Below are 57,671 nucleotides of genomic sequence, written 5' to 3' on the forward strand. Positions count from 1 at the left end.
GCCCTGACAAGACAAGAATCGACCAAAATTACGATAAAACTCCGAAAATAAGCAAACGATGGCAACCTCGGAAGGCATACCCTCGTCTATAGATATTGAATTCTTAGAATTAAACGACAACCCCTAATATAATGTATATAGGGCGGGCGCAACGACAAGCGGCTTGAAAGGGTGGGCAACGCCACTCTCTCAAGCCGCTCTTCCTGTATAGTCAGCCAAGGAGTGATTTTCGCTGGCGGATCAGAACCTGAGGTGCTCATCCATAAGCCTAATCGTTTGCAATAACTTTTCTGCCGGTTACACGGCGCAGTCTGTGGTCATCCTCTCGCCTGGGCAGAGCCATGCGGCATCTCTGCAACGGCAGCAGAGGGTGGCAGAGCAGGTCGGCAGCCGTCGCCCGATGGTGGAAGTGGCTGCCGGAGTGGTCATCGGCGACACAAATGGTCACATAATCAGCGTGGAAATGAAAAAAATGCACGGGGAACGTAAAAAAACGAGGAAAAAGATTGCCATATCGTTTTTTCTTTTTACATTTGGACATTCCTTTCTAATCCAGGAGTTTTGCGGAGCTACGCTTTGTGAATGTGTAATAAAACTATAAGCCTATGAAACCACTATCAATGATGCTGACAGTACTGGCTGTCATGTTTGCGATGCCGATGGGCGCTCAGACGCCCGCCACTGTCCCGATGTGTAAGGTTACGGGAACGGTGATGGACAAGGAGACCGGCGAGCCCGAGATGATGGCCACCGTATGCGTGGCACACAAGTCGCTGCCTGGCACCGGCGTGAAGAAGGTGCTGGCCGATAGCGTTGGCCGATTTGAGGTGGTGGTGCCCGTCATGCCAGGCCAATACACCGTCACCGCAGCCATGGTGGGCAGAGTGGCTGAGCCCCGTCGCTTCGCTCTGACGGAGGGACAGGAAGTCATGGACATAGGGGCCGTCTATGTCGCCGATGATGTGAAGATGCTGAAAGAGGTAACGGTGGATGCACAGAAACCGCTGGTGACGATGGATGTGGACAAGCTGACCTACGATGTGGCGTCGGACCCCGACGCCAAGATATTGCGACTCTCGGAGATGATGGGCAAGGTGCCACTGATAAGCGTAGACGGCGACGGCAATATAGAGATGAACGGCACCAAGAAGTTTCTCATCCTGCAGAACGGTCGCAAGACCGCCGTCACGCGCAACCCCAAGGAGGTGCTGCGCAGTCTGCCTGCCGAGATGGTCAAGAGCATTGAAGTCATCACCTCGCCGGGTGCCCGGTATGATGCCGAGGGCATAGGCGGCGTTATCAACATCGTGATGCGCTCGCAGTATGAGGGCCATCTTACCACCTTGTCTGTCGACGCAGGTACGGTGGCCTACAACGGCAGCGTGATGACGATGAGCAAGATAGGACGGTTTGCCTTTGACGCCGACTTCTCTTACAACCGCATACTGTCGCCCGAGGACAGGACGTCGCTGCTGCGCAATGGCTACGGCGCGGGTGGCGCCACCCAACTCAGGAGCGTGAACAGCACCAAGTCGCAGGACAACACCGAGTTTGCCTCGGTCAACGCCAGCTACGAGATAGACAGCGTGCAGATGATTACCTTCTCGCTGACGGGTATGGGTGCCCAACAGCACATGATGAGCGACGAGCGTACCGGCATGTGGAGCCAGGGCAACAGTCAGGCAGACTACTCGTATCTGCGCCATGGCAATCTGAAGAACTCGATGCTCAACGGCACCCTTAATCTGGACTACCAGCGCAACGGAAGGCGCAACCACCAGCGTGTCACCACGCTGTCGTATCAGCTGAGTACCGGTCCGTCGCACAGCAAGGACATCACCCAGTATGCCGACATCGTGAGTGGCGGCATGGCGAGCCTGATAGAACAGCTCCAACTCTATGACAACCGCTCCAACCGTGACAACAAGACCAACGAACACACCCTGCAGCTGGACTATAGCACACCGCTGGGGCGGCAGCACACGCTGGAAGTGGGCGCCAAGTACATCCTGCGCAACAACGAGAGCCAGAACGACCTCTATGACAGCAGGGCCATGTCGGGGCAGTGGGCTCACAACGACCTGCGGAGCAACCACTACAAAAACCGCAATGACATCGTGGGCGGTTATCTCAGCTATACCTACCGCGGAAAGACCGTCTCGGTGATGCCGGGCCTGCGCTACGAATATACCTATCAGGACATCAAGTATCTGGCAGGGCCCATAGGCGCAGAGGGCAACTACTCGAGCCACTACGCCAACGTGGTGCCGTCGGTGAGGGTCAACCTGAAGCTCGCCAAGGCCCAGTCGCTGAGGCTGGAGTACGGCAAGAGGCTGGCACGCCCCAGTATATACTATCTCAACCCCTACTTCAACAACCTGAACCCGCAGAACATCGTGCAGGGCAACAGCAGCCTGGACGCAGAAAACAGCTATAACCTGGGCGCCACCTATGGATGGTTTACCCGCAAGACCAACCTCAGTCTGAGCCTGAGTTACCGCCATCTGAGCAATGGTATCGAGAGCTACAGCAGACTGATAGGCGAAGGGGGCGAGTATTTCGACAACGGCAAGCACTATGCCGCGCCCGGTGCCGTCTATACCACCTATCTCAATGTAGGCAAGGTGGAGCGTACGGCTGTGAATGTCTACTACAAGTGGAACATCACCTCCAAGCTCTGGCTCACGCTGAGCATGGGAGCCGCCTATATAGACCTCAGAGCGCCCAGCCGCCAGCTGCAGAACCACGGATGGACCGGCAACGCAGACCTCAACCTGTCGTGGAGGCTGCCCGCAGACATCTCGCTCTATGCCATCCTGTCGGCGCGGTCGAGAGACATCACGCTGCAGGATAGGGTAGACGGTCTCGTGTATAACTATTTCTCGCTGTCGCGGCCGTTCCTGCGCAGCAAGCGGCTCATCGTGTCACTGCGTGCCGCCGACCCGTTTCATAAGTGGCTCACCCGTACCACTTATACACAAGGCCCCGGCTATCAGAGCCAGTCGGACAGACGCTATTCGCGTCAAGGCATCAGCATAGGCGTCAGCTATCGTCTGGGCGACATGAAGTACTCCAAGACCAAGCGCTCGCGTCACTCTATCTATAATGACGACCTGAAGAAAGCGCCCACGGCGAAGTAGCGCCGTACACCCCACCGCGGTGGGCAAGGTGTAGACGGGCAAGGAGATGGACAAGCACCGGGCAGAGGACTGTGGCAAAGGTACGCCGGCGACCGCAGACTCTGCCGGGATGCTGAATAATGTAGATGCGCGGCGCGATAGGAGTATTTCGCGGCAGGATATGACGATTGCAGACTGTGAAATGACTGTTTCGCGGTCTGCAATCAGTCTGGTGATGGTCACGGCGACATCTGAGGGTGTCGGCTTTGCGGTGTCTTGCTGCTCCTTGATAATGTCTCGCCGCTTCCTGCCAGTGTCGGTGCGCTCCCTGCTGCCGTCAACCACCGCGGTCTGGATAGAGACTACGGTCGTGGTCGTAATCGTCGTGAGGCATCTCGGATGTGTCAGAGCGGGCCTGATGGGAGTCGCCCTTTCAGCGTTAAATACAATTAATTGTGATAGAAAATCGGGAAAACACACTCGTGAATGAATTTTTATTGCTAAATTTGCATGCAATAAATTTCAAAAATACATATGTCATCATTTGTTGCAGATAAAGTAGTGATGGACGGTCTCACTTTCGACGACGTCCTCTTGATTCCCGCTTATTCAGAAGTGTTGCCCAAGACGGTAGAGTTGAAAACCATGTTTTCGCGCCATATTGAGCTCAATGTGCCTTTTGTGACGGCTGCCATGGACACCGTGACCGAGTCGTCGATGGCCATCGCCATTGCCCGCGAGGGAGGTATCGGTGTGATACACAAGAATATGAGCATCGACGACCAAGCCCGTCAGGTGGCAATCGTGAAGCGTGCTGAGAACGGTATGATCTACGACCCCGTGACCATACGCAAGGGCCGCACCGTGCAGGATGCGCTGGCCATGATGCACGACTACCACATCGGCGGCATACCCGTAGTGGATGAGGAAAACCATCTGGTAGGTATCGTCACCAACCGCGACCTGCGCTTCGAGCGTCGCCTGGACAAGACCATCGACGAGGTGATGACCAGCGAAAATCTGGTGACCACCCATCAGCAGACCGACCTGGCTGCGGCTGCACAGATTCTGCAGGAACATAAGATTGAGAAACTTCCGGTGGTAGATGCCGAGAACCATCTCGTGGGTCTTATCACCTATAAGGATATTACCAAGGCCAAGGACAAACCTATGGCCTGCAAGGACGACAAGGGTCGTCTGCGTGTGGCTGCCGGAGTGGGCGTCACCAAGGACACGCTGGAGCGCGCTGCAGCCCTGGTGGGCGCAGGTGCCGATGCCATCGTGATAGACACAGCCCACGGTCACTCACTGGGCGTGGTAGAGAAGCTGCGCGAGGTCAAGGCTGCCTTCCCCGGTATAGACATCGTGGTGGGCAACGTGGCTACAGGTGCCGCAGCCAAGATGCTGGTAGACAATGGCGCCGACGCCATCAAGGTGGGCATCGGCCCGGGCTCAATCTGTACTACCCGTGTGGTAGCCGGTGTGGGTGTGCCCCAGCTGAGCGCTGTCTACGACGTCTACTCTGCACTCCAGGGTACTGGCGTGCCACTGATTGCCGATGGCGGTCTGCGCTACTCGGGCGACATTGTCAAGGCTCTCGCTGCCGGCGGTTCGTCGGTGATGATAGGTTCGCTCGTTGCCGGTACCGAGGAAAGTCCTGGCGATACCATCATCTTCAACGGTCGTAAGTTCAAGAGCTATCGCGGTATGGGTTCGCTCGAGGCTATGGAGCAGAAGAATGGCTCTAAGGACCGCTACTTCCAGGGCGACACCACCGACGTGAAGAAACTGGTGCCCGAAGGCATCGCCGGCCGCGTGCCCTACAAGGGAACTGTACAGGAGGTTATCTACCAGCTCATTGGCGGTCTGCGCTCGGGTATGGGCTACTGTGGAGCTGCCACCATCGACCTGCTGCACAATGCCAAGTTTACCCGTATCACCAATGCTGGTGTGCTGGAGAGTCATCCCCACGACATCACCATCACCAGTGAGGCGCCTAACTACAGCCGCCACGAGTAATATATATAATAAGGTATAGAGCAAGATGAAACAAACAACAATACTACTGATGGCTGCCGCACTCTGGTGGGGCAGCCCAGTTCATGCTCAGAGCGACCCCGTCATCATGACGGTCAACAACAAACCTGTGCTGCGCTCGGAGTTTGAGTACTCGTACAACAAAAACAACAATGCGGGCGTCATAGACCGCAAGAGCGTGAAGGAGTATGTCGATTTGTTCATCAACTACAAGCTGAAGGTAGAGGCGGCTCTCGACGCGAAACTGGACACGATGGAGTCGTTTCGCAAGGAGTTTGCCACTTACCGTGACCAGCAGATACGTCCATCGTTTGTCACACCCGAAGACGTGGAGGCCCAGGCCAAGAGCGTCTATGCCGAATACCGGCAGCGTGTGGATGGCAACGGCGGACTGGTAAAGCCGGCGCATATCCTCGTGATGCTGCGCCAGAAGACCACTCCGGAGAAGGTGGCTGCAGCCAAGGCGCGCATAGACTCAATCTACAGCGTGCTGCAGGCGGGAGCCGACTTTGCCGACGTGGCTCGCCGTCTCTCTGACGACAAGGGCTCTGCCCAGCAGGGTGGTGAACTGCCGTGGATAGAGCACGGACAAACGCTCAAAGAGTTTGAAACCCAGGCTTACGCCCTCGAGAAAGGGCAGATGAGCCGTCCCTTTGAGTCGCCGGCAGGATGGCATATCATCCTGATGAAAGACCGCCGCATGTGTATGCCCTACGACACACTGCGCGCGTCAATCCTGCAGTTTGTAGAACGCAGGGGAATGGTTGAGGCAATAATCAACCAGCGCATTGACTCGATAGCGCGCCAGCAGGGCAGCAATGTGTCGCACGAAGAGGTGCTCACCGCCCGCATGAAGGAGCTCGAGGCCAAGCAGCCCGAGCTGCGCTATCTTATCCAGGAGTATCACGACGGTCTGCTGCTCTTTGAAATGAGCAACCGCACCGTATGGGAGAAAGCCCAGAACGACAAGGAAGGTCAGGAAAACTACTTCAAGGCCAACCGCAAGCGCTACAAGTGGACTGAGCCTCACTACAAAGGCATTGCCTATCACACCCGTACCCAGGCAGACATCGCCGCGGTGAAGAAAGCGGTGAAGGGGCTGCCCTTTGACAAATGGGCTGAGCGGCTGCGCACCACATTCAACAATGACAGCATCCTGCGCATACGCGTAGAGAAAGGTATATTCGTCAAAGGCGACAACAAAACCATCGACCGACTGGTCTTCAAGACCGGCGATGAGGCCAAGCCCAACAAGGACTTCCCCTTCGACGCCGTCTATGGCAAGAAACTCAAGGCCCCTAAAGAGGCAGCCGACGTGAACGCCCTCGTGGTGGCCGACTATCAGGAGTATCTCGAGGAGAAGTGGGTCGGGGAGTTGCGTAAGCGGTATACTTTCACGGTCAACGAGGATGTGGTAAACACGGTAAACAAACATTAGAAGATGAAGAATATATATAAAATAGGTATAGGTGCCGCCGCCCTCACGCTGATAGCCGGCGGCAACGCGATGGCTGGCAAGGGCCAGTGGGTCATGAAAGGTCAGGCGCCCAAAGATACCGTCAAGGTAGCTAAAGACACAGTGGCCAACGTGCCCGAGTCGGCCGTGGTCGACGAAGTAATCTGGGTGGTGGGCGACGAGCCCATCCTCAAGTCGGATGTCGAGACTATGCGCCTGCAGGGACAGATGGAAGGCATGCAGTGGAAAGGAGACCCCGACTGTGCCATCCCTGAACAGATGGCAGTGCAGAAGCTCTTCCTCCATCAGGCCGAGATAGACTCTATTGAGGTGTCTGAGAGCGAAGTGACCACAAGCATAGACCAGCAGATAAACTACTGGATCTCGATGGCGGGCTCTAAAGAGAAGCTCGAAGAGTATCGCAACCAGACCGTAGCCCAAATGCGCCAGCAGATGCGTGATGAATTCAAGAACCAGCAGCGTATAGAGAAGATGCGCAAGGAACTGGTAAAGGATGTGGCGACGACTCCGAGCGAGGTGCGCAAGTACTTCGACAAGCTGCCCGTAGACAGTCTGCCCTTCGTGCCAGTAGAGGTCGAGGTGCAGATTATCACCCGCCAGCCCAAGGCTACCCGTGAAGAGGTAAACAAGGTCAAGGAGGAGCTGCGCAACTTCACCGACCGCGTAACCCGTGGCGAGACATCGTTTGCCACGCTGGCGCGCCTCTACTCAGAGGACCCCGAGTCAGCCCGTCGTGGCGGTGAGCTCGACTATGTAGGTCGCGGTATGCTCGACCCAGCCTTCGCCAATGTGGCATTCAACCTCACCGACCCCAAGAAGATTTCCAAGATTGTGGAGTCTGAGTTCGGTTTCCATATCATCCAGCTCATCGACAAACGAGGCGACCGTATCAAGGTGCGCCATATCCTGCGCAAACCCAAGGTAGACCAGGAGGTGGTCGAGAAGACGCGCCTGCGCCTTGACTCTATCGCCGACGAAATCCGCGAGGGCAAGTATTCGTTTGAAGAGGCTGCCTCTTACATCTCGGACGACAAGGATACCCGCAACAACAATGGACTTATGGCCACAAGCCAGACAGAGGAAGGCCGAACATCACGTTTCCAGATGAAGGCGCTGCCCACAGAGGTGGCACAGCAGGTGGAAAACATGCAGGTGGGCGATGTGTCAAAAGCCTTTGAGATGATTAACGCGAAGGGACAGAAGGTCTGCGCCGTCATCAAGCTCAAGAGCCGCATCCCCGGTCATCGCGCTACGCTGGCAGAGGACTACCAGCTGCTCAAGAACATCGTGCTCAACAAGATGCGCGAGGAAAAACTGCACAACTGGGTGGTCGACAAAATCAAACATACGTATGTTTGGATGGCCGACAGATACAAGAACTGTGATTTTGAATACCAAGGTTGGGTGAAATGACGAAAGGTAAACAAGTAAAGATATATTTATCAGGGCATAGAATTGCATTGGTTGCAGTTCTATGCTTTTTTGCGCTTTGCGTGCAGTCGGTGGTGACGCAGAAGAAGCACAAGCCCAAAGGCAAGGATGAGAAGATTTATCTCATCCATTCCGATGAACTCAAGTTTGACCACTATGGCATGAACCCCGATGCGCAGATAGCCAAGGGACGTGTCCACTTCCGCCACCAGGGTGCCGAGCTCTGGTGCGACAGTGCCTACTTCTTTCAGGAGTCCAACTCGGTGAAAGCCTTCGGCAACGTGCGCTTCCGTCAGGGCGACACGCTCTCGCTCACTTCCCGCTATGCCGACTACGACGGCGTGGAGCAGCGTATGGCGGCACGCTACAATGTGGTGCTGACCCACCGCAAGCAGGTGCTCAGAACCGACAGCCTCAACTACGACCGACTCTACAACTACGCTTACTTCCTTGAGGGCGGTGTGCTCGAGGACGGCAAGGACAAGCTCGTGGCTGACTGGGGAAAGTACAATCTTGAGACCCGCGAGGCTGTCTTCTACTACAATGTGCGTATGCGCAGCGAAGACACCGACATCGCCACCGACACTCTTTATTACGATACTCGCAAGTCGCAGGCCCATATCGTTGGCCCAGGTTCGACGATACATACCAAGGACGGCGTGGTGCTCACCACCGATGCCTACTATGACACCAAGACCGACAAAGCCCAGCTCTTCAATCGCTCACGACTCGAGGACAGTCAGAAGGTGCTCGAGGGCGACAGCCTCTTCTACGCCAAGGATGGCGACAGCTACGGCTACGGACGCGTGGTCTACATCGACAAGAAGAACAAGAACTCGCTCGTCTGCGACAAGCTCAAGTACAACGAGAAGACTGGCGAAGGCTATGCCACCAAGCGTGCGCTGCTCAAGGACTTTTCGCAGAGTGCCGACACGCTCTACGCCCATTCCGACTCTATCCGCATCTACACTTTCAATATCAATACCGACTCTGTCTATCGCAAGATACACTGCTACAACCACGTCAGCGTCTATCGCACCGATGTCCAGGCCATCAGCGACTCTATCGTCTTCAACAGCCAGGACTCCTGCATGACCATGTACAAGGACCCGGTGGTGTGGAACGGCGGCAGACAGTTGCTCGGCGAAGTCATACGCGTCTACATGAACGACTCGACCATCCGCTTTGCACAGGTAGACGGCCAGGCATTCTCGGTAGAGCAGTTGCCAGACAAACAGCACTACAACCAGGTGTCTTCACGACTGATGAATGCCTACTTCGAAGCAGGCAGCATACGCCAGACCGAGGCCATAGGCAACGTGAGGACCGTGTATTACTACACCGACGAGAAAGACAGTTCGCTTGTGGCGCTCAACTACATGGAGACCGACACACTGCGCATGTTTCTCTCGCCCGAGCGCCAGTTGGAGAAGGTATGGGCAAGCAAGCCGCAAGGCACGATGTACCCCATGACGCAAATCCCGCCCGGCACGGAGCGCCTCGATGTCTTTGTGTGGCTCGAGGACCTGAAGCCCCGTGACAAGGACGACATCTTCAACTGGCGAGGTAAGAAAGCCGGCGAAGGACTCGTGGTGCGCAAGCGTCAGGAGGCCCCTCTCCAACATCTTGACCACGATGGGCTGGTTGAATAGCCGCAAGCCGCAAGGTTTCCACCATACCTATATTTATATAGATGAGCGCAACGAAGCCGTGCGCCGTCTCAGACAGAGTAGGGTGGAAGCGGCGGCAGACGAGGCTTCTCTTACCGCTGCAGCCACCGCTGCCGAGCCCTCGGTCGTAACCGCCGCGCCATCAGGAGATGACACCGCTCCATCGGTTGATGCGTCTGCGCCCAAATCCGCCTCCGCTGCGCCATCAGCCGATAACCTTGCGCCCAAGTCCGCCTCCGCCACTCCCGCGCCAGAGACCTCGCCAGCCGGACCGCTCTTCGTCTCAGCATTGGCAGAGCGCCGCCGCAAGTCGCGCGATGCCGCCATGAGGTTGGTGGGCGCCATCGTCGTCCCGCTGCTCATGCTCTTTCTCGTTCTTACCATTTTTATCTTCCTCCTTTAGCAAATCATCATTATGAGCGATATTATCCAATTACTCCCCGACTCGGTGGCCAACCAGATAGCCGCCGGCGAGGTGATACAGCGTCCCGCCAGTGTCATCAAGGAACTGGTCGAAAACTCAGTCGATGCCGGTGCCCGTCACATTCAGGTGCTCGTGACCGACGCAGGTCGCACGGCGATTCAGGTAATCGACGACGGCAAGGGAATGAGCGAGACCGACGCCCGACTGTCGTTTGAGCGCCACGCCACGTCCAAAATCCGACAAGCCCAGGACCTCTTCGCACTCACCACGATGGGCTTCCGAGGCGAGGCGTTGGCTTCCATAGCCGCTGTGGCACAGATTGAACTGCGTACTCGCCAAGAAGCCGACGAACTGGGTACCCATCTGTCTATCTCGGGGTCACGCTTCACAGGCCAGGAACCATGTTCATGCCCGTCGGGAAGCAACTTCCTCATCGAAAACCTCTTCTACAACGTTCCCGCACGCCGCAAGTTTCTCAAGTCCAATTCCACCGAGCTCGCTAACATCGTTACCGCCTTCGAGCGCATCGCGTTGGTCTATCCCGACATAGCCTTTACCCTCTCGAGCAACGGCACCGAGATGTTCAACCTGCGCTCCGGAAGTCTCCGCCAGCGCATTGCCGACATCTTCGGACGCAAGATGGACAGCGACCTCATCCCCGTAGAGGTCGAGACCACCCTCTGCAGCATCAAAGGATATGTGGGCAAGCCCGAAACATCCAAGAAGAAAGGCGCCCAGCAGTATTTCTTTGTCAACGGGCGCTACATGAAGCATCCCTACTTCAACAAGGCGGTGATGGCAGCCTTCGAGCGACTCATACCGATGGGCGAACAGGTGCCATACTTCATCTATTTCACCATCGAGCCAGCCAATATCGATGTCAACATCCACCCCACCAAGACCGAGATAAAGTTTGAAAACGAGCAGGCCATCTGGCAGATTCTCTCTGCCGCTGTGCGCGAGTCGATAGGCGTCTTCAACGATGTGCCGTCCATCGACTTCGATACCGAAGACCGTCCCGATATCCCCGTCTTCACCCAGCACGCGCCCCAGGTCGAGGCCCCGCGCGTCAACTACAATCCCCACTACAACCCCTTTACCCCCGACACCTCGTTGCCGTCGTCATCAGTGCCCTGCGACTGGCAGCAGCTCTATGCCGACACACCCTCTGCCGACGCCAGCGAGGGCGAAGACTTCTTCGCCGCCAAGCCCGTGAGCAACGCCAATATCTCCGACGACCGTTCGCCCGTCCACTACCAGTACAAGGGCCGTTACATCATGACCGCCGTCAAGTCGGGCCTTATGATTATCGACCAGTGTCGCGCCCATTACCGCATCCTCTTCGAGAAATACCTCCTCCAGATGCAAAACAAGAAGGGTGACGCCCAGCGAGTGGTCTTCCCCGAGGTGCTGCAGCTCACCCCCGACGATGCGGCCATGTTGCAGGAGGTGATGCCCGAGCTCGTTGACATGGGCTTCGAACTCACCGACCTCGGAGCCAACAGCTATGCCGTCAACTCCATCCCCGCCGACATCGAGGGTATCAGCGTCACCGCCCTCATCACCGACATGCTGGCTGCCGCCCGCGAGAAGGGCAGTGGCATCAAAGACGATATCAATCATCGGCTTGCGTCGAGCATGGCCCGACATGCAGCCATCCCGCAGGGACAAGTGCTCAGCAACGTCGAGATGGAGAATATCGTCAACCAACTCTTCGCCTGCTCCAATGTCAACTATTCGCCCGACGGCAAAAACATCCTCTGCATCCTCAAACAGCAAGAGATAGAGAAACTGCTGGGCTAATCATCCCGCTCCAGCCTTACTCCAGCCCCGGTTCTGTCCTCTAAATCATCAAGAATGAGGCAGAACCGGGGTCTTTTGTTGCTCTTGGGTCCAGAAAATGGCGTCTCCAGGTTCATAAATGTGTAAAAAAGTGTTTATGCAATATAAATAAACTGAAATTACTTACGTATTTACGCTTTTTGTAACTATTTTTTTGAAGAAAACTATAAGAGCTATGGAAAATTTAACTAACTTTGCATACACTAACATACGTAGGTGCGCGTAATGCAAGGCATCCCGCGTCGACGTGAATAGCGAACAACGAGATTATTGATTGTTTAATATAAAAGTTATGAAAAAATTATTGATTGTATTGGCTTTTGCCAGCGTGTCTCTGTGCACATTTGCACAGGATGCAGATCCTACACTGAAGCACAGTGTCGCAACTAATTCTTTCTGGAGCAACTGGTTCATCCAGGTTGGTGGTGAATGGAATGCATGGTATTCAGGTCAGGAGCACGGCTCAGGCCTGTCTCGTAGCCCGCTGAAGGGTTTCCGTTCTAACCCCGGTGTTGCTGTTGCTGTAGGTAAGTGGTTCACTCCCGGCATCGGTCTCCGTACTAAGGTACAGGGTATCTGGGGCAAGCAGGTTAACCACACTCCCGCACGTCAGGACGTAGGTAACAAGTATTGGGTAGCTCAGGAGCAGGTTCTGTTCAACCTCAGCAACCTTATCTATGGTTACAACCCTGAGCGCGTTTGGAACTTCGTTCCTTTCCTCGGTGGTGGCTTTGGCCGCTCTATGAGCTACAACTCTTATGCTCTCGGTCTCAGCGCTGGTATCCTCAACCAGTTCTATGTAAGCAAGAAGGTCGCTATCAATGTTGAACTTGGTCTGATTACCAGCGAGAACGACAAGGATGGCAATGCTGCTATGACAGGTACTGGCCGTGGTTGGGATTCTCACGACAACCACCTCTATGGTGAAGTTGGTCTTACCTTCAACCTGGGCAAGGCTTCTTGGGACAAGACTCCTGATGTAGACGCTATCAAGGCTCTTTCTCAGTCTCAGATTGACGCTCTCAACGCACAGCTCAACGACGCTAACGCTGAGAACGCTCGCCTGAAGAAGCTCCTGGCTGAAAAGTCAAATGAGACTCCTGCTGTTAAGGAACTCGTACACACTCCTGTATCAGTATTCTTCAACATCAACAAGTCTAAGATTGCTTCTAAGAAGGACCTCGTAAACGTACAGGCTCTCGCCAAGTACGCTGTTGACAACAACTCTAAGTTGGTTGTTACAGGTTTCGCTGATAGCGCTACCGGAAAGCCCGCTTACAATCAGGCACTGTCTGAGAAGCGTGCTGCAACTGTTGCTGACGAGCTCGTTAAGATGGGCGTAAGCCGCGACAACATTACTACTAAGGGTAATGGTGGCGTTGATGAACTGTCTCCAGTTTCTTTCAACCGTCGTGCAACTGTTACTGTTGCTGAATAATTTATATTAGCAATACATCCAAGGGGAGTACTTCGGTACTCCCCTTTTTTATTGCCTTTGTCCGAACACTCCCGACCGCCGAGCTTACCCTCCCGACCGCCGTTTGCGCGTTCGCGCCCTCCATGTTGCCCCTTCCGCCCTCCATGCTGCCCGTTCCGCCCTCCATGCTGACACTCCCGAGCATTATGTTAATTCTCCGGCCCATCACACGGCCCCTTCCGCCCAACATGCTGCTCCTTTTGGCCATGGCGTTGATACTCCTTCCTACCGAGCTGACTCTCCCGAGTATTATGTTAATTCTCCAGCCCATCACACAGCCCCTTCTGCCCAACATGCTGCTCCTTCTGGCCATGGTGTTGATACTCCTTCCTGCCGAGCTGACTCTCCCGCTTATATATATTAATAAGGTGTAATCCGCAGTCGCCACTACCACCACGCCGTCGATAGAGCTATCGCTGCTCGCTGTTCCCAGGGTTCTGTCTTTAACCGTCGCCACACTATCCGCACTCCCGATAATCCCCCAGATTCTCCCCGCCACCCTCCTGACCATCTCTGAGAGATTTATGACCACCTCCACGAGATTTATGACCACCTCCACGAAATTTATGACCACCTCCACGAAATTTATGACCACTTCCACGAAATTTTTGATCATCTCCATGAGAATTATGACCACCTCCAACATTCTCCTGATTGTCTTCGTTAATCTCGCTGACTATCGTCGGCAAGCGTTCTGACCATTGTTGGCGCGCTCCTGACCATCATCGCCGGTTCGTATCGGACGAAACGTGCTTCCGTATCGGACGACACTCGCATCCGTATCGGAAGGTACGAGCATCCGCGTCGGACGATACGCGTGGCCGGCGATGGTCTCTGTGCGGCTATCTCCGCTCCTGGAGCCGCTCCGTGCGCCTCCCTTTGCAGCGGAGACAAGCAGCAATCGAGGGGTGATGGTCGCGATGGCGGTCACTGTGCGCTGCGCAGTCATGGTGGGGGAGGGGGCGCCGCGCGGTCTTTCCTCCCTGTTCTATTCCTCCAATTGCAGTCGCGTCACTGCCCTTTTGCCCTGCGCCATGGTAACGGCGGTGAAGCCGGAAATCATGTGCATTTCGCCCTTGATACCCCCGAAAACCACAAAAATCGCATATTTTTTGAAAAAACATCAAGAAAAGTTTGGTGGAGTGCAGAAAAGTCACTACCTTTGCAACCGCTTACGACAAGTAAGGGCGTTTAGCTCAGCTGGTTTAGAGCATCTGCCTTACAAGCAGAGGGTCGGCGGTTCGAATCCGTCAACGCCCACTGGGGTGTTTTCTCGGTAGGAATCTCATCTGAGATCCTGCCGGGATTTTTTTATTCCCCCAAGCGCGCCCATCGTCCTCTTGCCGACTCCCGATGCGTCGCGGAGGGTGCCATCCGCCATCAGCGTAGTGGCGTAGCAGGAAACTGTCGTGGCGTAGCAGGCTGTGGTGGACACGTAGTCGGTTCCCATGGGCACACTTCGGGCGGCGGTGAACAAGTTGCGGGCTGCGATGAACAAGCAGCCGGAAGCGGTGACCACGCAGCGGGCATCCGTAGATACGCTTCAGGCAGCGGTGAACACGCAGCAAGCATCCGTGGTCGCGTCGCTGCAATCCACGATTTTGAAGATTTTTTCAAAAAATATGGGAAAACATTTGGTGGTGTCAGAAATAGTTGCTACCTTTGCAATCGCTTACGAAAAGTAAGGGCGTTTAGCTCAGCTGGTTTAGAGCATCTGCCTTACAAGCAGAGGGTCGGCGGTTCGAATCCGTCAACGCCCACTCCAAGTTGAAGAGTCTTAAAGTTAACTGCTTTAAGACTCTTTTTTTATTTTTTTTCGATACATTTACGCTCTGTTTCAGATATTATTATTAATTTTGTGGGCAGTAAATAAAGCATAGAATATGAATTTGGATTTGTTGACCGCCATTTCGCCTATAGATGGCCGTTATAGAGGGAAGACAGAGGCATTGGCCGAGTATTTTTCTGAGTATGCACTTATCAAGTATCGCGTCCGTGTGGAAATCGAGTACTTCATTACCTTGTGCGAGTTGCCCTTGCCCCAGTTGGCATCGTTTGACCATGTACTGTTTGCCCGCTTGCGCCAGATATACCTGTCGTTCTCTGAGGCCGACGCCCAGCGCGTGAAGGATATCGAGATGATAACCAACCACGACGTCAAGGCCGTCGAGTATTTCATCAAGGAAGAGTTTGACAAGATAGGCGGTCTGGATGCCTACAAGGAGTTTATCCACTTTGGTCTTACCTCTCAGGATATCAACAATACCAGCGTGCCCCTCTCGGTGAAGGACGCGCTCAACGAGGTCTTCTGCCCCCAGGTAGAGGAAGTCATTGACCAGCTGCAGCAGTATGCCGACGAGTGGCGCGACGTGCCCATGCTCGCCAAGACCCACGGCCAGCCCGCTTCGCCCACACGCTTGGGCAAGGAGATTATGGTCTTCGTCTACCGTCTTCAGGAGCAGTTGGCCACCCTTCGTGCCTGCAAGCTCACCGCCAAGTTTGGTGGCGCCACCGGCAACTACAATGCCCACCACGTGGCCTATCCCGACTACGATTGGAAGTCCTTTGGCAACCGCTTTGTGAGCGAGAAGCTCGGACTGGAGCGCGAGCAGTATACCACCCAGATTAGCAACTACGACCATCTGGCCTCGGTCTTCGACGCTATGCGCCGCATCAATACCATCCTCATCGACTTGGACCGCGACGTATGGATGTACATCTCCATGGAGTATTTCAAGCAGAAAATCAAGGCCGGCGAGGTTGGCTCGAGTGCCATGCCCCACAAGGTCAACCCCATCGACTTTGAGAACAGCGAGGGCAATCTGGGCATCGCCAATGCCGTGCTGCAGTTCCTCGCCCAGAAACTCCCCGTAAGCCGTCTCCAGCGCGACCTTACCGACTCTACCGTGCTGCGCAATATCGGTGTGCCTATGGGCCACAGCGTCATTGCCTTCCAGAGCACCCTCAAGGGTTTGCGCAAGCTCATCCTCAACGAAGAGCGCATCGAGGCCGACCTGGCCAACACCTGGGCTGTGGTGGCCGAAGCCATCCAGACCATCCTGCGCCGTGAGGGCTATCCCCATCCCTATGAGGCGCTCAAGGCGCTCACCCGCACCAATCAGAAGATGACCGAGCAGACCATCCATGAATTCATCGGACAGCTCAACGTGAGCGACAGTGTGAAGGCCGAACTGATGGCTATCACCCCGCTCAACTACACCGGTTTGTAAACTCAACATTATAACCGCAATAACCCTATTATTAACAACAGCCGTGAGGCTATAAAGTATTATCAATTAAATTATGGATTTAGAGAACAATTCGCAGAACCTGAACAATGGTAACAGCGATGCAACCGACGGTTTCGGTTCACAGGAGAAGAAGAGTGTAGGCGCCAGACCACAGCGTCCCCGTATTCGCACCACACGCGCCTACAGTGATAATCGTGACAACAATCAGGAGGGTGGTTTCCGCCCCGAGGGCTTTGGAGCCAATCTCCAGGGCGCTGCGGGTGGCAGTCAGCCAGGCGGCTATCGCCCTCGTTATAATAATGGTGGCGGCTACCAACCCCGTCAGCAGGGCGGTTACCAGTCCCGCCAGCAGGGTGGCTATCAGCCTCGCCAGCAGCAGGGTGGCTATCGTCCACGCTACAACAGCAATGGTGAAGAGGGTGGCTATCAGCCCCGTCAGCAGCAGGGCGGCTACCGTCCCCGCTACAATGCCAACGGTGAAGAGGGTGGCTATCAGCCCCGTCAGCAGCAGGGTGGCTATCGTCCCCGCCAGCAGCAGGGTGGCTATCAGCCCCGTCAGCAGGGTGGCTACCAGCCCCGTCAGCAGGGTGGTTATCAGCCCCGTCAGCAGGGAGGCTACCAGCCCCGTCAGCAGGGAGGTTATCAGGGCCGCCAGCAGGGAGGTTATCAGGGCCGCCAGCAGGGTGGTTACGGTCAGCAGCGCGGTGGCTACCGTCAGCGTACAGCCGACTACGACCCACATGCAAAGTATAGCATGAAGAAGCGCATCGAGTACAAGGAAGACCACATCGACCCCAATGAGCCCCTGCGCCTCAACAAGTTCCTCGCCAATGCCGGCGTATGCTCACGCCGCGAGGCCGACGAGTTTATCCAGGCAGGCGTGGTCACCGTCAACGGCCAGGTAGTGACCGAGCTGGGTACCAAGGTGCTGCGCACCGACGAGGTGAAGTTCCACGACCAGCCCGTGACCATCGAGAAGAAGGTGTACGTGCTGCTCAACAAGCCCAAGGACTATGTCACCACAGTGGATGATCCCCAGCAGCGCAAGACCGTGATGGACCTCGTCAAGGACGCTTGCCCCGAGCGCATCTATCCCGTGGGTCGTCTTGACCGCAACACTATGGGTGTGCTCCTGCTCACCAACGACGGCGAGCTGGCTTGCAAGCTGACCCATCCCAAGTTCCTCAAGAAGAAGGTATATCACGTATATCTCGACAAGAACCTCACCGCTCACGACATGCAGCAGATAGCCGACGGCATCACCCTCGAAGATGGTGAAGTGCACGCCGACGCCATCGAGTATGCCGATGACAACGACAAGAGCCAGGTGGGCATCGAGATTCACAGCGGCAAGAACCGCATCGTGCGCCGTATCTTCGAGAGCCTGGGCTATCATGTCACCAAGCTCGACCGCGTGATGTTTGCCGGTCTCACCAAGAAGAACCTGCGTCGCGGCGACTGGCGCTATCTCACCGAGAAAGAGGTAGACATGCTGCGCATGGGTGCTTTCGAATAATCAGAAACTAAACGACTATAGATAAAGATGAAAAGAACTAAAGTAGTCGATGCCCTCAAGAGCACCGATTTCGGAAAAGAGATAAATGTAAAGGGATGGGTGCGTACCCACCGCAGCAGCAAGGCTGTCGATTTTATTGCGCTCAACGACGGTTCTACCATCAAGAACATCCAGGTGGTAGTCGACCCTGCCAAGTTTGACGCCCAGATGCTCAAGAACATTACCACCGGAGCCTGCATCAGCGCCGTGGGTACACTGGTAGAGAGCCAGGGTGCCGGCCAGACTGTAGAAATCCAGTGCGAGCAGCTCGAGGTCTATGGCCTCTGCGGCAGCGACTATCCCATGCAGAAGAAGGGCCAGACCTTTGAGTATATGCGCCAGTACGGCCATCTGCGCCTGCGCACCAATACCTTCGGAGCCGTGATGCGCATCCGTCACAACATGGCTATGGCCATCCACACCTACTTCCACGAGCACGGGTTCTTCTACTTCCACACTCCGCTCATCACCGCGAGCGACTGCGAGGGTGCCGGCCAGATGTTCCAGGTCACCACGATGAACCTCTACGACCTCAAGAAGGACGAGGATGGCAAAATCAACTACGACAACGACTTCTTCGGCAAGCAGACATCACTCACCGTGAGCGGACAGCTCGAGGGTGAGCTCGGTGCTACTGCCCTGGGTTCTATCTACACCTTCGGCCCCACCTTCCGTGCCGAAAACTCCAATACTCCACGCCACCTGGCTGAGTTCTGGATGGTAGAGCCCGAGGTGGCGTTCATCGACCTCGCCGACCTGATGGACCTCGAGGAAGACTTCATCAAGTACTGCGTCAACTGGGCGCTCGAGCACTGCAAGGACGACCTCGAGTTCCTCAACAAGATGATAGACAAGACTCTCCTGGAGCGCCTCCATTCGGTTGTGGCCGAAGAGTTTGTGCGTCTGCCTTACACCGAGGGTATCAAGATACTCGAAGAGGCTGTCGCCAACGGTCACAAGTTTGAGTTCCCCGTAAGCTGGGGTATGGACCTCGCCAGCGAGCACGAGCGCTTCCTCGTCGAGGAGCACTTCAAGAAGCCCGTCATCATGACCGACTATCCTAAGGAGATCAAGGCCTTCTATATGAAGATTAATGACGACGACCGCACCGTGCAGGGTACCGACGTGCTCTTCCCGCAGATTGGCGAGATTATCGGCGGTAGCGTGCGCGAGGAGAACTATGACAAGCTCATCGGCGAAATCAACCGTCGCAACATCCCTATGAAGGATATGTGGTGGTATCTCGACACCCGCAAGTATGGAAGCTGCCCCCACGGTGGTTTCGGCCTCGGCTTCGAGCGCCTTATCCTCTTCGTGACCGGTATGCAGAACATCCGCGACGTGATACCTTTCCCACGTACTCCCAAGACAGCCGAATTCTAAGAGCGCGCCACTGCCTCTCGGACTATAGATATAAAGAGCCGGTAGAGAACTATTCTCCACCGGCTCTTTGGCGTCTTGGGCTGGCGTAGGGATGTACTATGTCGCCGTGTACATGCCCGCTATTTGAATATCTCTGGAAAATTCCAGTACGGGAACATCATATTGTCGTTGCCGAACATTATCATCCATGCCTTTCCTGCCTTGTCAGACACATAGACTTTGGCAATGGGAAATTCTCCCCAGTCAGCCCCCTTCTTGCAGTATAGTTTGACCACATATTGTTGCGTTCCCAAGTATTCCTTGCGGTCTTTGTCTTCTCCTTCTCCCTTGATGTTATAGGTAGAGATCTCCGACCTGCCGCAGTATCCATACTTGGAGTAGTATTTGCTGAACTTAGGGTTCTTGTAGATGGTCAGGGCTATCTTGGTGAGCTCTGTTTGGCGCTGCGTTTCGTCCATAGACGAGAAGGTCTGGCCCAGCACGCTTTGGCTACCGGCTATGAGTAGCAGCGATGCAATGATGGTTCGGATGAAGTTGGTCATAATTGTAACGTTTTAATTGTTATTGTATTATAGGTTATGAGTTATTGTCGCTATGTCATTTGCAAATATAGCGTTTTTGCATGAATTGGTGTCCGAATTGATGCAAAAAGTTTGCAAAGAGCCGTGGTTTTAAGATAATTCATCTTTTCAGGTGCCTGGCTTTGCCTTCTCGCGCGCGTGTACGCGTATAATATAATAAGGTGAAAACCCACAAGACTTGCCACGCGCCCGCGCCCCCGACTGGCGACAGTCCCAACGCAGCGCAGCAGACACAGCGTGCTGGACGATGTCGCGACGGTATCTGTATGGGCATCCATGCTGCTTGCAGCGCTCGTGGTCGAGGCGATGGGGCGGGATGCGGTAGGGCTCAGAGCGATAACGAAGGTCGAAAGGGTAGTGGGGTTGCGCAAAAAAGTTGTGCAAAAACGCGTGTAGTTAACAATAATTAACGGGGGGGGGGTGAATACAACGAATAGGAAATAACCTTAAATTTGCAGCGTACGATAGATACAAATCGACAATCCAATGCCATGCGTGTCAATTGTCTACAACTTTTAGCCAAGGATTTGAACCGATAACTCTAACCGATATGAAACGACTGACTTACATCATCACGCTCATGCTAATCGCCTGGATGCCCGTCACAGAGTCCAGGTCGCAGAGTCATGTGGTCAACACCCATTTCAGCGTCTTCTTTCCCGTGGGCAAAACGGTGCTCGATACTGCCTATACCAGTAACGGCTGTAGTCTGTCGGCTATGCTCGACTATCTGTCAGCGGTGCGCCGCGACAGCAGTCTTTCGCTTTTGAATGTCCAGATTACGGGTATGGCGTCGCCCGAAGGCAGTTATCAGACCAATCGCCGTCTCGCCAATCGCCGTGCCCAGGCTCTGGCCTCATGGCTTCGTGCTCATACCGATACAGAGTTGCCCCTCGTGTTGGCAGACAATATGGGTGTGGGCTGGTCGTTGCTCGATACCCTCACCCTCGATAGCCCCAGACTGTCGCCCTACACTGCGTCGATGGCGCATATCCTGTCGCTCGACTCTACCCAGGTCGCCTATCACCGCGGGCTGACGATAGACCGCCGCGTGCTGCTCCTGCGCCGCGCCCAGGGTGGCCGACTCTGGCCCATACTCATGCGCGATGTCTATCCCCAGATGCGTATGGCACGTGCCGAGGTCGACGTGGCACGCGTAGAGACACCCCCCACCATCGTATGTCCGGCTCCCGAACCCATGCCCGAGCCTGCGCCAGCCGCTCCCACGGTAGTGCCATCTACGGCAGACACTGTGGCGACGGCGGCAGAGACTCCCTGTCAGCGCCATATCATCCTCAAGACCAATGCCGTGGCTTGGGCGTTTCTCATCTCCAATATCGCCATTGAGATGGATGTCGCCCCTCATTGGTCGGTGGCTCTGCCCGTGAACTTCTCGGCATGGAACTATTTCAGCAACAGCCGCAAATACCGCACCTTCTCGCTCTATCCCGAGTGTCGCTATTGGCCCTCAGCCTGCAATATCGGCTTCTTTGTGGGAGCCCATCTCGGCATGGCTTACTACAATGTGGCTTTTGGCGGACGCTACCGCACCCAGGACCGTGGCGGTCATCGTCCGGCGCTCGGTGGTGGCGTGTCGGCAGGACTGCGACTCCCCGTCAGCCGCAACCGTCGTTGGCAGATGGAGCTCTCTGCCGGTGTTGGCGTCTATTCGCTCAACCACGACAAGTTCTACAACCAGCCCAACGGCCTCAAGGCATATACCGAGAACAAGACCTACACGGGTATAGACCAGGCTTCGCTGTCGCTCTGTTATGTGTTTGACTTCAAACGAGGGAGGAAATAATGATGCCAAACCAGTCCACTATACTCCGCCGCCTCTGCTGCCTGCATGCAAGGATGCTGCTGGCAGTGCTGCCGCTGCTCCTTGTGGGATGTGGAGTGCATGAGTTTCCCGACGTGCCCGACACGGCGAAGGTCAGTCTGCATCTGCGGTTTGATACCGATATGCCCCAGGTCTACTACACCCTCTCGCGCACTGGCGCCCCCGTCCAGATTACCTCTGTCCGCACCCGTGGCACGATGAGATACATCATCCGTCTCTATCCTCAAGCCTCTGCTGCCCAGGCAATTCCCGTCCGCGAATACATCGTGCGTCGCGACGTCAGCCAGGGCTATGATGCCGATATAGACCTCGACGCCCCTGCCGGCAGCTATCGCGTCATGGTGTGGGCCGACCTCTCTGAGGATGATGCCGGCGTAGGTGGCTTCTACGACGCTTCCGATTTTTCCAGCATCAGAGCCCTCACGCCCTATCAGGGCAGCACCGACTACCGCGATGCGTTCAGAGGTGAGGCCGAGGCTGTCGTCGCCACCAGCACCAGTGAGCAGGCGCCCGTCGGAGTCACCGTGCAGATGACCCGCCCGCTCGCCAAGTTTGAGTTTGTGGCCAATGATGTGCGCCTCTTTATCGAGCAGCAGTCGGCAGCCATAGCCGGCCATACGCCCGTCGACCCTTCTACGGGAGCCGCGACGCCTGCCGTAGACCTGGATATGTTCACCGTGCGCATCATCTACAACGGCTACGCACCCAACACCTATAATATATTTACCGACAAGCCCACCGACGCCATTATGGGAGTGGTCTGCGACGGCCGCGTGGAGCGCCTGTCTGCCGACGAAGCCTCGTTGGGGTTTGACTATGTGCTCGTCAACGGCCACGCCTCCGAGGTCACCGTGCAGTTGGGCATCTACGATCGCCAGGGTCGTCAGGTTTCGCTCTCCCGCGCTGTCAACGTGCCGCTCCAGCGCAGCCGCCATACCATCATTAGAGGCGAGTTTCTCACCCAGACTGCCACAGGTGGCGTAAGCGTCAACCCCGGTTACGACGGCGAGTTCAATGTCTTCTACTGACATTCCCCTTACCATAGAACAACTAATTCACATTGTTTTATATATCAATTATCTTAATCATCTAAATTATTTACAAAATGAAAAAAGTAACTATCTTTGGAATGTTTGCCGCTCTGATGCTGGCAAACTCGTGTTCGGACGACAACAATGTCCCGCAGGCAGACAGCAGTCTTGCCCAGGTAACGTTCAAGGTAAGCGCCGATGGTGCCCTTACCCGTGCTATCAGTGACGGCACCACCGTCAATGAGCTTGTCTATCGTGTGTTTGACAAGAATGGCAACCCCATTACCGCAAAGCCCCTCGTTAAAGAGTCTGCAACCGACCTCCGCTCCGGCCATACGGTAGCGCTCACCTTGGCAAAGGGCCAGACCTACAAGGTAGCCTTCTGGGCCCAGAAAGCCGGAAACACTGCTTACACCGTGAATGACAACATGCAGGTTGCGGTCAACTACAGCGGCGCCAACAATGACGAGAGTCGCGACGCATTCTTCAATGCCGTTGAGATAACCGTCAATGGCGATGTCGCTCAGACCGTTGAACTCAAGCGCCCCTTCGCCCAACTCAATGTGGGTACTACTATAGCAGACTGGAATGCAGCTGTAGCTTCGGGCGCTACTTTCGACGAATCAAAGGTGACCGTGAAGCAGGCAGCCACTACGCTGAATGTACTTGACGGCAAGGTATCTGGCGCCGCCGATGTCAACTTTACCTATGCTGCTAAGCCTGGCGAGTCCCTGAAGGTCGATGCCGATGGTGATGGCACTAAGGAGGATTACGAGTATCTCTCCATGAGCTACATTCTGCCCAACGACGCTACCGACGGTACCCAGAAGACCCTGGCTTCGGCTGAATTTACCTTCAAGACAGCATCCGGCACCGAAATCGTAGTCAAGAACGGTCTGCAGAACCTGCCCCTCCAGCGCAATTACCGCACCAATATCGTGGGCAACATCCTCTCTGGTACTACCACATTCTCCGTAGTGGTCGACCCTGCTTTCTCCACTCCTGACCACAACACCACCTACCGCATGGTACATGCTTCGACCCAAGCCGAGATGACTGCTGCTGCCTCTCAGCCCAATACCGTTGTGAAGTTGGCTGCCGGCAACTCCTATACTCTCTCTACTGCACCTGCCGACGGCGTGATATTCTCCAGCGACAATGTCGCTACGACCACAATCAGTATTCCCGCCGCTGTAACTGCCACGAATGTTGCGTTTGAGAATGTCACCGTAGCGTCGCCCAATGCCAACTATACAGGTATCCAGCATGCTACCACGGTGAAGTACAAAGGCTGCGTGATTACCGGCCAGCCCTTCTCTTATGCAGCTGATGCTTCATATGAAGACTGTAAGTTTGAGCAGACCGCGAGCGACTGTTACAACATCTGGACCTATGGTTCATCTAACATTACCTTTACCCGCTGCACCTTCAACTGCGCCGGCAAGAGTGTGCTCATCTACAACGAAGGTTCCATAACAGGCCAGACAGCCACATTCCAGGACTGCACCTTTAACGCCTCGGCTTCCGTTGCAGGCAAGGCTGCCATAGAGATTGACAGCTCTCTCCCCGCAGGCGTAGGCACTCCCTTCAAGGTGGTTATCAACAACTGCACAGCTGCCGGATTTGCCAACGGCTCTGTCAGCGGCAACTCGCTGTGGAACGAGAAGAAGGGTACCAAGGCTACCGTCATCGTCGACGGTGTTACCGTGAAGAACCCTTCATAGACTGATATAATCCCAAGACCTTAGGGTCTCTACTCTGCGACGGGCTGCCAACTGCGAGAGCGTGCTGGCAGCCCGTATTCTGTAGCAATTCATTCCTTGTAATACTCAGTACATTAGTAAATTATCATAAATTACCGCGAGTCATGTCAAAAAACTCAACAAGTATGTCTTTTTGTCCGATAGTTTCAGTAACTTTGCATCCGAATTTAAGGTAACATTTGATGCAAGACATTAGGAATATTGCAGTGATTGCACACGTCGACCACGGAAAAACTACGCTGGTCGACAAGATGATGCTCGCCGGAAAACTCTTCCGTGAGGGCCAGGATAATAGTGGTGAGGTGTTGGATGCTAACGATTTGGAACGTGAGCGCGGTATCACCATCCTCTCCAAAAACGTTTCTATCAACTGGAAAGGTGTTAAGATAAATATCCTCGACACGCCGGGTCACTCCGACTTCGGTGGCGAGGTAGAGCGTGTGCTCAATATGGCCGACGGCTGTCTGCTGCTCGTCGACGCCTTTGAGGGCCCTATGCCCCAGACCCGATTTGTGCTGCAGAAGGCGCTGCAGTTGGGCTTGAAGCCCATCGTGGTGGTCAACAAGGTAGACAAACCCAACTGCCGTCCCGAGCAGGTCTATGAGATGGTGTTCGACCTTATGTGCGACCTCAACGCCACCGAAGACCAGCTCGATTTCCCTGTCGTTTATGGCTCTGCCAAGAACGGTTGGATGTCGGCAGACTGGACCAAGCCTACCGACAATATCGAATATCTGCTCGACGAGATACTCGAGAAGATTCCTGCTCCACGCCAGTTGGACGGAACGCCCCAGATGCTTATCACTTCGCTCGACTATAGCAGCTACACGGGTCGTATCGCCGTGGGCCGCGTGCATCGTGGCGTGCTGCGCGATGGTATGAACATCACCATCTGTCACCGCGACGGCAGCAAGGAGAAGACCAAGATTAAGGAGCTGCATACCTTTGAGGGTATGGGTCACAAGAAGACCGCCGAGGTATGCTCTGGCGACATCTGTGCCGTTATCGGTCTCGAGCGTTTCGAGATTGGCGACACCATCGCTGACTTCGAGAACCCCGAGCCTCTTCCACCCATCGCCATCGACGAGCCTACGATGAGTATGCTCTTCACCATCAACGATAGTCCTTTCTTCGGCCGTGAGGGCAAGTTCTGCACCTCGCGCCACATCAACGACCGACTGCAGAAGGAGCTGGAGAAGAACCTCGCGCTCCGCGTCGTTCCTGTCGAGGGCTGTACCGACCGTTGGATTGTCAGCGGCCGTGGTGTGCTCCACCTCTCTGTGCTCATCGAGACCATGCGCCGCGAGGGCTATGAGCTCCAGGTAGGTCAGCCACAGGTTATCTACAAGGAGATAGACGGCCAGAAGTGCGAGCCCATTGAGGAACTCACCATCAATGTGCCCCAGGACTTCTCCAGCAAGATGATTGACATGGTTACTCGTCGCAAGGGCGAGCTCGTGGGTATGGATACCGAGGGCGACCGCGTCAATATACAGTTTGAGATACCCTCCCGCGGTATCATTGGTCTGCGTACCAATGTGCTCACCGCCTCTCAGGGCGAGGCCATCATGGCCCACCGTTATAAGGAGTATCAGCCGTTCAAGGGCGAGATTATTCGTCGTACCAATGGTTCGATGATAGCCCTCGAGACGGGTACCGCCTACGCCTATTCGATTGACAAGCTGCAGGACCGTGGCAAGTTCTTCATCGACCCGGGCGAGGAGGTATATGCCGGCGAGGTTGTGGGCGAGCACGTTCATGACAACGACCTGGTCATCAATGTCACCAAGGCCAAGCAGCTCACCAACGTCCGCGCCAGCGGTAGCGACGAGAAGGCCCGTGTCATCCCCAAGGTGGTGATGAGTCTCGAGGAGTGTCTGGAGTATATCAAGGGCGACGAGTATGTCGAGGTGACACCCAAGAGCATGCGTATGCGCAAGGTGCTGCTCGACCATCTCGAGCGTAAGCGTGCCAACAAGGAGTAACTGCCTCACCATAGGCATCCTATAGACTGCGTCTGTCGCGGCTCTTGCCCGTCAGACTGCCGGCGGCAAGCCCATCCCGCCGGCTGCAATCCCAAGCTGTGTCAAGCTATCCTGTCGATAGCTTGGCACAGCTTCTTTTTGTGCCAGACAGAGGTACAACAAAAAAGGATGCCCATCCTTGCGGACGGGCATCCTTGTATGGGTCTTTCGACCAACCGTTGCGTTGCGATTACTTACGCAGACCGAGAGCCTTGATGATGGCGCGGTAGCGGTTGATGTCGATGCGATAGAGATAGTCGAGCAGCGCGCGACGCTTACCTACGAGCTGAGTCAGTGAGCGGGTGGTAACGAAGTCCTTGCGGTTCTGCTTTACGTGCTCAGTGAGGTGAGCGATACGATAGGTGAACAGAGCAATCTGGCTCTCGGCAGAACCAGTGTTCTTGGCGTCATTACCATACTGTGCGAAGATCTCTTCTTTCTTAGCTTTGTCTAAATACATGATTATAAGTTGATTAATTGTTGTGCTATTACATCCATCGGGCGCCTGCTGGCCTTAATCACAACCGGCCACGCCTTCGAATGCATCGGATTTTCCGAAATTGCGGTGCAAAGGTACTGCTTTTTGCGCTAACTGCCAAGCATTTTGCCGATTATTTTGTTTACAGCTGCCACAATCTCAGTCTTTTTGCGCTACGAGTCTTATGCCTCCGTCCTCCATGACGATGAGTCTGCGTCGGTATAGGTCACCGATGGCCTTCTTATAGACCTTCTTGCTCACCTCGAAGCGCGCCTTGCCTTTCTATCTGTTATTCCTGTTGCTTGTTGGCGTTGTGCCCGTACTTTATAGACGCTATCTCTTGCCTTCTCAGTTGCCCACGACGGCTTGCGATTCATTTTTTGCTTATAGACAATATCTACTCGATGGCCGTTTCTCTTGATGCCTGTTATATAGTCGGGGCTGAGAAGGGGTTCGTATAACGTCCCGATGGGAAGAGACTGGTAGTAAACGGTGTCATTCTTATGTATAGTGATACCTTTACGCCTTATAAAGTCCTTCCATGCCATTGCTTTTACATCGGCAGGAAGTTTGAAAAGTATCATTGTCTTTACTCCCATTCTCTTGTATTTCTCTTCTACTTTCAGCCAGCCCATATAGGTTATCTCTGAAGAATGAAATAACGCATCACTTGTTAGATATCTCTTGCCGTCATGTGTCTCGATAGTGAAAAGGACAGAGTTGCTAACCCTCTGTTTCTCTCTGAAATCCCTTTGGGCATAGATATAACAGGTGAAGGTAGATAAAAGGATAAAGGGCAATAGCTTCCTCATCTTGTTTTCATACTTTGTCTATCAGTCTTATGCCTCCGTTCTCCATGACGATGAGTCTGCGTCGGTAGAGGTCGCCGATGGCCTTCTTATAGACCTTCTTGCTCACCTCGAAGCGCGCCTTTATCTCCTCGGCATCGCTCTTGTCGCCCAGTTCGCAGTATCCGTCGTGCTGTTGCAGCCAGTTGAGCAGCGTCTCCGAGAAGTCGAGTGTCTGCTGGCGGCCTGTGGGCTGCAGCGTGAGGTCTATCTTGCCGTCGGGGCGCACGCAGGCGATGTAAGCCTTCATGCGGTCGCCCGTCTGCACGTGCTTGAATATCTGGTCGCGGTAGATGAGGCCGGCATACTGGTTGTCGATGATGACCTTGAAGCCCAGATCGGTCTTCTGCCATATCATGATGTCTACCTCGTCGCCGGCGTTGTATGTGGGCTTTTCCTTGTTGAGGTATTTCTCCACCTTCGCCGTAGCCATAATGCGGTAGCTCTCTTCGTCGATGGTCACATAGACGATGTACGACGAACCTATCTCCATGCGGCGTTTCTGTTCGCGGAAGGGGCAGAAGAGGTCTTTCATCAGGCCCCAGTTGAGGAAGGCGCCGTATTCGTTCACCCACGAGCACTCGAGGTAGGCAAAGTCGCCCGGCTTAGCCAGCGGGTGCTCGGTGGTAGCCACGAGGCGTTCGTCCTGGTCGAGGTACAGAAACACGTCGAGTTCGTCACCTATCTTATAATCTTTGGGTACATAGCGTTTGGGCAGCAGTATCTCGCCCTCATCGCCTCCGTCGAGGTAGAGTCCGAAGTCTACCTCTTTCACTATTTTCAGCAGGTTATATGCTCCCAGTTGTATCTTCTCCATTGTCTTCTTGATTTGGTGTTTCGGTGTGGATGATCATGCCGTCCCTCAGGTGGATGGTGCGGTCGGTGATGGCAGCCAGCTGTTCGTCGTGGGTCACGATGACAAAGGTCTGGCCCATCTTCTCGCGCAGGTCGAAGAAGAGCTGGTGCAACTCCTGCTTGTTCTTGCTGTCGAGCGAGCCGCTGGGTTCGTCGGCCAGTATCACGTCGGGGTCGTTGACGAGCGCTCTTGCCACGGCGATGCGCTGCTTTTCACCTCCTGAGAGTTGGGCGGGCTTGTGCTGCGCCCGCTCTTCGAGTCCCATAAACTGCAGCAACTGCATGGCTTTCTCGCGAGCCTCGCTCTTGCTTGTTCCGGCGATGAGGGCGGGAATCATGATGTTTTCGATGGCGGTAAATTCGGGCAGAAGCTGATGGAACTGGAACACGAAACCGATATGACGGTTACGGAAATCGCTCAGCTTGTTCGACTTCAGACGGCTTACCTCTACGCCGTCGATGCACACCTGTCCGCCATCGGGCTTGTCCAGTGTGCCTATTATCTGCAGCAGTGTGGTCTTGCCGGCACCGCTGGGGCCGACGATACTCAGTATCTCGCCCTTGTCGATGTGCAGGTCTATGCCCTTGAGCACCTGCAGCGAGCCGAAACTCTTGGTTATGCCTTTGATATCTATCATAGTGTCTGTCTTAGTTCTTGTGACGCCAGTGCTTGGCTATCCAGTTGTGTATCATGTCATAAGCGCTGTCTTCCTCCGTGTGCTGTGGCTGGGCGAAGGTCATCTCGTCCATGGTGCCTCCATACTGGTCGGGGAAGATTATCATCAGGTTGGTGCCGTTGAAGTAGTGCTCTATCTCGTAGGGCAGCTTCTCCTGCGCCGACTTGTACGACACCGTGCCCTTGCGGGCTGTCACCACCACAAACAGGTGGTCGTCGGCAATCGTCGTAGCCAGATGCGGCAACTGGTTCCAGTGGTTCATGCTTATGTATTCGGCCCTGAGCGCGGGGTGCTGGTTGCGCACCCATTCGGTAATCAGTGCCATGGTGTCTTCGCGGGCGTGGTAGGTGATGCGACATTCCAGGTTCTCAGCCATACGGGCCAGTCGTTCCATCCATCGATAGAATCCAGGCTCATACTGGGCCCTCGACGGCACAGCCACCTGTATGCGGCGCAGCGTGGAGAGCGGCTGGTTGAGGCGCGCCATGATAATCTGGCAGTTGAGTCCGTTGAAGAGACTCTGGTGGAAGTTTCCCCAGAATTTGTTGGACTTGTCGGCGTGCATGTGCATGCCTATGAGTATCTCCGAAGCCTGAAACTCCTTGAAGGCATGCTTGATGCCGTTGGCTATGTTGGCGGCTATGCGCACCTGAGTCTCCATCTGCACGTCTGCTGATGCGGCATGGCGCACCAGATGTTCCAGCAGCTTCTGCCCCTCTTCCTGGTTCTGCATCAGGTCGGCGTCGTCGTAGACCACGTTGAGGCCTACGATGGGCGTCTTCAGCTTGGGATTGCGCATCATGAAGGCCATTGACATCAGCAGGTCGGCATACTCGGGATATTTCACCGGCACCAGTATCTTCTCGTTGTCCTTGCTGGGGTTCTTGGGTGCATACTCCTTGTCGCGGAACACTATCTGCTGCGCCGCCCTGTCGGTGACGATGGTCGAGATGACGCAGGTGAAGAGTATCATCAGCACCACGCCGTTGAGCAGCGTGTCGTCTATCATCGATACGCCTCCGGGCGAGGTCAGCTTCATGCCCGTCATCAGTATGGCTATGGCTCCGGCGGCATGTGCCGAGGTGAGACCAAACATCATGTTGCCCGATGTCCACGGCAGCCGCAGTGCCACCGATGAGATGTAGGCTGCCAGTGCCTTGCCCAGCGTGCCAAAGATGGTAATCACCGCTGCCACCCAGATGATTTGCCCTCCGGTGAAGAGCAGTCTCACGTTGATGAGCATGCCCACACCTATCAGGAAGTAGGGGATAAACAGGGCGTTGCCGATAAACTCGATGCGGTTCATCAGCGGCGACAGGCGGGGTATGTATCTGTTGAGTATCAGTCCGGCAAGGAATGCGCCGAGGATGCCTTCAAGCCCAGCCAACCCCGACAGCACGGCACTCATGAAGAGGATGGCGAGCACAAAGATAAACTGCATCACCGAGTCGCTGTACCGGCGCAGAAAACAGCGCGTCAGCCTCGGTATTACCATACTCATAAACAGGCAGAGCGCCACGGTCTTGGCGGCAAACAGAGCCCAGAACCCTATGCCGCTGTCGCCCTGGTGTATGCCCACGATGGCTGCCAGCGCCATGAGCGCCATGAAGAGCGACAGCATCGACGACCCCACGCTCAGCGCCACACTCGGTTTGCGCTGCAGACCATAACGTCCCACGATGGGGTATGCCACCAGCGTGTTTGAAGCCATCAGACAGCCCAGCAGCAGACAGGTCTGCACCGGATAACCCAGTATCCAGCGCGCAGCGCCACCCGTGAGCAGTGCCGGCAGGATAAAGGTGAGTATGCCGTAGATACCCATCTGACCCTTCGTACGCTTCACGCCCTCCATATCCATCTCCAGGGCGGCGAGGAACATGATGTAGTACATGCCCACCTTGCCGAAGAGCTCGAAAGAGGCGTCGCGCGAGAGTATATTCAGACCGTAGCTGCCTATCGCCATACCCGCCAGCACCATGCCGATGATGTGGGGAATACGCAACTTGCCCATGATGATTGGCGCAAAGAGGATGATGAGCAGCACGACAAAGAATATGATTGTCGGGTCGGTTATGGGGAAATATTGGGATAAATCGGGCATAGCTCTCTGTGACGTATAAATCTACTGCAAAGGTCCGAAAAAAATGTCACATTTGATGATAAAATCCCTAAAAATTAACTGATAAGTGCCCCAAATGTTGTAATTTTGCACACGATAACAGATAATCAATAAGAAATAAACAAAATGAAAGTAGCAATTGTGGGCGCGAGTGGCGCCGTTGGACAAGAGTTTCTTCGTATTCTCGCTGAGAGAGAGTTTCCCATCGATGAGCTGGTACTGTTTGGCTCCAAGCGCAGCGCAGGTACCAAATACGCTTTCAAAGGTAAAGAGTACGAAGTCCAGCTGCTCCAGCACAACGACGACTTCCGCGATATAGATATAGCCTTCGTTTCTGCCGGTGGCGGCACTTCCAAGGAGTTTGCCGAGACCATCACCAAGCACGGCGCGGTGATGATAGACAATTCCAGCGCCTTCCGCATGGACGAGGACGTGCCACTGGTAGTGCCCGAGGTCAATCCCGAGGACGCCCTCAACCGCCCCCGTGGCATCATTGCCAACCCCAACTGCACCACCATCATGATGGTCGTAGTGCTGCAGCCCATCGAGAAGCTCAGCCACATCCGCCGTGTCCATGTCTCTTCTTACCAGAGCGCCAGCGGTGCAGGTGCCGCAGCCATGGCCGAACTCGAGCAGCAGTACCGTGAGGTTCTCACCGAGGGCAAGGTAAAGACCATCAACAAGTTTCCCCATCAGCTGGCCTACAACGTCATTCCACAGATTGACGTGATGACCGACAACGACTATACCAAGGAGGAGATGAAGATGTATCATGAGACCCGTAAGATTATGCACAGCGACGTGCGCACCAGCGCCACCTGTGTGCGCGTCTCTTCGCTCCGCTCCCACTCCGAGTCTGTGTGGATAGAGACCGAGCGTCCGCTCACCGTCGACGAGGTGCGCTCTGCCATCGCAGCAGCTCCCGGTTGCACCCTCGAGGACGACCCCCAGCACTATGTTTATCCCATGCCGCTTGAGAGTGCGGGCAAGGACGATGTCTTCGTAGGCCGCGTGCGCCGCGACCTGGCCGACGACCATGGCATCACCCTCTGGCTTACCGGCGACCAGATACGCAAGGGCGCCGCGCTCAATGCCGTGCAGATAGCCGAGTATCTCGTCAAGGTGGGCAATGTGAAGTAAAGCCCCACGCTGATATACCATCGGGCCACCGCCAGCCATCCTGTAGAGAGCAGTAGGGCAGGCGGTGGCTTTTTCTTTGCCTCTACCACGGGGGAGGTAAGGGCAGCGCCCCGTCAGAGAAAAAATATGGGCATGGGGTGTAATAATAGCGCCCCACCGTCGTCTTGTAAGAAAAAGACAATGAAAACAGAGATGACCGACAGACAACTGGTGACGCTCGTGCTGGGCGGCAAGACCCAGGCTTACAGCGATATCGTGAGCCGACATTCGGCCCTGGTCTTTGCCAAGGCCATGGGCGTGGTGCGATGTCGTGACCTGGCTGCCGAGATAGCCCAGCAGACCTTTGTGCGCGCCTATACCCGGCTTGCCGACTGGCATGGCGACGACTCCATCGCGCCGTGGCTCGCCATGATAGCCGTGCGCCTGTCGCTGACCTATCTCGACACCGCCCGCCGCCGTCGTGCCGGTCAGTTGGACCACGATGTGCCCTACGAAGACTATTCCCCCGAGCACGAACGCCGCCTGCAGCGCATGGAGCAGGCTGTCTCGCAGTTGGGCGAGCCCGACAGGAGCATCGTGCAGCTGCATTACTACCGCCACCAGACCACCGCCGAGATAGCCGCCAGGCTCAGTCTCACCTAGGCCAATGTGCTGGTGCGGCTCAACCGTATACGTCAACGATTAAAGAAACAACTGGAACATGGAGAAGATGAATGAACAAGAGTTTGACCGCCTCATCAGCGAGGCGGTAGAGCGGCAGATGCTGCTCTCGGATATCAACACCAGGGTGATGACCGAGGTAAGACGCTCGGCACGCCGCACCCTGCTGCGCCGTTGGGCGCGCGTGGTGGCTTTTGCCTTTGGCATGCCGCTGCTGGTCTTTGTCGTCGGCGTCTTGTCAGACAGCGTGGCTTCGGCGTCCACTCCCGTCGTCGCCGTGTCTATGGCAGTGGCGGCAGTGACTACCCTCGTGGCTGTCGTCCGCGTCATCTGCGATTTTTCTGTCACCAGAGTGTAATAATTTGTCTGCATGCCGGTCTTTAGGTAAAGCAATGACAACAACAGTATTAACAACATTAACACATTAAGCATTATGGATTGCATTATGGATTTAAAACAAATCGTCGGCATCATTATGGTGTTCTCCGTCCCCCTCTCGTTGATTATCGGTCTGGTCTACTACCTTGTAGACATGAAACGCAACGCTTTCAGACTGCGTAGCGAAATCATCAGCGGCGGTGTGGACTGCGACACGGCACGCTTACTGCTCGAGGAGACCGGGCGCCGTCACTCTCTCTCGTTCGCCACCCTGCGCCTGGGTCTGCTGCTGTTCTTTACAGGCATCGCAGCCGTGCTGGCCCGTGTGGCTGACTTCACCATACTCACCCTCTGGCTTACGGCAGCCATAGGCGGCGGCGTAGGCTTGCTCATCGCCTTCGTCATCGAGTGGAAGATGGTAGAGAAGAAGTAGGCGTCTCTCCGCGCCATAACGGTTACAAGCATCAGTCCCGGGCAGCAGGCAGTTGTCCGGGATTTTTCTATTTCCTCCGTCGCCGAGGTGGCGTCCTCTGCTCCCGCGTTGGCGTCTTTTGCTCCCGCGCTGGCGTCAGTCTAAGTATATCTGCCGCCCATAGCAGCCAACTCTCTGGCGATGTCTTTATTTATCATTTCGTGGTTTGATACCACTATTTCGGGGCTTGCCGTAATCATTGCAAGTCCCGATTTCTCTATTTCATGCCCCGCCTCCAGCTTATATGCACCCCCCATCACCATTGATAGCCACGCCGCACCCGCCGCCATAACGCCCGCCGTCGCAGACGGTCACATCGGCGGTTCGTGACGGATGATACGTGGTCACGTGCCTTATGATACGGGCTCACGTAACAAACGGCACGTGAGCCCGTAACAACCGTCACGAGCCGCCAAGGACGATTAGGGCATGGCGGAACACAATTCGCCGATGGCGCAGTTCCATCGGCAGCGCTGGGGCGAGGCCCATCGGCGCGATGGCGTGTGTCGCGTTTATGGGGAATGTGGTGAGGGTGTAACCCAAAGTAGAGGCGTGCAGTGGATATGCCCATGACAGTGATACAAGTAGCCCATTGTGGATGGTACGCACCCCTGGCAACTCTGTAGGAGTTGCGATTTCATAGCCCAGGGTTGAGGCGTGCAGCGCCTCTACCCTGGGTGCTGATACACAAAGGGATAGCAACTCTGTAGGAGTTGCGTTTAGCCGAAGGCGTTATTATCAGTTTGATGGTATTTCCCTACACATTTCAGCCCTTTGTCCTGCTGTGGGTAACGCCTGCGGCTAATCGCAACTCCTACAGAGTTGCCAAGTTAGTAGGGCTGCTACCCAGGGTAGCGGTCTTCGCCCGCAACCCTGGGCTGGGGAATCGCAACTCCTTCAGAGTTGCTGCTGCTTGTGGGTTCCTCGTTTGTATCATTCCCCACGTTGCTGCTGCTTGCGGGCTCCTCGTTTGTATCATTCCCCACGTTGCTGCTGCTTGTGGGTTCCTCGTTTGTATCATTCCCCACATTGCTGCTGCTTGTGGGCTCCTTATTTGTATCATCCCCACTTAACTGCTGCTTGCGCACACCTCTTGTCAATACCTGGACAGGGTGGACTCCGCTGCCCCTGCTGGCGCCAACCGTGGGGCTGTGCTTTACTCCCTTTACACCTTATTATATTATAATGCGCGCGACTGTAAGGGCGGGCGCCATTTTTTCATGAATAAATAGGTTAATATCAAAAAAAATTAATACTTTTGCATGAATATAACATGTTATAGATGTGGACAAGAATAAATTCGGACTACTAAGCCAAATAAAATACCCTTCTGACCTGCGCAAGTTGGATATAGACCAGTTGGCAGAGGTTTGCAGCGAGCTGCGCCAAGACATTATCGACGAGGTGTCGGTCAATCCCGGTCACTTTGCCTCGAGTCTGGGCGTCGTTGAGATTACCGTTGCCCTGCACTATGTCTTCAATACCCCCGACGACCGCATAGTGTGGGATGTGGGTCATCAGGCTTATGGTCACAAGATACTTACAGGACGTCGCGACACGTTCTGCACCAACCGTCATCTGCACGGCGTCCGCCCGTTTCCCTCCCCATTGGAGAGCGAGTACGACACTTTCGCCTGCGGTCATGCCTCCAACTCCATCTCTGCCGCCCTCGGTATGGCGGTGGCTGCCCGCAAGACCGGGCACGACGACCGTCATGTGGTGGCCGTCATCGGCGATGGTGCCATGAGTGGCGGTCTGGCCTTTGAGGGTCTCAACAATGTCTCGTCGACCCCCAATGATCTGCTCATCATCCTCAACGACAACGACATGAGCATAGACCGCGCTGTGGGTGGTATGGAGAAGTATCTGCTCAATCTCGACACCAATGCCACCTATAACAAGATAAGGTTCAAGGTGGCCCGATGGCTCGAGGACAATGGCCATCTGAGCGACCGCCGCCGCAAGGGCATCATACGACTCAACAACGCCATCAAGTCGGTGCTGAGCCATCAGCAGAATATCTTTGAGGGCATGAACATACGCTACTTCGGTCCCTTCGACGGTCACGACGTCAAGGAGGTGGTGCGCCTGCTGCGCCAGCTCAAGGACATGAAGGGCCCCAAGCTGCTGCACCTGCATACCACCAAGGGCAAAGGTTACAAGCCCGCCGAGGACGAAGCCACCATCTGGCACGCTCCGGGCCGATTTGATGCCGAGACCGGCGAGCGCATCGTGAGCGACTCGTCTAACAAGCCTCCCAAGTACCAGGATGTGTTTGGTGAGACCCTGCTCGAACTGGCACAGATGAACGACCGCATTGTGGGCGTGACACCCGCCATGCCCACCGGCTGCTCGATGAACATACTGATGAATGCCATGCCCGACCGCGCCTTCGATGTGGGCATAGCCGAGGGCCACGCCGTGACCTTCTCGGGAGGTATGGCCAAAGACGGTCTCCAACCCTTCTGCAATATCTACAGCTCGTTTGCCCAGCGCGCTTACGACAATATCATTCACGACCTCGCTCTGCTCTCGCTGCCCGTGGTGCTCTGTCTGGACCGCGGCGGACTGGTGGGCGAGGACGGCCCCACCCACCATGGCGCCTTCGATATGGCGGCGCTGCGCCCCATCCCCCATCTCACGATTTGCTCGCCCATGGACGAGCACGAACTGCGCCGGATGATGTACACCGCACAGCTCCCCGACATGGGTACGGTGGTGATACGCTATCCCCGAGGCGCTGCCGAGCACAACGACTGGCGCTGCAAGCTCGAAGCCATCGAGGTGGGCACCGGCCGACGCATGCACGAGGGTCACGATGTGGCAGTGCTCACCATCGGCCCTATAGGCAATGTGGCTGCCGAGGCAGTGGCTGAGGTTGAGGCTGAGGGCCAGCTCACTGTGGCCCATTACGATATGCGCTATCTCAAACCCATCGACGGCGGCATACTCGACGAGGTGGGCCAGAGGTTCAGCCGCGTCATCACCGTGGAAGACGGTGTGAGATGCGGTGGTCTGGGAACGGCTGTCACCGAATGGATGGCCGACCATCACTATACGCCCGAGATTGTAAGGCTGGGCCTGCCCGACGAGTTTGTCGAGCACGGCACCGTAAGCGAACTGCGCCGCATCGCGGGTATAGACAAGGCAACGATTATTCAACATATTAAAGGATGAAAATCATTATTACCGGTGCCTACGCCATAGGTACCCATCTGGCACGACTGCTCTCGCGCAACCACGAGGACATCACGCTCATAGACCCCGACCCCGACCGGTTGGCACGTATCGGCAGCGACTACGACCTGCTGACGATGGTGGCCGACCCCGACAGCATACAGGCCCTCACCGATGCCGGCGTGGGCCACACCGACCTCTTCATCGCCGTAACCCCTGACCAGAGTCTCAACCTCAACTGCTGTATCCTGGCCAAGGCACTCGGTGCCCACAAGACCGTGGCGCGCATAGACCGCGCCGAATATATCGAAGACGACAAGCGCGAACTCTTCGTCAGACTGGGCGTCGACGAACTCATCTACCCCGAGGTGCTCGCTGCCCGTGACATCAACAACGGTCTCAAGATGTCGTGGGTGCGCCAGCGTTGGGATGTGCACAACGGAGCCCTCATCCTGCTGGGCATCAAGCTGCGCGAGGGATGCGAGATACTCAACCGTCCGCTCCGCGAGCTCTGCGGTGCGCAGGACCCTTACCACGTGGTGGCGGTGAAGCGTGGCCTCGATACCATCATCCCTGGCGGTAACGACGTGCTGCAGCTCTACGACCTGGCCTACTTCATGACCACGCGCCAGTTTATCCCCTACATCCGCAAGATAGTGGGCAAGGAGCAGTATGCCGATGTCAAGAACGTGATGATTATGGGCGGTGGCAATACAGCCGTCAACGCCGTCAAGGGCATGCCCGAATACATGGATGTCAAAATCATCGAGAGCAGTCTGGAGCGCTGCGAACAGCTCAACGACATGCTCGACAGCCATAAGGCGCTCGTCATCAACGGCGACGGCCGTGACCTGTCGCTGCTCACCGAAGAGAGCATCAACAATACCCAAGCCTTTGTGGCGCTCACAGGCAACACAGAGACCAACATCCTGGCCTGCCTCACCGCCAAGCGAATGGGCGTGAGAAAGACCGTGGCTATGGTCGAGAACCTCGACTATGTAAGCATGGCAGAGAGCCTGGATATAGGTACCATCATCAACAAGAAGGCCATCGCCGCCAGCCGCATCTACCAGATGCTGCTCGATGCCGATGTGCTCAATGTCACCTTCCTCATGTCGGCCAATGCCGATATCGCCGAGTTTATCCCCAAGGAGAACTCCAAGATTACCCAGAAGCCCGTATACGAACTGGGACTGCCACAGGGCATGACCATCGGCGGACTGGTAAGAAACGGCGTAGGTATGCTGGTGTCGGGTAACACCCAGATTATGGCGGGCGACACGGTGATGGTGTTCTGCCACAATATCAATATGAAAAAGATAGAGAAGTTCTTCATCTGATAGAGTGCAGCCGTTATGATCAACTGGAACATGATAAGCAAGATTATGGGAGCGCTCCTCTTCTTCGAGGCAGCCCTCATGTCGCTGAGCCTGGGCATCTCTGTCTATAGCGGCGAGGGCGACACGCCGGCGTTTGTCACCTCGGTGGGGCTGATACTCCTTGCCGCCATCGTCTTCAGGTATTTCGGACTCAAGGCGGGCAACCGCCTCTCGCGCAAGGATGCCTACATGGTCGTCACGCTGTCGTGGGTGGTCTTCAGCCTCTTTGGCTCGCTGCCCTTCATGCTGAGCGGATATGTCAACAACTTCACCGACGCGTTCTTTGAGAACATGTCGGGATTTACCACTACCGGCGCCACCGTGATAGACGATGTCGAGGCGCTGCCCCATGGTCTCCTCTTCTGGCGCTCGTTCACCCAGTGGATAGGAGGTCTGGGTATCGTCTTCTTCACGGTCGCCCTGCTGCCCTCGCTCGACGGCGGCTATGTCAAGGTGTTCTCTGCCGAGATTACGGGCCCCATCCAGACCAAGCTGCATCCCCGTCTGTCGATGGGAGCCAAGTATATATGGATGGTATATGTATGTCTGACGGCAGCCTGTGCAGGCTGCTACTGGATATTCGGCATGTCGCCGTGGGAGAGCATCAACTATGCCATGACCTCGACAGCCACAGGCGGTTTCTCCATATACAACGACAGCATGGAGAACTTCCACTCGCCCGCACTGGAATATACCTGCACCACATTCTGCTTCCTCGCGGGCATCAACTTCACCCTGCTTTACTTCACCGTGGCACGCCGCCGCATAGGGATGCTCTTCAAGAGCGACGAGTTCAAGTTCTATCTCTTCATGACGGCAGCCTGTACGGCATTCGTCATGTTCCAGCTCATGGCGTACCGCGGCTATGACGCCGAGCACGCCTTCCGTTGCGGCGCCTTCCAGGTAGTCAACTTCCTGACCACCACGGGCCTGTTCAACGACAACGCCGCGCTGTGGCCCCATGTCACCTGGGTGGTGCTGGCGGTATGTATGTTTGTGGGAGCCTGCTCGGGCTCTACCAGCGGTGCCTTCAAGAGCATACGCAGTATGATGGTGCTCAAGGTGATACGCAACGAGTTGCGGCAGATACTCCACCCCAATGCCGTGCTGCCGCTGAGGGTCGACGGCGTCAATGTGCCCATCCAGAAGAGGGTGACGCTGCTGGCATTCCTCGCCACCTATGTCATCATGCTGCTGGTGGTGGCGTTTATCATGATAGCCTGCGGCATAGACCACACCAATGCCATCACCATCTGTCTGAGCAGTCTGGGCAACGTGGGTCCCTCGCTGGGTCTGGAGATAGGTCCCACGATGTCGTGGAGCCAGCTGCCCGACCTTGCCAAATGGACCTGCTCGTTCATGATGCTCGTAGGGCGTCTGGAGATATTCACCGTGCTGGTCATCTTCACCCCCACATTCTGGAAAGACAATTAGAAAACGACAAACAGTATAAAACAACAAACAATAAAGCGTATGAAACCATTAAAGTTTAAGGCTCTGTTGAAGCAGACCATCTGGGGTGGCGACAAAATCATCCCCTTCAAGCATCTCGATGACCATCTCGAGAACGTAGGCGAAAGCTGGGAAATCTCTGGAGTGCCCGGCAACGAGACAGTGGTAGCCGACGGTGAGTATGCCGGCAAGAAGCTCAACGAACTGGTAATCGAGCAGAAGGACAAGCTCGTGGGCAAGGCCAACTATGAGCGCTTCGGCGACGAGTTCCCCCTGCTCATCAAGTTTATCGATGCCCGTCAGGACCTCTCTATCCAGGTGCATCCCACCGACGAGATAGCCAAGCGCCAGGGCAAGGAGCGCGGCAAGACCGAGATGTGGTACATCATGGACTCTGACAAGGACGCCAAGCTCTACAGCGGTCTGAAGAAGCAGATTACCCCCGAGCAGTACAAGGCTATGGTCGAGGACGACACCATCACCGACGCCCTCGCCCAGTATGAGGTCAAGGAAGACGACTGCTTCTTCCTACCCGCAGGCCGCATCCACGCCATCGGCACAGGCTGCTTCCTCGCCGAAATCCAGCAGACCAGCGATGTCACCTATCGCATCTACGACTTCAAGCGCAAGGACAAGGACGGCAACTACCGCCAGCTCCACACCAAGGAGGCTGCCGAGTGCATCAACTACACCGTGGAGGACGACTACCGCACCCACTATGAGCACAAGAAGAACGAGGGCGTGACCCTGGTGGAATGTCCTTACTTCACCACAGCCGTCTATGACCTCGACGAGCCCATGACGCTCGACTACAGCGAGCTCGACAGCTTTGTAATCCTCATCGGTCTGAAGGGCGAAGGCACCATCACCGACAACGAGGGCAACACAGTGACCATCAGCGCCGGCGAGTCTATCCTCGTGCCTGCCACCACTGACACGCTCAAGGTCGAGGGCACTATCAAGATGCTCGAGACTTACGTATAAACCCTCATCGCACGGCCGATAGGGCCTGTACTCCCTGCCGCAAGGCAATAACAGAAAGCGGGAGGAAGCACGGTATCAGCAGATACGGTGTTTCCTCCCGCTTCTTGTATGGATGGGGATGACGGTGACGGAGGCTGTGGGCTACTCTCCGGCTGCGGTGGCTGGCGGGGTAGGGTCGGGCGCAAGGGCGGCGGGCCCGGCGGTAGCCCCAACAGTCCCGGCTGGCGCAGGGGCATGATAGGTGTCGAGGAAGTGCTGCACATCGGCACGGATGTGAGCAAAGACATCGGAGAGCACATACCCCATGTTCTTCTTGAGCATCGCCTCGACATCTTCCACACTGTGCGAGTAGCAGCTCAGCTCATTGCGGCGCTGGGTGGAGTGCATGCTGTCGCGCGAGATTTCGTTTTCGCGCTCGCGGATAAGTTGGGCGCAGATGCGCGTCATGGCTGGGCTCACCACGCGGTCGAAGAGATGATGCCCCTGTATATATAAATAGGTGGTCTGTGGCGTCACGCCCAACGAGCGCAGACTCGCCTCGACCTTGGGGTAAGCCTTGACGCCCTCGGGGTAGTTGCGGCGCAGGGCGTCGAGCCGTCTGACCACCTTGTGAGACAGGCGGGCGAGCATGTCCTGGGCATGGACGGCGGAGAAGTTGCCCATCTCGATGACCGAGAGGAAGTCGCTCATCGTGAACTCGCCGTAATGGGGCGTGCGATAGAACCATACGTTCCACACGAAGAGCGGATAGATAATCTCGGAGAAACTGCGCAGATAGCCGTTGAAGTCGAAAATGTGGTGGTCGTTGAGGGTGATAGCCACGCAGACATCGTGGAGCGACGGGGCGTAGCACTGCAGGTTCTCGATGGCATAGGCGTAGGTGTGGAAGACGTATGGGCTGTCGATAATCTGCTGCGAGGTGGGCGTGGCCTTCTGGATAAGATAGTCGTAGTCGGCATCGACGCAGGCAATCATATCACTGCCCACGCGGTCGGTCATGAGCCGCATGAGCGCCGCCTTCTTGCCACGGTTGAGCTGGCGGGAGCGCGAGGGGAGCATCACCTGGAAGTAGTAGCTGTCGGTCTCGAAGCTCGAGAGGACAGTGCGCCAGAAGAACACGTCGTCGTAGCTTTCGACATAGGCCACGATGCGGTGACGCGCCTGCCTGGAGTTGAGCCTGTTGGCAGCCGACAGGTAGTCGGAGGTGATGCTGTCTTTGAGTCGTCTACCCATTGTTGACAATAATATCGGATACCTCGGTCACACGGTCCATCCATCCGTTCATGATGACAGCCGGACTGTGGGTGGTGAGGATAATCTGTACGTTGGGGTTGAGCTCGAGGATGAGGTCTATGAGCTGCTGCTGCCAGTCTACGTGCAGGCTCACCTCGGGCTCGTCCATGAACAGCACGTAGGGCTTGTTGTCCTCGACCAGCACGGTGAGCAGGATGGCGAGTATCTGCTTCTCGCCGCTGGACAGCTGATAGGGCAGTAGCGTCTCGCCGATCTGCGTGAACCGAATCTCGTTCTCTGTGCGCACAATCTTCTTGCCCGTGTCTGCGAAGAGTCTGTCTATCATGTCCTGGAACTTCTTCTTGGGCTCACTGATACGCTGGGCTTCGGCGGCACCGTCGCAGCCGCCCTGTTGGAGCACGCTGATGATGCGGTTGCCAATGTTGACCTGGTAATCGAGGTAGCGGCGCTGCAGTTGGAAGAGTTGCCAGTCGAGCTCGGTGACCAGAGAGATGTCGACCTTGGTGAGCATGTCGGCGTTGAGCAACGGCCTGTCGAACGAGCGTATGATATCGTAGCGTATCCATTTGGCGTCGGCTGGGCTCACAGTGAGGTGGACGCCCTTGAGCATGTGGCTGGGAAACTCGCCGCCGGCGGCGAGGCCCTTGACCACCTTGTTGAGGATGGTGCTCTTGCCCACGCCGTTGACGCCGCTCAGCACATTGACGCGGCGGTCCAGTTGCCACACGACATGACGCTGCCCGCTCCACAGCGACTCTATCTCTATCTCCTTGATGTAATCGGCATATTTCTGCATGATGATACAGGTTAAGTTTTCGCACAAATTTACGAAAAAAAGCCTTGCCTTGCACCCATTTATGGCTTATTTGTTTACCTTTGCCCCCGAAATTTAACTATTAATAAGATTATGAATGACAATCGTGCGCTCAAGGCCCATCTGAGTCTGCTCTTCGCCGAAATCTTTTGGGGCCTTATGGCTCCGGTGGGCAAGGATGCCATGGCCCACGGCATCGACGGCATCTGTCTGGTATCGCTCCGCGTGGCAGGCGCCGCGCTGCTGTTCTGGACGGCGTCGCTCTTTGCGCCCCGTGAGCGCATGGCACGCCGCGATGTGCTGTTGTTGGCTGTGGCGGCACTGTTTGGCATCGTGTTCAACCAGTGCATGTATACCATCGGACTGGGCATCACCTCGCCCGTCAATGCCAGCATCGTCACCACATCGATGCCCATCTTCGCCATGGTGCTGTCGTTCTTCATCCTGCGCGAGCCCCTGTCGGCGATGAAGGCGGGTGGGGTAGCGATGGGCTGTGGCGGCGCCGTCATCCTGATCGTGAGCAGCGTGTCGGCAGCCAACGCCCGGGTGGGCGACTTGCGAGGCGACGTGCTGTGCATGATGGCCCAGTTGTCGTTTGCCCTCTATCTGGCGCTGTTCAGCAAGCTGGTGCGCCGCTATTCCGTCATCACCGTCAACAAGTGGATGTTTCTCTGGGCATCGCTCTACATCCTGCCCATAGCCTCGCCCCACCTGATGGCCAACGACTGGTCGGCAGTGGCTCTTACCACCTGGGCAGAGGCAGGCTTTGTGGTCTTCTTCGGCACGTTTGTGAGCTACCTGTTGATGATGGCTGGCCAGCAGGTGCTGCGCCCCACCGTGGTGAGCGTTTACAATTATGTGCAACCCATCGTGTCGGTCACCGTGTCGGTGCTTACGGGTCTGGCCGTCTTCACGCTGAGTCAGGCGCTGGCGGTAATCCTCGTCTTCTCGGGCGTATGGCTCGTCACCAAGTCGAAGTCGCGCCGCGATGTCGAGCATCCCGAGGTCAAAGATTAATCCCGCCGGGCTGTTTTTTCGCATTATCATCAGAGATTTTATCATTTTTATCCCCTTCGGCTCGGCAGAAAGTGCTAACTTTGTAGCATCATAGACAGCAATTACTAATTTATTATAAACGATGATGAAACAAAAGACACTTCTTATTGCTCTGGCGCTGATGGGAGCGGTTACCGCCTCGGCGCAGAAGCATGACGGCGGGCTCAGCAATGATATGCTCGCTGCCATCCGCAAGGCTCAGCCTACAGCGGCTCAAGACAAGGCGCTCTTCAATGCCATTGCCGCCAACTCTATCGACGACCTGGCCAAGAATTATGCTGCCAAACGCCCTGTAGACACCCACTTCAGCAACGAGACTCCCAAGCAGAAGATTCACAACCAACGCAGTTCGGGCCGCTGCTGGATGTTCTCTGGCTTCAATGTGCTGCGCGCCAACTTTGCCAAGCAGCATCAGGACAGCCTCTGTGTAGAGTATTCACAGGCTTATCTCTTCTTCTACGACCAGCTGGAGAAGGCCAACCTCATGCTCCAAGGCGTCATCGACAATGCCCGCAAGCCCATCGACGACCAGCGTGTGCGCTTCTTCTTCCAGCACCCCATCAACGATGGCGGTACCTTCTGTGGCGTGGCCGACCTCGCCGAGAAGTACGGTCTGGTGCCTATGGCAGTGATGCCCGAGACCTACTCGTCTGACAATACCAGCCGCATGGCAAGGATTATCTCTTCCAAACTGCGTGAGTATGGTCTTGAGCTGCGCTTGATGGTGGCTGCCGGCAAGAAGGCTCAGGACATCCGCAAGCGCAAGACCGAGATGCTGGGCACCATCTACCACATCCTGGCTCTTACCATCGGCGAACCCGTGCAGGAGTTTACCTACGCCTTCACCGACAAGAACGGACGCACCCTGACTCCCGCCAAGCGCTATACCCCCAAGTCGTTCTACGATGAGACCGTAGGCCACTCGCTCAACGGCTCCTTCATGATGGTGATGAACGACCCTCGCCGCGAATACCACAAGACCTACGAGGTGGAGTATGACCGCCACACCTATGACGGCCACAACTGGAAGTATCTCAACCTGCCTATGGACGATATTGCCCAGCTTGCCATAGCCAGTATCAAGGGTGGCAGCAAGATGTACTCCAGCTACGATGTGGGCAAGCAGCTCGACCGCAAGCGCGGCTATCTCGACACTGAGAACTTTGACTACGGCTCGCTCTTCGGCATCACCTTCGGCATGGACAAGGCCCAGCGCATCGAAACCTTCGACAGCGGCTCTACCCACGCCATGACCCTCACCGCCGTAGACCTGGATAAGGACGGCAAGCCCGTGAAGTGGAAGGTGGAAAACAGCTGGGGAGCTGACAACGGCTTCGGTGGATGCTTCATCATGACCGACCGCTGGTTCCGCGACTACATGTTCCGCCTCGTTGTCAACAAGGAGTATGTGCCCGAGAACCTCCTTCGTGAGTTCGACCAGAAGCCGGTAATGGTTATGCCCGAAGACCCACTCTTCGCCGAGGATATGTAAGCACATAATCATCCCCATAACCAGAGCCCGAGTGACGGAGGCCACAGCCTTCTCGCTCGGGCTCTCTCTTTTTGTTATTCGCCTATGAATAATGATATTTTAGTGAGTTTTAACGATTATGGTTAGCCTTCCCCGCCTAATCATGGTAATTTTGTTACCAATTATGAAAAATGTTATCTTTACCCTGATCCTGTCGGCCATGGCGCTGATGCCCGTGCATGCCGACAATAAGCCGAGCAAGCTCTCGGCGCAGGCGTTGTATGCCCAGTTTCAGAACCCGGACAGCCGCTATCGTCCCTTCGTGCGCTGGTGGTGGAACGGCGATGCCGTCGTAGGCAAGGAGCTTGTGCGCGAGCTCCACTTGTTGCGCGATGCAGGCATCGGCGGTGTCGAGATTAATCCCATCTCGCTGCCCTACGGTGCCGACCAACACGGCTACAAGCAGCTCACCTGGCTCAGCCAGCCCTGGCTTGAGGCCCTCGATACCACGCTGACCGAGGCACGCCGCATCGGCATGACCTGCGACCTGCTCATCGGTTCGGGATGGCCCTTCGGCAGCGAGACTCTGCCCCACAAAGACCGTGCATCGGTGCTGCTTACCGCTGCCATCCCTCTGACTCCCGGCCGTCATTACGAGTTCTCCAAGTTTGACCTGTTCAAGCGCCTCGACCCTGGAGTGTCTATCACCAACTCAGCCCGCGAGCCCCGCTTGGAGATAGCTTATCTCGTGCCCGATTCCATCAATGACTTCCGCCAGGCCAAGGATGTCACCGCCGAGTTTGCCAATGGCAACTACGTAGTAGACACCCCCGCCGAGGGCAAGTATCAGCTCTACGCCATGGTGCGTTTCGACTCCTTCGCATCGGTCATCAACGGCGCTCCCGGAGCAGCCGGCAGCATACTCGACCACATGAATGCGGGTGCCGTACGCCGTTATCTCGACAATATGTACAATACCATTGAGACCAAGACTGGTCCCCTCTCGCGCTGGTTGCGTTCGTTCTTCGTCGACAGTATGGAGCTCGAGGGCACCAACTGGACCGACGACTTCCGCGAGGAGTTCAAGCGCCGTCGCGGTTATGACGTGATGCCCTGGCTGCCCTTCACCATGTTCAAGGTAGGACGCCTGGGCGATGTGGAGAGCTATATCTTCGGTGCCAAGAAGGGCCCCGACTTCAAGAACCAGGTAGACCGCGTGCGCTACGACTTCGAGCTGACCAAGGCAGAGTTGCTGCAGGAGCGATATACCAATACCTTCACCTCATGGTGCAAGGAAAAGGGCGTCAAGTCGCGTGCCCAGGCTTACGGACGAGGCTTCTTCCCACTCGAGTCATCCCTCTCCTACGACATTCCCGAAGGCGAGTCGTGGACTACCAACTGGTTGCGCCACCGTCTGGGTGAAGAGATGGGCGATAAGGACTACCGCCGTGGCCGCGGATATACGATGATAGACAAGTATGTCTCTTCGGCAGCCCACCTTACCGGCAAGCGCCTCGTGAGCTGTGAGGAGATGACCAATACGTATCTCGTCTTCAATACCCCGCTCGAACTTATCAAGATAGGCACCGACATGTCGGCCTTCTCGGGTGTTACCCACTCCGTATGGCATGGCTTCAACTACAGCCCGCGCGATGTGGCATTCCCCGGATGGGTCCAGTATGGCAGCTACTATAACGAGAAGAACACATGGTTCCCCTACTGGAAGTATCTGAACAACTACCGTGCCCGCGTGAGCAGCATCCTGCAGAATGTGGACATGCAGACTGACATCGCCATACTGCCCCCCAACGCCGACCTGTGGACCGAGATGGGTGTGCAGACCGAGCCGTTCCCCCGCGACCTCAACGTGACCTATACTTCCCTCATCTGGGAAGCCATCCATAAGAATGGCGGCGGCGCCGACTATCTCAGCGAGAGCATCATCGAGAAATGCGACGTGCGCGATGGCCATCTCTGCTATGGCCCCAAGAGCTATTCGGCTATCTTCCTGCCCGATGTCAAGGGCACTACCCAGGGCGTGATGGACAAGCTGCTCGAGTTTGTCCGTGGTGGCGGCCGCGTGTTCTGCATCGGCACCTATCCCCAGCGCTCGCTCGGTCTGAAGGACTATCAGGAGCGCGACGCCAAGATGCGTGCCACCGTTGACGAGCTCAAGGGCTACGCCGACCGCTTCGTGCTGCTCGAGAAGCCCCAGGACGGCAAGTATCTCGAGTGGTATCGCAACGTGATGGACAAGTATCAGCTCTCCCACGCCGTTACCATTACCAACCCCGACCGCTTTGTGCTCCAGAACAGATACAAGGCCGACGATGGTTCCGACCTCTTCTTCTTTGCCAATGTCAACCTGAAGGACAGCAAGCAGACCGATGTGGTCTTCCCCGAGAGCATGACCCGTGGCAAGTCGGCATGGCTCTACGACCCCGCCGACGGCAAGCGCTACACGCTCAAGCTCGACGGCCAGCGTCTGCACCTCGACATGGGTCCCGCTGAGGCCTTCTTCGTGGTCTTCAACGATGTCAAGGCCAAGGCTCCCGTCTACAAGCGCAAGCCTCTGCAGGGCGAGCAGTACATCGAGTTGGGCAACTGGACCGCCAGCCTGCACCACTCGCGCGAGGGATGGGTCAAGACGATGGCCATGCCCGACAGCCTGCAGGACCTGAAGAACACGGAGTACTCCCACTTCATGGGCGACATCACCTACACCACCACCGTCAATGTGGAGAGCGGACGCATGCCCAAATACCTTAACTTAGGACGCGTGTGCGAGATAGCCGAAGTCAAGATCAATGGACGCCCAGCCGGGGTGCAGTGGTTTGGCGACCGCGTCATCGACGTCGAAGGCATGCTCCATGCCGGTGCCAACACCATCGAGGTCAAGGTGACCACCCTCATGGGCAATTACATGCATACCCTCAAGGACAACAAGGTGGCACAGCGCTATGTAATCAAGCGCAATCACCCTCTGCGCTCTATGGGTCTGCTGGGTCCGGTGCGTCTGTATGAGTAGTTAATTTTTGATTAAAACCGAAAAATAAACGACTATATCTTAGCGGGTATCTATTTTTTGTAGTACCTTTGCAGTCAGCATTTAACGAAGATAAATCAATTATGGCACAAGAAGATGTTTTCAAGAAAATAGTCAGCCATTGCAAAGAGTATGGCTTTGTTTTTCCCAGTTCAGACATTTACGACGGTCTCGCCGCCGTGTATGACTACGGTCAGAACGGCGTTGAGCTTAAGAATAATATCAAGGAATATTGGTGGAAGTCGATGGTGCTGATGCACAGCAATATCGTGGGTATCGACGCCGCCATCTTCATGCACCCGACCGTGTGGAAGGCTTCCGGCCACGTCGATGCGTTCAACGACCCACTTATCGATAACCGCGACTCCAAGAAGCGTTATCGTGCCGACGTGCTCATCGAAGACCAGATAGCCAAGTACGAGGAGAAGATAGACAAGGAGGTTGCCAAAGCCGCCAAGAAGTTCGGCGACGCCTTTGATGAGCAGAAATTCCGCGCTACCAATCCCCGTGTGCTCGAGCATCAGCAGAAGCGCGACGCTCTTCATGCACGTTACACCGAGGCAATGCAGGGTCCCAACCTTGAGGAGCTGAAGCAGATAATCCTCGACGAGAACATTGTAGACCCTATCAGCGGCACCAAGAACTGGACAGATGTGCGCCAGTTCAACCTGATGTTCTCTACCGAGATGGGTTCTGTCTCCGACACTACCAATAAGATTTACCTGCGTCCCGAGACCGCCCAGGGTATCTTTGTCAACTACCTCAACGTGCAGAAGACCGGCCGCATGAAGCTGCCCTTCGGTATCGCACAGATAGGAAAGGCTTTCCGCAACGAGATAGTGGCTCGCCAGTTCGTATTCCGTATGCGTGAGTTTGAGCAGATGGAGATGCAGTTCTTCTGCCAGCCCGGCACGGAGATGAAGTGGTTCGAGTACTGGAAGCAGTATCGCCTCAAGTGGCACGAGGCTCTTGGCATGGGCGCCGAGAACTATCGCTTCCACGACCACGAGAAGTTGGCTCACTACGCCAATGCCGCCACAGACATCGAGTTCCGCATGCCATTCGGTTTCAAGGAGGTTGAGGGTATTCACTCACGTACTAACTTCGACCTCTCTCAGCATGAGAAGTACAGCGGTCGTCAAATCAAGTATTTTGACCCCGAAACCAATGAGAGCTATGTACCTTACGATGTTGAAACCTCTATCGGCGTAGACCGTATGTTCCTCAGCGTGATGTGCCATGCCTACACCGAGGAACAGCTCGAGAACGGCAGCCGCGTAGTGCTCAAGTTGCCCGAGCCACTGGCTCCCGTCAAGTGTGCCGTGCTGCCCCTGGTCAACAAGGACGGACTGCCTGAGAAGGCACAGGAGATTGTCAACGACCTGAAGTTCCACTTCAACACACATATCGAGGCCAAGGACTCTATCGGCAAGCGTTACCGCCGTCAGGATGCCATCGGTACTCCCTTCTGTGTCACCGTCGATGGCGATACCCTTACCGACAACACCGTTACCCTGCGCTATCGCGACACGATGAAGCAGGAGCGTGTGCCTGTAGACCAGCTCCGCGCCATCATCGAAGACCGCGTGAGCATCACCAGTCTGCTCAAGAAGCTCAATTGATTTTTTCACATCCTCCCTGTTGTCCACCGACGGCAGGGAGGATATACATAGTATAATAGATGATAAAGAATATCGTAAAATTCTTATTGATGGCATTGCCTCTCGTGATGGCATCGTGCTCCGAGACCCCCGGCGAGCCCAGCGAGTTTGAGGATTGGCAGAATCGCAATGAGACTTACTTCAACAATCTCTACCAGACAGCCAAGAGCAATCCCGCCAGGTACAAGGTAATACGCAGTTGGGACTTGCCCGAGAATGTGGCCACAAACCCCGACAATTACATCGTAGCCGAAGTGCTCCACGAGGGAACCAGCACCGAGAGTCCTATGTACACCGACTCCGTGACGATACACTACCGTGGTTGCTTTATCCCCACGACATCGTACCCCGCAGGATATGTGTTCGATCAGACATGGACGGGAGACTACGACCTCACCACGATGAACTCCACGACCTACACCGCGTCGACCTTCATCGACGGTTTCACCACAGCGCTGCTCAATATGCACCCCGGCGACCGCTGGCGTGTCACCATTCCCTACGCTCTGGGTTACGGCAAGTCGACCTACGCCCCCAGTGGTGCCACCACATCTATTCCGGGCTACTCTACGCTGGTGTTCGACCTCACGCTGGTTTCGTTCCATCGTCCCGGAACAACCCGACCATAAGCCGAGCTGACGACTGTACAGAAAGCAGATACGCAGCATACTACAATTATCCGCAATACCGACCGACTGGTATTGCGGATATTTTTTTCCCCTATCGTCGCTGTAGCCCTTCCCATCCACAGCCTTGCCGGGGGCAGCAAGCGGCAGGGCACCACCCTCTGTGGGTAGTGCCCTGGCTGCAGTGCTGGCAAGGAGTCTGTCCCTGCGCTATATATATAATAAGGTGGGCGCCTACCCCAAGTACTTGGCGAGAATGTGGGCCTGGTCGCTGCCTTTGAGCTTGAGGATGCAGCGCTCGCGTATCTGGCGCACGCGCTCGCGGGTGAGATTGAACAGGTCGCCTATCTCTTCCAGTCCCTTTTCGGGACAGCCTATGCCGAAGCAGTATCTCACGATGGTCATCTCGCGCTCCTTGAGCACCTTCTGCATGACCTGGCAGAGCTCGTCGGTGAGACTCTTTGAGTCGGCCTCCTTGTCGGGGCTCCATTTGCTGTCGGCCTGTATCGTGTCGGCTATCGTCGTGTCTTCGCCAGACTGCAGGGGCGTGTCGATGCTGGTATGAGGGCCGTGGCTCTTCAGCACCTGACCGATTTTTTCAGGGTCTACATTGGTGATGGCTGCCAGTTCGTCGACCGAGGGCAGCCGCTGGTGTTTCTGCATGAAGTCGTTGGTGGCGTTGGCTATGGTGTGCAGCACGCCCTCCACATTGAGCGGCAGACGCACCATGCGGCCCTGCTCCGAGATGGCTTGCAGCACGCTCTGGCGTATCCACCACACTGCATAGGAGATGAACTTGAAGCCACGGGTCTCGTCAAACTTGTCGGCAGCCTTCATCAGACCTATGTTGCCCTCGTTGATGAGGTCGCTGAGCGCCAAACCCTGGTGCTGGTATTGCTTGGCGACCGATACCACGAAGCGCAGGTTGGAGGTGACCAACTTCTCTCTGGCTTTCTCGCCCTCCGTTCCGCCGTGTTTGATTTTCTGGGAGAGTTCTATTTCCTCTTCTATATTGAGAAGGGGGAATTTGGCTATCCAGGTGAGGTAGGAGCCTAAAGTCTGATCACGATTGGTGATGCTGTTGGATATCTTAAGTTGTCTCATCATTTGTATTAAACTTGTTAGTTGGTTGATGGTCAGTTTGTATGCATTCCCATGTTAAAAGTGGCGCAATATACCATAATTATTCCATATCTCCAAATATTTCTTCATCTTTTTTCGATTTTTCTTCATTGTCCTTGTCTTTTCGGCGTTTTATGCCCCAATCCAGCTGCATCGCTCCGTGGGTAATAGCGTCATTATCACAACTCTGCCGACCCGCTCAGCGCATCTACTGACCATCTTTCCCCTCTTTCCCAGAGCCTTTGCGCCCCTGCCGACCGTCATTGCCGGCTCGTATCGTAAGGCACGAGCCTGCGTATCGTATGATACGGGCTTTCGTTTCTTATGTTACGTGGCCTCGTGCCTTACGATACGAGCTGCTGACTCTCATCTCCAGTCTTGCCGGAGGGCATGGCGGGCCGAGCGGGGGCGGATGGCGGAGCGGGCGGGGGCATGACTCGTCCAGCCAAGGCGGCAAGCGGCTGTCTGCCATGGATATCGGCGGGTGGGCATCAGGCTCTGCTTCCCCGTATCAGCCCCTTGGGCACGCCTATCTACAGCCTCTGGAGCAATAGAGCCAATCTTTGGCATGTTGATGTATATCAAAAATATAATCATTTTGTAAACTTTTTCCATAGGAATGCTTTCTAAATGTCAGAAAACGCTTAACTTTGCATCAGAATTAAGAAATAAGGGTATTTCTGTTCAAGGTAATAAAGATAAGGATAACATTTGCATTTGCATTTAGACATAAGTGATTGTCATAGGTATTAAGTTAGGTAATTAGACATATGCACAGGTGTAGTCGCGATGACTGTCCTTTGCTTTTGGATAACAAAAAGAGAATTTTGAGAGAGAAAATGAAAGTGTAGAAATGCACTTTTGAAGAAGGCGGCTCCACAGAGGGTCGCCTTTTTTCGTCTCCATGCCAGCCACCGCCACATCCGCTCCGCCGCAAGCCGTGCAGGGCGCCAACGCAATGACTGCCGAGCGCCACTGCCATGACGGCGGAGGATTATCGCCATGACGGCGGCGGTCAGAACGGCAGCACCGGGCGCATGGATGATGATGAGCGGCGCATGGGGGCACAAAACAAACACGCAGTAACGGCATCTATGGATGCGGTTACTGCGTGTCGGCTTTATGGGCGAGGCGGTCTACTCTTCGTCCACGTAGTAGTGGGCATAGTTGTAGAAAGGCTCGGTGACTACCTTGTCGCTCGTCTCGGTGTAGGTGTTGCCGTAGCGGTCTTTGGCCACGATGGTGACAATCGCTTTGGGGTCCTTGGGCTGGTAGAAGTACCAGTGGTTCATCTTCAGGTAACCGTTGCGCTTGCTGAAGAAATTGTAGGGATTTGACTTGACATACTTGTGGTGATAGCCCACGGCAAAGGCGTCCTGACAGGGCGTCTTCTGCAGTCGGGTCATCTCTGTCTTCACTCCATTCTCGATGGCGAAGAGTTGCCAGCCCGAGTCGGCGTTGAAGACATTGGCCACGATGATGCCCTTGCCACGCGGCAGGTTCCAGTCGGCGGCATAGCTCTCGCCATTGAAGTCGGTGTCGGCGAGGAAGAGCGTCATCTGGCGGCTCTTGTCCCATCGCGTACCTTTATAATAACAGTCGTCAATCTTGTTACCCTTGACGCTGTAGACGTAATAGCCATTGGGCACACCGTCGATGTTGAGGTTGGACTGCCAGATGTCGCCACAGGCGGCGGCATGACAGCGCTCGAGCACCTTACGGCCGTTGAGTTCTATCTCGTTGTTGATGGCAAAGTGGGTGTGTCCGCAGAAGAGCTGGTAGCCCTTGAACTTGTCGAGCATCAGGAGTATCTTCTCCAGACGGTTGGAGGCGTAGTGGCCCTTGCCCATATCATTGGGATTGGGCTTGAGGGTACGGTTGCCGAAGGTGAAGGGGATGTGGTAGCTCAGCACCACCATCTTGTTCTTGGGCACCAGGCTGAGGTCGCTCTCGAGCCAGGCCATCTGCTCGTCGGTGAGCTCGCCGGGCTGGTAGTAGGCACCGCCCCGGTAGTAGATGACATTGTTGATGCACACATAGTGCACGTTGCCGCGGTCGAAGGAGTAGTCGGTGGGTCCCCATGCCTCTTCCCACTTGCGCTTGAAGAGCGCCTTGCCGTCCTGGTCGTGGTTGCCGATGACCGAGAACGTGCGCATGCGGGTAGAGCCGAGCACGGCGCGCATCTGGCCCTCCAGCTTCTCGTTGTAGCCACCATAGTACTGCACGTTGTCGCCCATGCTGAGCGCATAGACGGGCATGTCGTCGGGCAGCGAGGCGAGGGTCTTCTTGATGTCGGCCATGGTCTCGTCGGTGAAACGGTCTATGTCGCTCTTGCGCACGGCGTTGTCGTTGGGGCCCTGGAAATAGGGGCCATAGGCATTGGTCACCTGCGGGTCGCCGATGACGATGAGCTTGTAGCTTTTCTCCTTGCCTCGGGGCATACGGGTGAGCTGGAAGTCATAACGCTTCACGCTGTCTACTACCTGCCGGTAGAAGCAGGCGGTATTGTCGGTGGCTGAGTGGGTGGGCACCTCGCAGTCGGCGGGCACGGTGAAGTATACAAACTTGGTGGCGCTGTTGTAGGGCAGCTCGTAGTTGCCCTTGGTGTCGGTCTGCACGCAGGTGAACCCGTTGCTCACCACCACCCCGCGCATGGGGCGTCCTTTCTGGTCGGTGATGGTTCCGGTAAACTTCAGCGTGTCATTTTGGGCTGTGGCCTGCACGGGGCTGAGCATGGCGAGCGCCATGGTGGCCAGAGCCGTCAATAGGGTTGTCTTTCTCATGTATGGTTGTCTTGTTGCTGATTATCGTTATAAGCAAAAGCCGCACCCAGATGAAGGGCTGGGTGCGACTTCCGCTTTGATGGTTTTATCTGGTCTTGTTACTTGCCGTAGTAGTGGGCATAGTTATAGAACGGCTCGGTCACGGCGTCCTTGCTGCTTGCGGTATAGGTATTGCCGAAGGGGTCGGTGGCCTCGATGGTGATCACGGCGTTGGCGTCCTTGGGGATGTACGAATACCAGTGGTTCATCTTCAGATAGCCGTTGTTCTTGCTGAAGAAGTTGTACTTGTTGGCTACAGCATACTTCTTGTGGTAACCCACGGCAAAGGCATCCTGTCCGGGAGTGCTCTGCAGACGGGTCATCTCGGTCTTCACGCCGCCTTCCACGGCATAGACCTTCCACTTGGAGTCGGCGTTGAAGATATTGGCCACGATGGTACCCTTGCCCTTGCCCAGCAGCCAGTCGGCGGCATAGCTCTCACCGTTGAAGTCGGTGTCGGCACGGAATACAGACATCTGCTTGTTCTTGTCCCAGTTGGCGCCCTTGTAGTAGCAGTTGCTGATGGTTGCACCGTCCATGGTGTAGACATAGTAGCCGTTGGGGGTACCGTCGATGTTGATGTTGGACTGCCAGATGTCGCCACAGGCTGCGGCGTGGCTGCGCTCATAAACCTCCTTGCCCTCGAAGATTATCTCGTTGTTGACAGCGAAGTGGGTGTGACCGCAGAAGAGACGGTAGCCGGCAAACTGGTTGAGCAGGGTGAGTATCTTGCCCAATCGGGTAGAGGCATAGTGGCCGCTGCCCATGTCGGTGGCACCGCTGAGACGGCGGTTGCCGAAGGTGAGCGGGATGTGGTAGCTCAGCACCACCATCTTGCTCTTGTCGGCCAGCTTCAGGTCGCTCTCGAGCCAAGCCATCTGCTCATTGGTGAGCTCGCCGGGCTGGTAGTAAGTGGCGCCAGAGTAGAAGTATACGTTGTTGAAGCATACATAGTGTACGTCGCCACGGTCGAAAGAGTAGTCGGTGGGGCCCCAGGCCTCTTCCCACTTGCTCTTGTAGAGGGCGCTACCGTCCTGGTCGTGGTTGCCGATGACCGAGAAGAGGCGCATCTTGGTCGAACCGAGCTTGGCGCGGATTTCGGCTTCGAGGTTGGCATTGAAACCACCGTAGTACTGCACATCGTCGCCCATGGTGAGGCCGTAGACGGGGGTGCTGGCGGGCAGCAAGGCGATGGTCTTCTTGATGTCGGCCATGGTCTCGTCGGTGAATCGCATCACGTCGCTCTTGTTAATCATGTTGTCGTCGGCGCTCTCGTAGTAGGGGTTGAACTTGTTGGTCACCTGTGGGTCGCCGATGACAATCATCATGTGGTTGGTCTCCTTGCCGCCGGCGAGCTTGGTGAGCTTGAAGTCGTACTCGTAGGTGCCCTCGGCGAGAGGCAGGTAGAAGTTGGCGGTGTTGTCGGTGGCAGAGTGTACGGGTACCTCGCAGTCGGCGGGCACGGTGTAGTAGACAAACTTGGCGTTGGCGTTGCGGTTGAAGGCATACTTGCCCTGTGCGTCGGTCTTCACACAGGTGAAACCGTCGCTGACTACTACTCCCTCGATGGCGTTGCCGTTCTGGTCGGTCACCTTACCGGTCACGTCGCTGTCGATGGCATTGACGCTGGTAGAGGCTACCGCCTTGAAGGCGCCGGCAGTGAGGGCTACGTCGCCGAAGTGGACGATGTATGCCTTGGTGCCCACCTTGACAGTGGCTTTCAGAGCCTTGATGTCGTTGGGGCAGAGGGCTGCATAGACGGTAAGGCTGTGGCCGTTGAGGGCGAGGCCTTCGGTGTCTATGGTGATGGCGCCCTCTTCGCCGGTCTTCAGCGTAGCGTCGGCGATGTTGAGCGACACATTGTTATATACACCCGCACCCATGATGCTCACGCTTGTGGGCTTGGTGGTCACCTCGTCGGGCAGCGTCATGTCGAGCTTCACGATTGCCATCTTGCGCTGGAAGGTGAGCGCCAGCGGCTCGGTGGCGTTGGGGTCGTAGGTGCCGGTGGCGAAGAGCACGTCGTGGGTAGTGGCGCTACCTTCGCCGGTGAGCTTGCCGGTCTGGAAGTGCAGGTCGTTGACGATGGCGTCGGCTTGGTTATACACATTGGGGTACTGGGCGTAGGCGTAGATGGGGGTGGTGGTGGCTACGTCGCGGTCGAAGTGACCCTTGAAGTTGGCGTTGCTCTTGTCGCTTCCCTTATAGCTTACAAATTTGAGGGTACCACGGTTGGGGTTCACACCTGCATCGGCGTAGATGCTGATGAGGT

The 57,671-nt window shown here is 55.7% G+C and carries 45 protein-coding genes, 2 tRNA genes and 1 pseudogene (1 of these 48 running past the window's edge); 31 read left to right on the forward strand and 17 right to left on the reverse strand.

The features are described 5' to 3' along the window. Positions 1–268: 268 nt before the first annotated feature. Positions 269–448 carry a hypothetical protein gene (locus CIK94_RS14415; protein WP_158215133.1) on the reverse strand — a complete coding sequence of 60 codons (180 nt, stop codon included), beginning with the start codon at positions 446–448 and terminating at the stop codon, positions 269–271. Positions 449–605: 157 nt separating this feature from the next. Here CIK94_RS14415 and CIK94_RS08280 point away from each other — a divergent pair, with 157 nt between their 5' ends. From CIK94_RS08280 to CIK94_RS08315, 8 genes are all read left to right on the forward strand, one after another. Next, entirely contained in the window at positions 606–3,140 is a 2,535-nt protein-coding gene (locus CIK94_RS08280) for a TonB-dependent receptor domain-containing protein (RefSeq protein WP_094422572.1), read from the forward strand. A 513-nt stretch (positions 3,141–3,653) separates the two neighbouring features. Continuing rightward, positions 3,654–5,138: an IMP dehydrogenase gene (gene guaB, locus CIK94_RS08285; protein ID WP_022311684.1), complete on the forward strand. Its 1,485-nt coding sequence runs from the start codon at positions 3,654–3,656 to the stop codon at positions 5,136–5,138. Positions 5,139–5,163: 25 nt separating this feature from the next. Beyond that, on the forward strand, positions 5,164–6,594 hold the full coding sequence (locus tag CIK94_RS08290; protein ID WP_094422574.1) for a peptidylprolyl isomerase: 1,431 nt from the start codon (positions 5,164–5,166) through the stop codon (positions 6,592–6,594). Positions 6,595–6,597: 3 nt separating this feature from the next. After that, positions 6,598–8,046 carry a peptidylprolyl isomerase gene (locus CIK94_RS08295; RefSeq protein WP_094388181.1) on the forward strand — a complete coding sequence of 483 codons (1,449 nt, stop codon included), beginning with the start codon at positions 6,598–6,600 and terminating at the stop codon, positions 8,044–8,046. Next, entirely contained in the window at positions 8,043–9,716 is a 1,674-nt protein-coding gene (locus CIK94_RS08300; protein WP_022311681.1) for an OstA-like protein, read from the forward strand. Before CIK94_RS08295 ends, CIK94_RS08300 begins: the two co-directional genes overlap by 4 nt. After that, complete coding sequence (locus CIK94_RS08305; RefSeq protein ID WP_094422576.1) at positions 9,700–10,137, forward strand: hypothetical protein; 438 nt, start codon at positions 9,700–9,702, stop codon at positions 10,135–10,137. Before CIK94_RS08300 ends, CIK94_RS08305 begins: the two co-directional genes overlap by 17 nt. Positions 10,138–10,149: 12 nt before the next feature. Further along, positions 10,150–11,961 carry a DNA mismatch repair endonuclease MutL gene (mutL, locus tag CIK94_RS08310; protein WP_094422578.1) on the forward strand — a complete coding sequence of 604 codons (1,812 nt, stop codon included), beginning with the start codon at positions 10,150–10,152 and terminating at the stop codon, positions 11,959–11,961. A gap of 331 nt (positions 11,962–12,292) precedes the next feature. After that, positions 12,293–13,438 (forward strand): OmpA family protein, encoded by a 1,146-nt coding sequence (locus CIK94_RS08315; RefSeq protein ID WP_094422580.1) that lies wholly within the window; start codon positions 12,293–12,295, stop codon positions 13,436–13,438. Between the two features lies 1 nt (position 13,439). Here the strand turns inward: CIK94_RS08315 and CIK94_RS08320 are convergent, their stop codons facing one another. Then, complete coding sequence (locus CIK94_RS08320; protein ID WP_216821936.1) at positions 13,440–14,099, reverse strand: hypothetical protein; 660 nt, start codon at positions 14,097–14,099, stop codon at positions 13,440–13,442. Between the two features lie 563 nt (positions 14,100–14,662). Here CIK94_RS08320 and CIK94_RS08325 point away from each other — a divergent pair. The 6 genes from CIK94_RS08325 (at position 14,663) to asnS (ending at position 19,666) form a co-directional block, all read left to right on the forward strand. Next, positions 14,663–14,737 (forward strand) — tRNA-Val (locus CIK94_RS08325). Between the two features lie 230 nt (positions 14,738–14,967). Beyond that, entirely contained in the window at positions 14,968–15,162 is a 195-nt protein-coding gene (locus tag CIK94_RS08330; RefSeq protein WP_144008352.1) for a hypothetical protein, read from the forward strand. Then, positions 15,163–15,237 (forward strand) — tRNA-Val (locus tag CIK94_RS08335). It abuts the gene before it with no gap. Positions 15,238–15,360: 123 nt separating this feature from the next. Then, positions 15,361–16,707 (forward strand): adenylosuccinate lyase, encoded by a 1,347-nt coding sequence (gene purB, locus CIK94_RS08340; protein WP_094422586.1) that lies wholly within the window; start codon positions 15,361–15,363, stop codon positions 16,705–16,707. Positions 16,708–16,780: 73 nt separating this feature from the next. Continuing rightward, positions 16,781–18,244, forward strand: coding sequence for a pseudouridine synthase (locus CIK94_RS08345; RefSeq protein WP_094384895.1), 1,464 nt, complete (start codon positions 16,781–16,783; stop codon positions 18,242–18,244). Positions 18,245–18,271: 27 nt separating this feature from the next. Next, complete coding sequence (gene asnS / locus CIK94_RS08350; protein WP_022311674.1) at positions 18,272–19,666, forward strand: asparagine--tRNA ligase; 1,395 nt, start codon at positions 18,272–18,274, stop codon at positions 19,664–19,666. Positions 19,667–19,785: 119 nt separating this feature from the next. On the opposite strand, the gene CIK94_RS08355 is transcribed toward asnS, so the two are convergent. Beyond that, complete coding sequence (locus CIK94_RS08355; RefSeq protein WP_094422588.1) at positions 19,786–20,208, reverse strand: hypothetical protein; 423 nt, start codon at positions 20,206–20,208, stop codon at positions 19,786–19,788. A gap of 147 nt (positions 20,209–20,355) precedes the next feature. After that, positions 20,356–20,631 (reverse strand): hypothetical protein, encoded by a 276-nt coding sequence (locus CIK94_RS14070; RefSeq protein ID WP_144008353.1) that lies wholly within the window; start codon positions 20,629–20,631, stop codon positions 20,356–20,358. A gap of 166 nt (positions 20,632–20,797) precedes the next feature. On the opposite strand from CIK94_RS14070, the gene CIK94_RS08360 reads away from it, so the two are divergent. From CIK94_RS08360 to typA, 4 genes are all read left to right on the forward strand, one after another. Then, positions 20,798–22,051: a DUF3575 domain-containing protein gene (locus CIK94_RS08360; protein ID WP_094422590.1), complete on the forward strand. Its 1,254-nt coding sequence runs from the start codon at positions 20,798–20,800 to the stop codon at positions 22,049–22,051. Next, positions 22,051–23,118 carry a DUF6562 domain-containing protein gene (locus CIK94_RS08365; RefSeq protein WP_094422592.1) on the forward strand — a complete coding sequence of 356 codons (1,068 nt, stop codon included), beginning with the start codon at positions 22,051–22,053 and terminating at the stop codon, positions 23,116–23,118. Before CIK94_RS08360 ends, CIK94_RS08365 begins: the two co-directional genes overlap by 1 nt. Positions 23,119–23,195: 77 nt before the next feature. Continuing rightward, positions 23,196–24,845, forward strand: a complete 1,650-nt coding sequence (locus CIK94_RS08370) for a DUF6562 domain-containing protein (protein ID WP_144008354.1) — start codon at positions 23,196–23,198, stop codon at positions 24,843–24,845. 221 nt (positions 24,846–25,066) lie between these two features. After that, complete coding sequence (gene typA, locus CIK94_RS08375; RefSeq protein WP_094384907.1) at positions 25,067–26,869, forward strand: translational GTPase TypA; 1,803 nt, start codon at positions 25,067–25,069, stop codon at positions 26,867–26,869. Between the two features lie 229 nt (positions 26,870–27,098). On the opposite strand, the gene rpsO is transcribed toward typA, so the two are convergent. The 6 genes and pseudogenes from rpsO to CIK94_RS08400 all read right to left on the reverse strand — a co-directional run bounded on the left by rpsO (position 27,099) and on the right by CIK94_RS08400 (position 31,867). After that, entirely contained in the window at positions 27,099–27,368 is a 270-nt protein-coding gene (gene rpsO / locus CIK94_RS08380) for a 30S ribosomal protein S15 (RefSeq protein WP_022311668.1), read from the reverse strand. Between the two features lie 177 nt (positions 27,369–27,545). Then, positions 27,546–27,662, reverse strand: a pseudogene (locus CIK94_RS14075) (GntR family transcriptional regulator); the annotation flags it as partial. Further along, on the reverse strand, positions 27,644–28,198 hold the full coding sequence (locus CIK94_RS08385) for a hypothetical protein (RefSeq protein ID WP_094422596.1): 555 nt from the start codon (positions 28,196–28,198) through the stop codon (positions 27,644–27,646). The gene CIK94_RS08385 and the pseudogene CIK94_RS14075, both read right to left, overlap by 19 nt. Positions 28,199–28,205: 7 nt before the next feature. Continuing rightward, positions 28,206–29,051, reverse strand: coding sequence for a S1 RNA-binding domain-containing protein (locus CIK94_RS08390; protein WP_022311666.1), 846 nt, complete (start codon positions 29,049–29,051; stop codon positions 28,206–28,208). Further along, positions 29,023–29,727, reverse strand: coding sequence for an ABC transporter ATP-binding protein (locus CIK94_RS08395; RefSeq protein ID WP_094422598.1), 705 nt, complete (start codon positions 29,725–29,727; stop codon positions 29,023–29,025). Before CIK94_RS08395 ends, CIK94_RS08390 begins: the two co-directional genes overlap by 29 nt. Before the next feature lie 10 nt (positions 29,728–29,737). Then, on the reverse strand, positions 29,738–31,867 hold the full coding sequence (locus CIK94_RS08400; RefSeq protein ID WP_094422600.1) for a cation:proton antiporter: 2,130 nt from the start codon (positions 31,865–31,867) through the stop codon (positions 29,738–29,740). Between the two features lie 144 nt (positions 31,868–32,011). Between CIK94_RS08400 and CIK94_RS08405 the strand changes: the two genes are divergently transcribed. From CIK94_RS08405 to CIK94_RS08420, 4 genes are all read left to right on the forward strand, one after another. Further along, entirely contained in the window at positions 32,012–33,025 is a 1,014-nt protein-coding gene (locus CIK94_RS08405) for an aspartate-semialdehyde dehydrogenase (protein ID WP_022311663.1), read from the forward strand. Positions 33,026–33,205: 180 nt separating this feature from the next. Further along, positions 33,206–33,667, forward strand: a complete 462-nt coding sequence (locus tag CIK94_RS08410; RefSeq protein ID WP_158216546.1) for an RNA polymerase sigma factor — start codon at positions 33,206–33,208, stop codon at positions 33,665–33,667. A gap of 58 nt (positions 33,668–33,725) precedes the next feature. After that, the gene (locus tag CIK94_RS08415; protein WP_022311661.1) at positions 33,726–34,043 is read left to right on the forward strand and encodes a hypothetical protein; all 318 of its coding nucleotides are present in this window, start codon (positions 33,726–33,728) and stop codon (positions 34,041–34,043) included. Positions 34,044–34,130: 87 nt separating this feature from the next. Beyond that, positions 34,131–34,496, forward strand: coding sequence for a hypothetical protein (locus tag CIK94_RS08420; RefSeq protein ID WP_144008355.1), 366 nt, complete (start codon positions 34,131–34,133; stop codon positions 34,494–34,496). 140 nt (positions 34,497–34,636) lie between these two features. Here CIK94_RS08420 and CIK94_RS14640 read toward each other — a convergent pair whose 3' ends face one another. Then, positions 34,637–34,825 (reverse strand): hypothetical protein, encoded by a 189-nt coding sequence (locus CIK94_RS14640; RefSeq protein ID WP_094422604.1) that lies wholly within the window; start codon positions 34,823–34,825, stop codon positions 34,637–34,639. Positions 34,826–35,819: 994 nt separating this feature from the next. Between CIK94_RS14640 and dxs the strand changes: the two genes are divergently transcribed. The 4 genes from dxs to CIK94_RS08450 are packed head-to-tail and all read left to right on the forward strand — an operon-like array spanning position 35,820 to position 41,527. Next, a complete protein-coding gene (dxs, locus tag CIK94_RS08435) occupies positions 35,820–37,712 on the forward strand; it encodes a 1-deoxy-D-xylulose-5-phosphate synthase (RefSeq protein WP_094422608.1) in 1,893 nt (630 codons plus the stop codon). Continuing rightward, positions 37,709–39,052, forward strand: a complete 1,344-nt coding sequence (gene trkA, locus CIK94_RS08440) for a Trk system potassium transporter TrkA (protein ID WP_094422610.1) — start codon at positions 37,709–37,711, stop codon at positions 39,050–39,052. The genes dxs and trkA overlap by 4 nt, the downstream gene beginning before the upstream one ends. 15 nt (positions 39,053–39,067) lie before the next feature. Further along, the gene (locus tag CIK94_RS08445; RefSeq protein WP_094384920.1) at positions 39,068–40,525 is read left to right on the forward strand and encodes a TrkH family potassium uptake protein; all 1,458 of its coding nucleotides are present in this window, start codon (positions 39,068–39,070) and stop codon (positions 40,523–40,525) included. 39 nt (positions 40,526–40,564) lie between these two features. Beyond that, positions 40,565–41,527, forward strand: coding sequence for a type I phosphomannose isomerase catalytic subunit (locus CIK94_RS08450; protein WP_094422612.1), 963 nt, complete (start codon positions 40,565–40,567; stop codon positions 41,525–41,527). 141 nt (positions 41,528–41,668) lie between these two features. Here the strand turns inward: CIK94_RS08450 and CIK94_RS08455 are convergent, their stop codons facing one another. Together CIK94_RS08455 and CIK94_RS08460 are read right to left on the reverse strand one after the other, a co-directional pair. Further along, positions 41,669–42,760: a DUF4435 domain-containing protein gene (locus tag CIK94_RS08455; protein ID WP_094422615.1), complete on the reverse strand. Its 1,092-nt coding sequence runs from the start codon at positions 42,758–42,760 to the stop codon at positions 41,669–41,671. After that, entirely contained in the window at positions 42,753–43,577 is an 825-nt protein-coding gene (locus CIK94_RS08460; protein ID WP_022311201.1) for an AAA family ATPase, read from the reverse strand. Before CIK94_RS08460 ends, CIK94_RS08455 begins: the two co-directional genes overlap by 8 nt. Positions 43,578–43,688: 111 nt before the next feature. Here CIK94_RS08460 and CIK94_RS08465 point away from each other — a divergent pair, with 111 nt between their 5' ends. From CIK94_RS08465 to CIK94_RS08485, 5 genes are all read left to right on the forward strand, one after another. Next, positions 43,689–44,612 (forward strand): DMT family transporter, encoded by a 924-nt coding sequence (locus CIK94_RS08465; protein ID WP_094422617.1) that lies wholly within the window; start codon positions 43,689–43,691, stop codon positions 44,610–44,612. Between the two features lie 124 nt (positions 44,613–44,736). Then, complete coding sequence (locus CIK94_RS08470) at positions 44,737–46,143, forward strand: aminopeptidase C (RefSeq protein ID WP_094422656.1); 1,407 nt, start codon at positions 44,737–44,739, stop codon at positions 46,141–46,143. A 163-nt stretch (positions 46,144–46,306) separates the two neighbouring features. Further along, positions 46,307–49,150 carry a glycosyl hydrolase gene (locus CIK94_RS08475; protein WP_158216547.1) on the forward strand — a complete coding sequence of 948 codons (2,844 nt, stop codon included), beginning with the start codon at positions 46,307–46,309 and terminating at the stop codon, positions 49,148–49,150. 101 nt (positions 49,151–49,251) lie between these two features. Then, positions 49,252–50,790, forward strand: coding sequence for a glycine--tRNA ligase (locus CIK94_RS08480; RefSeq protein WP_094384930.1), 1,539 nt, complete (start codon positions 49,252–49,254; stop codon positions 50,788–50,790). A gap of 59 nt (positions 50,791–50,849) precedes the next feature. After that, positions 50,850–51,458, forward strand: coding sequence for an FKBP-type peptidyl-prolyl cis-trans isomerase (locus CIK94_RS08485; protein WP_094384932.1), 609 nt, complete (start codon positions 50,850–50,852; stop codon positions 51,456–51,458). Between the two features lie 231 nt (positions 51,459–51,689). On the opposite strand, the gene CIK94_RS08490 is transcribed toward CIK94_RS08485, so the two are convergent. The 4 genes from CIK94_RS08490 to CIK94_RS08505 form a co-directional block, all read right to left on the reverse strand. Continuing rightward, positions 51,690–52,559 carry an RNA polymerase sigma factor RpoD/SigA gene (locus CIK94_RS08490; RefSeq protein ID WP_094422658.1) on the reverse strand — a complete coding sequence of 290 codons (870 nt, stop codon included), beginning with the start codon at positions 52,557–52,559 and terminating at the stop codon, positions 51,690–51,692. Positions 52,560–52,943: 384 nt separating this feature from the next. After that, a complete protein-coding gene (locus tag CIK94_RS08495; protein ID WP_094422621.1) occupies positions 52,944–53,174 on the reverse strand; it encodes a hypothetical protein in 231 nt (76 codons plus the stop codon). 539 nt (positions 53,175–53,713) lie between these two features. Then, complete coding sequence (locus CIK94_RS08500; protein ID WP_094422623.1) at positions 53,714–55,360, reverse strand: calcineurin-like phosphoesterase family protein; 1,647 nt, start codon at positions 55,358–55,360, stop codon at positions 53,714–53,716. Between the two features lie 98 nt (positions 55,361–55,458). Continuing rightward, positions 55,459–57,671, reverse strand: the 3' portion of a protein-coding gene (locus tag CIK94_RS08505) for a calcineurin-like phosphoesterase C-terminal domain-containing protein (RefSeq protein ID WP_254046176.1). It continues 187 nt past the right edge of the window; only the last 2,213 of its 2,400 coding nucleotides appear in the window; its start codon lies beyond the right edge, outside the window; it ends in the stop codon at positions 55,459–55,461.

Source organism: Prevotella sp. P4-51 (assembly GCF_002251455.1).
GTDB lineage: Bacteria > Bacteroidota > Bacteroidia > Bacteroidales > Bacteroidaceae > Prevotella.

Bases quoted from the DNA above. Each gene is read 5' to 3' on its own strand.
- CIK94_RS08390 (WP_022311666.1), bottom strand. From the start codon at position 29,051: ATGGAGAAGATACAACTGGGAGCATATAACCTGCTGAAAATAGTGAAA.
- CIK94_RS08445 (WP_094384920.1), top strand. From the start codon at position 39,068: ATGATCAACTGGAACATGATAAGCAAGATTATGGGAGCGCTCCTCTTC.
- CIK94_RS08295 (WP_094388181.1), top strand. From the start codon at position 6,598: ATGAAGAATATATATAAAATAGGTATAGGTGCCGCCGCCCTCACGCTG.
- CIK94_RS08300 (WP_022311681.1), top strand. From the start codon at position 8,043: ATGACGAAAGGTAAACAAGTAAAGATATATTTATCAGGGCATAGAATT.
- CIK94_RS08305 (WP_094422576.1), top strand. From the start codon at position 9,700: ATGGGCTGGTTGAATAGCCGCAAGCCGCAAGGTTTCCACCATACCTAT.
- CIK94_RS08345 (WP_094384895.1), top strand. From the start codon at position 16,781: ATGGATTTAGAGAACAATTCGCAGAACCTGAACAATGGTAACAGCGAT.
- CIK94_RS08280 (WP_094422572.1), top strand. From the start codon at position 606: ATGAAACCACTATCAATGATGCTGACAGTACTGGCTGTCATGTTTGCG.
- trkA (WP_094422610.1), top strand. From the start codon at position 37,709: ATGAAAATCATTATTACCGGTGCCTACGCCATAGGTACCCATCTGGCA.
- CIK94_RS08385 (WP_094422596.1), bottom strand. From the start codon at position 28,198: ATGAGGAAGCTATTGCCCTTTATCCTTTTATCTACCTTCACCTGTTAT.
- CIK94_RS08470 (WP_094422656.1), top strand. From the start codon at position 44,737: ATGAAACAAAAGACACTTCTTATTGCTCTGGCGCTGATGGGAGCGGTT.
- CIK94_RS08355 (WP_094422588.1), bottom strand. From the start codon at position 20,208: ATGACCAACTTCATCCGAACCATCATTGCATCGCTGCTACTCATAGCC.
- CIK94_RS08405 (WP_022311663.1), top strand. From the start codon at position 32,012: ATGAAAGTAGCAATTGTGGGCGCGAGTGGCGCCGTTGGACAAGAGTTT.
- CIK94_RS08485 (WP_094384932.1), top strand. From the start codon at position 50,850: ATGATAAAGAATATCGTAAAATTCTTATTGATGGCATTGCCTCTCGTG.
- CIK94_RS08370 (WP_144008354.1), top strand. From the start codon at position 23,196: ATGAAAAAAGTAACTATCTTTGGAATGTTTGCCGCTCTGATGCTGGCA.
- CIK94_RS08480 (WP_094384930.1), top strand. From the start codon at position 49,252: ATGGCACAAGAAGATGTTTTCAAGAAAATAGTCAGCCATTGCAAAGAG.
- CIK94_RS08415 (WP_022311661.1), top strand. From the start codon at position 33,726: ATGGAGAAGATGAATGAACAAGAGTTTGACCGCCTCATCAGCGAGGCG.
- CIK94_RS08395 (WP_094422598.1), bottom strand. From the start codon at position 29,727: ATGATAGATATCAAAGGCATAACCAAGAGTTTCGGCTCGCTGCAGGTG.
- CIK94_RS14640 (WP_094422604.1), bottom strand. From the start codon at position 34,825: ATGGCGGCGGGTGCGGCGTGGCTATCAATGGTGATGGGGGGTGCATAT.
- CIK94_RS08360 (WP_094422590.1), top strand. From the start codon at position 20,798: ATGAAACGACTGACTTACATCATCACGCTCATGCTAATCGCCTGGATG.
- CIK94_RS08365 (WP_094422592.1), top strand. From the start codon at position 22,051: ATGATGCCAAACCAGTCCACTATACTCCGCCGCCTCTGCTGCCTGCAT.
- CIK94_RS08455 (WP_094422615.1), bottom strand. From the start codon at position 42,760: ATGGGTAGACGACTCAAAGACAGCATCACCTCCGACTACCTGTCGGCT.
- CIK94_RS08330 (WP_144008352.1), top strand. From the start codon at position 14,968: ATGAACAAGCAGCCGGAAGCGGTGACCACGCAGCGGGCATCCGTAGAT.
- CIK94_RS08475 (WP_158216547.1), top strand. From the start codon at position 46,307: ATGAAAAATGTTATCTTTACCCTGATCCTGTCGGCCATGGCGCTGATG.
- typA (WP_094384907.1), top strand. From the start codon at position 25,067: ATGCAAGACATTAGGAATATTGCAGTGATTGCACACGTCGACCACGGA.
- CIK94_RS08490 (WP_094422658.1), bottom strand. From the start codon at position 52,559: ATGAGACAACTTAAGATATCCAACAGCATCACCAATCGTGATCAGACT.
- CIK94_RS08290 (WP_094422574.1), top strand. From the start codon at position 5,164: ATGAAACAAACAACAATACTACTGATGGCTGCCGCACTCTGGTGGGGC.
- purB (WP_094422586.1), top strand. From the start codon at position 15,361: ATGAATTTGGATTTGTTGACCGCCATTTCGCCTATAGATGGCCGTTAT.
- CIK94_RS08465 (WP_094422617.1), top strand. From the start codon at position 43,689: ATGAATGACAATCGTGCGCTCAAGGCCCATCTGAGTCTGCTCTTCGCC.
- CIK94_RS08420 (WP_144008355.1), top strand. From the start codon at position 34,131: ATGGATTTAAAACAAATCGTCGGCATCATTATGGTGTTCTCCGTCCCC.
- guaB (WP_022311684.1), top strand. From the start codon at position 3,654: ATGTCATCATTTGTTGCAGATAAAGTAGTGATGGACGGTCTCACTTTC.
- CIK94_RS08460 (WP_022311201.1), bottom strand. From the start codon at position 43,577: ATGCAGAAATATGCCGATTACATCAAGGAGATAGAGATAGAGTCGCTG.
- CIK94_RS08410 (WP_158216546.1), top strand. From the start codon at position 33,206: ATGAAAACAGAGATGACCGACAGACAACTGGTGACGCTCGTGCTGGGC.
- CIK94_RS08315 (WP_094422580.1), top strand. From the start codon at position 12,293: ATGAAAAAATTATTGATTGTATTGGCTTTTGCCAGCGTGTCTCTGTGC.
- CIK94_RS08495 (WP_094422621.1), bottom strand. From the start codon at position 53,174: ATGATTATATTTTTGATATACATCAACATGCCAAAGATTGGCTCTATT.
- CIK94_RS08400 (WP_094422600.1), bottom strand. From the start codon at position 31,867: ATGCCCGATTTATCCCAATATTTCCCCATAACCGACCCGACAATCATA.
- CIK94_RS08450 (WP_094422612.1), top strand. From the start codon at position 40,565: ATGAAACCATTAAAGTTTAAGGCTCTGTTGAAGCAGACCATCTGGGGT.
- CIK94_RS08320 (WP_216821936.1), bottom strand. From the start codon at position 14,099: ATGGAGATGATCAAAAATTTCGTGGAAGTGGTCATAAATTTCGTGGAG.
- mutL (WP_094422578.1), top strand. From the start codon at position 10,150: ATGAGCGATATTATCCAATTACTCCCCGACTCGGTGGCCAACCAGATA.
- asnS (WP_022311674.1), top strand. From the start codon at position 18,272: ATGAAAAGAACTAAAGTAGTCGATGCCCTCAAGAGCACCGATTTCGGA.
- rpsO (WP_022311668.1), bottom strand. From the start codon at position 27,368: ATGTATTTAGACAAAGCTAAGAAAGAAGAGATCTTCGCACAGTATGGT.
- CIK94_RS08500 (WP_094422623.1), bottom strand. From the start codon at position 55,360: ATGAGAAAGACAACCCTATTGACGGCTCTGGCCACCATGGCGCTCGCC.